At 70.3% G+C, this 55,610-nt stretch carries 59 protein-coding genes (1 of these 59 running past the window's edge); 11 read left to right on the top strand and 48 right to left on the bottom strand.

Annotation, left to right across the window (positions count from 1 at the left end; all coding sequences use genetic code 11):
* A partial coding sequence (locus ABZ098_RS42945) for a hypothetical protein (protein WP_356600154.1) occupies window positions 1-746 on the bottom strand: 746 nt, incomplete at its 3' end.
* Window positions 747-1,702: 956 nt separating this feature from the next.
* On the opposite strand from ABZ098_RS42945, the gene ABZ098_RS42950 reads away from it, so the two are divergent.
* Window positions 1,703-2,368 (top strand): restriction endonuclease, encoded by a 666-nt coding sequence (locus tag ABZ098_RS42950; protein ID WP_356600156.1) that lies wholly within the window; start codon window positions 1,703-1,705, stop codon window positions 2,366-2,368.
* A gap of 90 nt (window positions 2,369-2,458) precedes the next feature.
* Here the strand turns inward: ABZ098_RS42950 and ABZ098_RS42955 are convergent, their stop codons facing one another.
* Window positions 2,459-3,022, bottom strand: a complete 564-nt coding sequence (locus ABZ098_RS42955) for a hypothetical protein (RefSeq protein WP_356600158.1) — start codon at window positions 3,020-3,022, stop codon at window positions 2,459-2,461.
* 38 nt (window positions 3,023-3,060) lie between these two features.
* Window positions 3,061-3,285, bottom strand: a complete 225-nt coding sequence (locus ABZ098_RS42960; RefSeq protein WP_356600160.1) for a hypothetical protein — start codon at window positions 3,283-3,285, stop codon at window positions 3,061-3,063.
* Window positions 3,286-3,354: 69 nt separating this feature from the next.
* Here ABZ098_RS42960 and ABZ098_RS42965 point away from each other — a divergent pair, with 69 nt between their 5' ends.
* A complete protein-coding gene (locus tag ABZ098_RS42965; protein ID WP_356600162.1) occupies window positions 3,355-3,858 on the top strand; it encodes a DUF6233 domain-containing protein in 504 nt (167 codons plus the stop codon).
* On the opposite strand, the gene ABZ098_RS42970 is transcribed toward ABZ098_RS42965, so the two are convergent.
* The gene (locus ABZ098_RS42970; protein ID WP_356600164.1) at window positions 3,849-4,535 is read right to left on the bottom strand and encodes a hypothetical protein; all 687 of its coding nucleotides are present in this window, start codon (window positions 4,533-4,535) and stop codon (window positions 3,849-3,851) included. The genes ABZ098_RS42965 and ABZ098_RS42970 overlap by 10 nt on opposite strands.
* 290 nt (window positions 4,536-4,825) lie before the next feature.
* Between ABZ098_RS42970 and ABZ098_RS42975 the strand changes: the two genes are divergently transcribed.
* Window positions 4,826-6,010 carry a hypothetical protein gene (locus ABZ098_RS42975; RefSeq protein WP_356600166.1) on the top strand — a complete coding sequence of 395 codons (1,185 nt, stop codon included), beginning with the start codon at window positions 4,826-4,828 and terminating at the stop codon, window positions 6,008-6,010.
* Between the two features lie 170 nt (window positions 6,011-6,180).
* Here ABZ098_RS42975 and ABZ098_RS42980 read toward each other — a convergent pair whose 3' ends face one another.
* The 3 genes from ABZ098_RS42980 to ABZ098_RS42990 all read right to left on the bottom strand — a co-directional run bounded on the left by ABZ098_RS42980 (window position 6,181) and on the right by ABZ098_RS42990 (window position 10,333).
* A complete protein-coding gene (locus tag ABZ098_RS42980; RefSeq protein WP_356600168.1) occupies window positions 6,181-7,263 on the bottom strand; it encodes an integrase in 1,083 nt (360 codons plus the stop codon).
* A gap of 188 nt (window positions 7,264-7,451) precedes the next feature.
* On the bottom strand, window positions 7,452-8,306 hold the full coding sequence (locus tag ABZ098_RS42985; protein ID WP_356600170.1) for a sigma-70 family RNA polymerase sigma factor: 855 nt from the start codon (window positions 8,304-8,306) through the stop codon (window positions 7,452-7,454).
* Window positions 8,307-9,502: 1,196 nt separating this feature from the next.
* On the bottom strand, window positions 9,503-10,333 hold the full coding sequence (locus ABZ098_RS42990) for a Ku protein (protein ID WP_356600172.1): 831 nt from the start codon (window positions 10,331-10,333) through the stop codon (window positions 9,503-9,505).
* A gap of 150 nt (window positions 10,334-10,483) precedes the next feature.
* Here ABZ098_RS42990 and ABZ098_RS42995 point away from each other — a divergent pair, with 150 nt between their 5' ends.
* The 3 genes from ABZ098_RS42995 to ABZ098_RS43005 all read left to right on the top strand — a co-directional run bounded on the left by ABZ098_RS42995 (window position 10,484) and on the right by ABZ098_RS43005 (window position 13,391).
* The gene (locus tag ABZ098_RS42995) at window positions 10,484-10,741 is read left to right on the top strand and encodes a hypothetical protein (protein WP_356600174.1); all 258 of its coding nucleotides are present in this window, start codon (window positions 10,484-10,486) and stop codon (window positions 10,739-10,741) included.
* A gap of 130 nt (window positions 10,742-10,871) precedes the next feature.
* Window positions 10,872-11,771 carry a hypothetical protein gene (locus tag ABZ098_RS43000; protein WP_356600176.1) on the top strand — a complete coding sequence of 300 codons (900 nt, stop codon included), beginning with the start codon at window positions 10,872-10,874 and terminating at the stop codon, window positions 11,769-11,771.
* 825 nt (window positions 11,772-12,596) lie between these two features.
* Complete coding sequence (locus ABZ098_RS43005; RefSeq protein ID WP_356600178.1) at window positions 12,597-13,391, top strand: hypothetical protein; 795 nt, start codon at window positions 12,597-12,599, stop codon at window positions 13,389-13,391.
* A gap of 223 nt (window positions 13,392-13,614) precedes the next feature.
* Here ABZ098_RS43005 and ABZ098_RS43010 read toward each other — a convergent pair whose 3' ends face one another.
* The 17 genes from ABZ098_RS43010 to ABZ098_RS43090 form a co-directional block, all read right to left on the bottom strand.
* Entirely contained in the window at window positions 13,615-13,887 is a 273-nt protein-coding gene (locus tag ABZ098_RS43010) for a hypothetical protein (RefSeq protein ID WP_356600180.1), read from the bottom strand.
* Window positions 13,888-13,910: 23 nt separating this feature from the next.
* Window positions 13,911-15,467 (bottom strand): hypothetical protein, encoded by a 1,557-nt coding sequence (locus tag ABZ098_RS43015; RefSeq protein WP_356600182.1) that lies wholly within the window; start codon window positions 15,465-15,467, stop codon window positions 13,911-13,913.
* Window positions 15,468-15,552: 85 nt separating this feature from the next.
* On the bottom strand, window positions 15,553-16,068 hold the full coding sequence (locus tag ABZ098_RS43020; RefSeq protein WP_356600184.1) for a hypothetical protein: 516 nt from the start codon (window positions 16,066-16,068) through the stop codon (window positions 15,553-15,555).
* On the bottom strand, window positions 16,065-16,238 hold the full coding sequence (locus tag ABZ098_RS43025; RefSeq protein ID WP_356600186.1) for a hypothetical protein: 174 nt from the start codon (window positions 16,236-16,238) through the stop codon (window positions 16,065-16,067). The genes ABZ098_RS43020 and ABZ098_RS43025 overlap by 4 nt, the downstream gene beginning before the upstream one ends.
* Window positions 16,235-16,987: a phage Gp37/Gp68 family protein gene (locus tag ABZ098_RS43030; protein WP_356600188.1), complete on the bottom strand. Its 753-nt coding sequence runs from the start codon at window positions 16,985-16,987 to the stop codon at window positions 16,235-16,237. Before ABZ098_RS43030 ends, ABZ098_RS43025 begins: the two co-directional genes overlap by 4 nt.
* Window positions 16,984-17,355 (bottom strand): hypothetical protein, encoded by a 372-nt coding sequence (locus ABZ098_RS43035; RefSeq protein WP_356600190.1) that lies wholly within the window; start codon window positions 17,353-17,355, stop codon window positions 16,984-16,986. The genes ABZ098_RS43030 and ABZ098_RS43035 overlap by 4 nt, the downstream gene beginning before the upstream one ends.
* 31 nt (window positions 17,356-17,386) lie before the next feature.
* Window positions 17,387-17,662, bottom strand: coding sequence for a hypothetical protein (locus ABZ098_RS43040; protein ID WP_356600192.1), 276 nt, complete (start codon window positions 17,660-17,662; stop codon window positions 17,387-17,389).
* Between the two features lie 31 nt (window positions 17,663-17,693).
* Window positions 17,694-18,119 carry a hypothetical protein gene (locus ABZ098_RS43045; RefSeq protein ID WP_356600194.1) on the bottom strand — a complete coding sequence of 142 codons (426 nt, stop codon included), beginning with the start codon at window positions 18,117-18,119 and terminating at the stop codon, window positions 17,694-17,696.
* Window positions 18,116-18,874, bottom strand: coding sequence for a hypothetical protein (locus ABZ098_RS43050; RefSeq protein ID WP_356600196.1), 759 nt, complete (start codon window positions 18,872-18,874; stop codon window positions 18,116-18,118). The genes ABZ098_RS43045 and ABZ098_RS43050 overlap by 4 nt, the downstream gene beginning before the upstream one ends.
* 4 nt (window positions 18,875-18,878) lie before the next feature.
* Complete coding sequence (locus tag ABZ098_RS43055; RefSeq protein WP_356600198.1) at window positions 18,879-19,967, bottom strand: DnaB-like helicase N-terminal domain-containing protein; 1,089 nt, start codon at window positions 19,965-19,967, stop codon at window positions 18,879-18,881.
* A complete protein-coding gene (locus ABZ098_RS43060) occupies window positions 19,964-20,518 on the bottom strand; it encodes a DUF1643 domain-containing protein (RefSeq protein ID WP_356600200.1) in 555 nt (184 codons plus the stop codon). Before ABZ098_RS43060 ends, ABZ098_RS43055 begins: the two co-directional genes overlap by 4 nt.
* Window positions 20,515-20,949 (bottom strand): DUF4326 domain-containing protein, encoded by a 435-nt coding sequence (locus ABZ098_RS43065; protein WP_356600202.1) that lies wholly within the window; start codon window positions 20,947-20,949, stop codon window positions 20,515-20,517. The genes ABZ098_RS43060 and ABZ098_RS43065 overlap by 4 nt, the downstream gene beginning before the upstream one ends.
* On the bottom strand, window positions 20,949-22,670 hold the full coding sequence (locus tag ABZ098_RS43070) for a DNA cytosine methyltransferase (protein WP_356600204.1): 1,722 nt from the start codon (window positions 22,668-22,670) through the stop codon (window positions 20,949-20,951). The genes ABZ098_RS43065 and ABZ098_RS43070 overlap by 1 nt, the downstream gene beginning before the upstream one ends.
* Complete coding sequence (locus ABZ098_RS43075; RefSeq protein ID WP_356600206.1) at window positions 22,667-22,951, bottom strand: hypothetical protein; 285 nt, start codon at window positions 22,949-22,951, stop codon at window positions 22,667-22,669. Before ABZ098_RS43075 ends, ABZ098_RS43070 begins: the two co-directional genes overlap by 4 nt.
* A complete protein-coding gene (locus ABZ098_RS43080; RefSeq protein ID WP_356600208.1) occupies window positions 22,948-23,220 on the bottom strand; it encodes a hypothetical protein in 273 nt (90 codons plus the stop codon). The genes ABZ098_RS43075 and ABZ098_RS43080 overlap by 4 nt, the downstream gene beginning before the upstream one ends.
* Window positions 23,221-23,317: 97 nt before the next feature.
* Window positions 23,318-23,452, bottom strand: coding sequence for a hypothetical protein (locus ABZ098_RS43085; RefSeq protein ID WP_356600210.1), 135 nt, complete (start codon window positions 23,450-23,452; stop codon window positions 23,318-23,320).
* 5 nt (window positions 23,453-23,457) lie between these two features.
* On the bottom strand, window positions 23,458-23,787 hold the full coding sequence (locus ABZ098_RS43090) for a hypothetical protein (RefSeq protein WP_356600212.1): 330 nt from the start codon (window positions 23,785-23,787) through the stop codon (window positions 23,458-23,460).
* A gap of 348 nt (window positions 23,788-24,135) precedes the next feature.
* On the opposite strand from ABZ098_RS43090, the gene ABZ098_RS43095 reads away from it, so the two are divergent.
* The 4 genes from ABZ098_RS43095 (at window position 24,136) to ABZ098_RS43110 (ending at window position 29,704) form a co-directional block, all read left to right on the top strand.
* Entirely contained in the window at window positions 24,136-24,459 is a 324-nt protein-coding gene (locus tag ABZ098_RS43095; RefSeq protein WP_356600214.1) for a chromosome segregation ATPase, read from the top strand.
* Window positions 24,456-26,390: a DUF2637 domain-containing protein gene (locus ABZ098_RS43100; protein ID WP_356600216.1), complete on the top strand. Its 1,935-nt coding sequence runs from the start codon at window positions 24,456-24,458 to the stop codon at window positions 26,388-26,390. The genes ABZ098_RS43095 and ABZ098_RS43100 overlap by 4 nt, the downstream gene beginning before the upstream one ends.
* A 261-nt stretch (window positions 26,391-26,651) precedes the next feature.
* On the top strand, window positions 26,652-29,009 hold the full coding sequence (locus tag ABZ098_RS43105; RefSeq protein WP_356600218.1) for a TraM recognition domain-containing protein: 2,358 nt from the start codon (window positions 26,652-26,654) through the stop codon (window positions 29,007-29,009).
* An 8-nt stretch (window positions 29,010-29,017) separates the two neighbouring features.
* Window positions 29,018-29,704 (top strand): hypothetical protein, encoded by a 687-nt coding sequence (locus ABZ098_RS43110; protein ID WP_356600220.1) that lies wholly within the window; start codon window positions 29,018-29,020, stop codon window positions 29,702-29,704.
* A gap of 76 nt (window positions 29,705-29,780) precedes the next feature.
* On the opposite strand, the gene ABZ098_RS43115 is transcribed toward ABZ098_RS43110, so the two are convergent.
* The 7 genes from ABZ098_RS43115 to ABZ098_RS43145 all read right to left on the bottom strand — a co-directional run bounded on the left by ABZ098_RS43115 (window position 29,781) and on the right by ABZ098_RS43145 (window position 39,951).
* Window positions 29,781-30,833 (bottom strand): hypothetical protein, encoded by a 1,053-nt coding sequence (locus ABZ098_RS43115; RefSeq protein WP_356600222.1) that lies wholly within the window; start codon window positions 30,831-30,833, stop codon window positions 29,781-29,783.
* An 11-nt stretch (window positions 30,834-30,844) separates the two neighbouring features.
* Window positions 30,845-31,501 carry a plasmid partition protein gene (locus tag ABZ098_RS43120; protein WP_356600224.1) on the bottom strand — a complete coding sequence of 219 codons (657 nt, stop codon included), beginning with the start codon at window positions 31,499-31,501 and terminating at the stop codon, window positions 30,845-30,847.
* 131 nt (window positions 31,502-31,632) lie between these two features.
* Window positions 31,633-32,046, bottom strand: coding sequence for a hypothetical protein (locus ABZ098_RS43125; RefSeq protein WP_356600226.1), 414 nt, complete (start codon window positions 32,044-32,046; stop codon window positions 31,633-31,635).
* A gap of 76 nt (window positions 32,047-32,122) precedes the next feature.
* Window positions 32,123-37,135 (bottom strand): MobF family relaxase, encoded by a 5,013-nt coding sequence (gene mobF, locus ABZ098_RS43130; protein ID WP_356600228.1) that lies wholly within the window; start codon window positions 37,133-37,135, stop codon window positions 32,123-32,125.
* A 937-nt stretch (window positions 37,136-38,072) separates the two neighbouring features.
* On the bottom strand, window positions 38,073-38,567 hold the full coding sequence (locus tag ABZ098_RS43135) for an HNH endonuclease (RefSeq protein WP_356600230.1): 495 nt from the start codon (window positions 38,565-38,567) through the stop codon (window positions 38,073-38,075).
* A 146-nt stretch (window positions 38,568-38,713) separates the two neighbouring features.
* Entirely contained in the window at window positions 38,714-39,262 is a 549-nt protein-coding gene (locus ABZ098_RS43140; protein WP_356600283.1) for a hypothetical protein, read from the bottom strand.
* Window positions 39,262-39,951, bottom strand: coding sequence for a hypothetical protein (locus ABZ098_RS43145; RefSeq protein ID WP_356600232.1), 690 nt, complete (start codon window positions 39,949-39,951; stop codon window positions 39,262-39,264). Before ABZ098_RS43145 ends, ABZ098_RS43140 begins: the two co-directional genes overlap by 1 nt.
* Before the next feature lie 258 nt (window positions 39,952-40,209).
* Between ABZ098_RS43145 and ABZ098_RS43150 the strand changes: the two genes are divergently transcribed.
* Window positions 40,210-40,980 (top strand): hypothetical protein, encoded by a 771-nt coding sequence (locus tag ABZ098_RS43150; protein WP_356600234.1) that lies wholly within the window; start codon window positions 40,210-40,212, stop codon window positions 40,978-40,980.
* 57 nt (window positions 40,981-41,037) lie between these two features.
* Here ABZ098_RS43150 and ABZ098_RS43155 read toward each other — a convergent pair whose 3' ends face one another.
* From ABZ098_RS43155 to ABZ098_RS43235, 17 genes are all read right to left on the bottom strand, one after another.
* The gene (locus tag ABZ098_RS43155) at window positions 41,038-41,781 is read right to left on the bottom strand and encodes a nuclease-related domain-containing protein (RefSeq protein WP_356600236.1); all 744 of its coding nucleotides are present in this window, start codon (window positions 41,779-41,781) and stop codon (window positions 41,038-41,040) included.
* Complete coding sequence (locus ABZ098_RS43160) at window positions 41,778-42,251, bottom strand: hypothetical protein (RefSeq protein ID WP_356600238.1); 474 nt, start codon at window positions 42,249-42,251, stop codon at window positions 41,778-41,780. Before ABZ098_RS43160 ends, ABZ098_RS43155 begins: the two co-directional genes overlap by 4 nt.
* Complete coding sequence (locus ABZ098_RS43165; RefSeq protein ID WP_356600240.1) at window positions 42,248-42,637, bottom strand: hypothetical protein; 390 nt, start codon at window positions 42,635-42,637, stop codon at window positions 42,248-42,250. The genes ABZ098_RS43160 and ABZ098_RS43165 overlap by 4 nt, the downstream gene beginning before the upstream one ends.
* A 2-nt stretch (window positions 42,638-42,639) precedes the next feature.
* On the bottom strand, window positions 42,640-43,746 hold the full coding sequence (locus tag ABZ098_RS43170; RefSeq protein WP_356600242.1) for a hypothetical protein: 1,107 nt from the start codon (window positions 43,744-43,746) through the stop codon (window positions 42,640-42,642).
* 93 nt (window positions 43,747-43,839) lie between these two features.
* A complete protein-coding gene (locus ABZ098_RS43175) occupies window positions 43,840-45,030 on the bottom strand; it encodes a DUF6884 domain-containing protein (protein WP_356600244.1) in 1,191 nt (396 codons plus the stop codon).
* Window positions 45,031-45,415: 385 nt separating this feature from the next.
* Window positions 45,416-45,604: a hypothetical protein gene (locus ABZ098_RS43180; RefSeq protein ID WP_356600246.1), complete on the bottom strand. Its 189-nt coding sequence runs from the start codon at window positions 45,602-45,604 to the stop codon at window positions 45,416-45,418.
* Between the two features lie 25 nt (window positions 45,605-45,629).
* Entirely contained in the window at window positions 45,630-45,992 is a 363-nt protein-coding gene (locus ABZ098_RS43185; RefSeq protein WP_356600248.1) for a hypothetical protein, read from the bottom strand.
* 118 nt (window positions 45,993-46,110) lie between these two features.
* A complete protein-coding gene (locus ABZ098_RS43190; protein WP_356600250.1) occupies window positions 46,111-47,010 on the bottom strand; it encodes an ArdC-like ssDNA-binding domain-containing protein in 900 nt (299 codons plus the stop codon).
* A gap of 120 nt (window positions 47,011-47,130) precedes the next feature.
* A complete protein-coding gene (locus ABZ098_RS43195; protein ID WP_356600252.1) occupies window positions 47,131-47,358 on the bottom strand; it encodes a hypothetical protein in 228 nt (75 codons plus the stop codon).
* Window positions 47,359-47,803: 445 nt separating this feature from the next.
* Complete coding sequence (locus ABZ098_RS43200) at window positions 47,804-48,448, bottom strand: hypothetical protein (protein ID WP_356600254.1); 645 nt, start codon at window positions 48,446-48,448, stop codon at window positions 47,804-47,806.
* 268 nt (window positions 48,449-48,716) lie between these two features.
* Complete coding sequence (locus ABZ098_RS43205; protein WP_356600256.1) at window positions 48,717-49,451, bottom strand: hypothetical protein; 735 nt, start codon at window positions 49,449-49,451, stop codon at window positions 48,717-48,719.
* Window positions 49,444-49,803: a hypothetical protein gene (locus ABZ098_RS43210; protein ID WP_356600258.1), complete on the bottom strand. Its 360-nt coding sequence runs from the start codon at window positions 49,801-49,803 to the stop codon at window positions 49,444-49,446. Before ABZ098_RS43210 ends, ABZ098_RS43205 begins: the two co-directional genes overlap by 8 nt.
* A 79-nt stretch (window positions 49,804-49,882) precedes the next feature.
* Window positions 49,883-51,088 (bottom strand): hypothetical protein, encoded by a 1,206-nt coding sequence (locus ABZ098_RS43215; protein ID WP_356600259.1) that lies wholly within the window; start codon window positions 51,086-51,088, stop codon window positions 49,883-49,885.
* A gap of 186 nt (window positions 51,089-51,274) precedes the next feature.
* Window positions 51,275-53,362: a hypothetical protein gene (locus ABZ098_RS43220; protein ID WP_356600261.1), complete on the bottom strand. Its 2,088-nt coding sequence runs from the start codon at window positions 53,360-53,362 to the stop codon at window positions 51,275-51,277.
* A gap of 504 nt (window positions 53,363-53,866) precedes the next feature.
* Complete coding sequence (locus ABZ098_RS43225; protein WP_356600263.1) at window positions 53,867-54,154, bottom strand: hypothetical protein; 288 nt, start codon at window positions 54,152-54,154, stop codon at window positions 53,867-53,869.
* Window positions 54,155-54,646: 492 nt separating this feature from the next.
* Window positions 54,647-55,198, bottom strand: a complete 552-nt coding sequence (locus ABZ098_RS43230; RefSeq protein ID WP_356600265.1) for a GNAT family N-acetyltransferase — start codon at window positions 55,196-55,198, stop codon at window positions 54,647-54,649.
* Window positions 55,199-55,211: 13 nt separating this feature from the next.
* Window positions 55,212-55,610 carry the 3' portion of a twin-arginine translocation signal domain-containing protein gene (locus ABZ098_RS43235; protein WP_356600267.1) on the bottom strand. Its footprint extends 828 nt past the window's final position, so only the last 399 of its 1,227 coding nucleotides appear in the window; the start codon falls outside the window, past its right edge; it ends in the stop codon at window positions 55,212-55,214.

Genomic DNA, 55,610 nt, shown 5'->3' on the forward strand with positions numbered 1-55,610 from the left:
CGGCGCTCGTGGGCCTGGTCGAGGTTGGCGCGCAGCTGCTCGGCGGTCTGTGCCGGCGTGCGGTCGAGGTCGGCCAGCGCCTGCTCCAGGGCGGGGTGCCCGGCCTCCTGGATCTGGCGGTACGCCGCGTCCTCGCGGCCCGACGCGCAGAAGAACGGCCGCTTCAGGGCGGCCTCGGCACGCTCGCGCCACATGTCGATGGCGATGCGCGCCTCGTCGACCGCGAGGACGTAGGCGTGGTGGGCAGCCAGCCACGCGGCGGCGGTACTCAGCGCCTCCCAGCGCAGCTCGACCTGGTGCAGCAGGCGGTCGCGCTCGGCGCGGGCCACTTGCTCGTGGGCAAGGAGGTCACGGACGTCGGCGTAGCGGAAGGTCGTGTCCATCAGGGCTGCCAGCCTCCTGCCCTCGGTCTGGCCCTCCTCGCGGGTGGCGGTGGGGTGTTCGGCCGCCCAGCGTCGCAGCGCGGCATCGAACTCGGTGTCCAGGCGTTCGCCCACGCCGGTGAAGCCCTCGATGTCGAGCGGGGAAATGGTGATCACGCTGTTGCCCTTCGGTCGGTGGTCGGGGTCGATGCCCCTCGATCGCAGATCCGCGTACACGGTCGGCCGGCTGATCCGCGCGGCCTCGGCAAGAGCGGAGACGTTGGTCTCGCCCGCCTGCCACGCAGCGGCGAGCAGATCGGCCCGGCGTCCGGGCTTCGACCAGTCGCGCAGTGCGGCCATCACGTCGTCTCGTCTCGTACTCACACAACGACGGTGCTGTAAAACGGCTTTACATGACAAGCGGCTTTACAGTGCTCGGCCGGAACCCGTCACCGAGTGTCCGGATCGCCCCTGTGGAAGGGAGTTGGGACGAACAGTCGCGGCTTGAGGAGAAGTGGGAGACAGAGGCGCAGGGGCTCCCGGACAGAACGGCTCCGCACGGCAAAGGGCCCCTGTTCTCCGGGGCCCTCCTTCGTGCTTGCTGTGCGGGGGCCCGTTACATCTGACGGGCCCCTCATGTGGTGCGAGTCCTACCGGTGGTGAGTGACTGGGACTGATGCCGACTGCGACGGTGTGGTGCCAACTGGGGCCTTACTAGTTCCCGGTCCGCCGGCCAGAGCCAGCAGCAAGAGGAGCAGGATCAGACCTCCGCCCCCAGTGCTGGCGACCACGGCGACAGTGCGCGGGTTGATGGAGCGGTGGTGCCCGCGGACGCGGGTGCCGTCGCGGCGGTAGTGGGGGCGTACGTAGGTCGTCGGTCCGGTGGGGGTCGGGCGTGGCCGGGAGGTGGTGCGTCGGGGTGCCGTACGGGGCTGTGCGGTGCGCGGCCGGGTGCGGCGGTTGTGGCCTTTGACGTAGGTGCCGTCGCGGCGGTAGTGGGGGCGTACGTAGGTCACGGGCGGTCCTCGGCGGTGAGAGGGGGCACTGCCCCCAGGCGGGGCCGGGTGTTCCTCGGCGCAACATTCGACGGTAGCGACCGGCACTGACAGTCCAGGGCCGTCAACTCATCGACTGTGCGCGGCCGTTGGGCGGCAGCCAGCGAATTTCAGACGGGTGATCCCGACAGCGGGCCAACTGTCAGTGCCGGGTGCTGTCATGAAAGCGGCGGAGAACGGCAGATGAGGGGGAAATGTGCCCGGGAACAGGGGATACGAAGATTCCGATCACACCGACCGGAAGGGGCGCGGGACGCTGCCCGCCCTGGTGGCAGGGGTCTTCCGGTGAGCCCGCGGCGGCGGCGCCGCAAGAGCGATGAAGATCTGCTCATCGCGCTGGGCGGGGTCGTAGTCGTCGGATTCGTGCTGGTCAAGGTCGCAGAGTGGGTGTGGGCGCACTGGTGGGTCCTGGTCGTACTCGGCCTGCTGGCACTTCTCGTCCTCGCGGGCTGGATTTACCGGCAGGTTGACCAGATACGGACCGCACAGCTGCGGGTTGAGGGCCTGACCTACTCGCTCGGCCAGCTGGACGCCATGCACCACAGCACCTTCGAGAACGCCGTCCGCGACCTGCTGGCCCGGGACGGCTCCCGCGACGCGCTGCGCTGCGGCGGCCGGGGCGACCTCGGCGCCGACGTGAAGGGGCACGATCCGCTCGGTCGGCTCTGGGTGATCCAGTGCAAGCACCGCAGGAAAGGCCTGGACGGCTCGGCTGTCGGGACTCCGGAGCTGCAGACTCTCAACGGCACCGGCCGGCCGGTGCACGGCGGCGACGTCGTCGTGATGGTGACCAACGGGAGGATCTCCGCGCCTGCCCGCGACTTCGCCCGGCACCAGCGCCTGCACCTGGTCGACCGGTGGGTGCTGGAGCAGTGGGCTCGGGGCGGGCGACCGCTGTGGGAGATCCTTCCCGCTGTTCCCCCGCCCCGGAAGCCTCCACAGCTTCGCTGAGCTTCATCGCACGGGTGGGCGGGACCGGTTGGTCCGGCGTATGGCGGTGCCCCGGACGGTTCTCCGTCCGGGGCACCGCCATACCCTGGCTTACGGAGTGCTGGGCTCGCCGCTGATGCGGGCGACGGTCTCGGCGAAAGCGCGGTGATCGGCGAGGACGTGCCGGGCTCGCGACCAGGGCCACCCGAAGAACTGCCGCTGGACCGGCGCGGTCAGCGCGAGCAGAAGTTCCGCCTTGGTGGCCTCCTCCCGTTCGGACAGCACGACCGCACGCGCGTGACCGGCGTAGTCGATGGCGAACCGGATGATGCGCGCGTTCGGCCAGCTGCCGGCGTACGTCGCGGCATTGTCGAGCAGCCACACGGTGGCCTCGTCGAGCTGCTGCAGCCAGCGCTTCCGCTCGCCCGTCAGCCGTTCGCGCATGACGGGCGTCCAGCCGGGATCGTCGGCCGCCGGTAGCTCGAACCTCTGCAGCAGGGAGCACGCCGAGATGATCCGTAGCATGTTCGCCCCGAAGGTGTCGCGGGCGGTGTGGACCTCGCCCAACCGTTTCTTGCGGGCCTCCATGCGCGGGGTGACGAACAGACCGACCACGAGGGTGGTCACCACGGCGGTGACGGCGGCCACCAGAAGAGTCCACAGCGTGTTGGGCATGGGCACATGCTCCCGCACCGGGCACGGCCGCCCGGAGGTCAGGTCCCGCCCTCGACCTCGCCCTGCGCGGTCCAGGTCTTGCGCACGGTCTCGCGGCCGTCGCTCTCCTCGATGAGGCGGATCACCACGGCCGGGTCGGTGCCGTACAGCCCGACCCACTCTGTGTACCGCTCTTGGGCGGTTGCCGGGGCGGTCCACTCACCCTCGACGGCCGGGCCATCCGCCTCGAACTGCAGCCGGGCGAGATGCCTGGTCGTCCCCATGGGCTGTTCCTCGAAGTCGGTGCTGGACCTTCATCATCTCAGCCCGGGGCCTCGGCGTACGGTGACGCCATGTCCTCCGCCGGCGCCGCGCCCCCGCCCCCGCCCCCGATTCGGGTGACGCTGCCGGACGGTCAGAGCCTGCAGGGAGTTCTTCACGAACGGCGCTGCTGGCCGCTGGGCGGCTGGATGTACCTGGTGGGACTGCCCATGTGGGCCACGGACTCCGAGACCGAGAAGGTCGAGGCGCGCGAGTACCGGGTGTGGCTCGCCCCGGACCACGTCGCGCAACCGGACGGGGTGTCGTACGACGGCGTCCCCACCTACCCGCTGACCCGGGAGGAACAGGGCCCTGATCCCGGCCGATGGGGCTGGAAGATTGAGAGGATCCGGCCCCGGGCCGGTAGTCCGGGTACCGCCATCGTGCACATTTGGGACTGCGAGAACGCCCCCGCGGGCGACGATGAAGTGGACGTATTCGATGCACTGGAGGTGCTGCGGTCCACGGCCGGCGCGCTCGCGTGCACGGAGTGCGGGGCGGCCATCGCTCTCGGGCCGCTCTTGGATCAGGGGTAGAGCGGGGCCTCGCCGAAGTCCGGGTCGGCATCCTTGGGGGTAGGGCCGGTCTTCTGGTCGAAGCCGACCAGTTTCCATCCGTCCTCGGTCCAGCTCAGGTTCAAGGTCATGGTGACCCACGCGGTCTTTAGCGGGATGGCCTTGTCGCCGGCGGCAGCGCCGGTGAGGCCGAACAGGGTGCTGCACCACACGTCCACGTCGGCCTGGGTGCCGGAGTAGGTCTGCACGGTCGTGCCCACGGGGCTGGTGCGCGAGACGAACGTAGTACCGGCCGGCGGGCTGCCCTCGGAGTCGAGGCCGATGCGCTTGGTGAGGGCGGTGTACTGAGCGTCATAGTCCTGGATTGTCTTGGAACGCTTCTCCGGCTCGGCGATCACCTGCAGCAGGGCGTGCCGGTACTGCTCGGAGAACATCCGCTCACTGCCCAACAGGCCGGCCATCCTCGCGGCTGCGGTCTGTGCTCCCTCACGGGAGCGGGGTATTTCGGGGGCGAGCGGGTCGGCGGCGGTGGCTGACTGGCTGCTCCATCCTCGGTTGGCCAGGGCTATCGCGGCGATCAGCAGGACAACGACAGCCACGGCCATGACGAGTCGGCGGTGGCCTCGACGGTCCGGCCCTTGGCCGTTGCTGCTGAGGCGGGTCCATACGACCTGCCGCTGCTGACCGCTTGTGGTCATTCCGTGCTCCCGAGTCGTCGTGATCGTGTTGCGACTGACCGTATCTGGGGATGGTGTGACCAGGGCGGGCCGGTGTCGCACACGGCTGCGACATGGGAAGCTGAATCCTCCTGATCTGCCTGGGGGTTGATGTGTCCGCGCGCGTACGTACTGCGGCCCGTCTCGTGATATCCGCTCTCGTCGGCCTGCTGGTCGCGATGCTCGTCGCGTCGCCGACGGCGTACGCGGAGCCGACACCGACACCGACACCGACACCTTCGCCGACAGCGTCAGATGACAAGTGCGCGCTGGTGAACGGGGCGGCAAAGAAACTGTGCGAAGAGGACCGTGCCGCGAAGCAGAGCGACCAGGACTGTTCGCTGCTCGCCAAGCCAGCCCGGGACTACTGCGAGAGCAACGGTGACTCGGGCGTCTCCTCCTTGACGGACCCGACGTCCAGCCTGGACCCGCTGTCCTCGTTGGCGGACGGCTTCGCGAAAGCTGCAGCGTGGACGGTCACGCAGTTGAGCAACGCGGTGGCGGTCACAGCAGAGGTTGACTTCACCAATCAGGAGTTCCTTAAGACGTACTCCCTGGTGTTCGCCGCCTCGACGTTCCTCGTACTGCTGTTGTGGCTGTGGGCGGTGATCAAACGAGCCATCAGGGGGGTGCCGCTGCCTACCGCGTTTGGCGAGGCGATCGGCCTGCTGTGGGTGACAGTCCTGGTGAGCGCGTTCACCCCCCTGATCCTCTACACGGTCGTCTCCGCGGTCGACGGCATCACGCAGGCCCTGGCCGGTGAGGGATCCAGCAACTTCTTCGGTGCCTTCACGGCGGCACTGAAGAGCGAGGATTCGGCCGGTGACGGCGGGCCCATCGCGCGGATCGTCCTGTCCGTGGTGTCCATCTTCGCGGCCGGCGTCGTGTGGATCGAGATGGTGGTCCGGTCCGCTCTGCTCTATGTCGGCGGAGTCCTGGGCCTGGTCGTCTACTCGGGCCTCGTGGACAAGGAACTGTGGGGCAAGGTCAAGCGGTACGTCGGCATCATGGTCGCGGTGATCCTAGTGAAGCCCATCATCGTGATCGTGCTGCGGCTCGCATCGGCGCTGTCCTCGGGTGACGGTCCCACGGACACGACCGCCGCGATCGTCTCCGGCCTCGCCATCATTTTTATCGCGATCTTCGCCAGCGCAATGCTCTTCAGGTTCGTACCGGGCATGGGGGACGACATCATCGCGGCCCGGCGCGACAGCTACGACCCGGCGAGTCGGCAAGCGGCTGCGATCGTGACGCGCCCGGTCAGCGGGATCACGCAGGGCATCAACACGCACGCCGGCCGGGACAGTGCGTCCCGGGCCCCGGCGAGCACCTCGGCCTCGGCATCGGTGGCTCACACGAGCGGCGGTATCGCGGCGCACTCCAACCGGCCGTCCTCCAGCTCCGCGTCGGGAGGAGTCCCGACTCAGGACAACCGCGGGACCAACTCGGGGAAGTGATCAGGGCCCCGGCTGGGGGTTGTTCATCCCGATCAGGACACCGATCACGATGATGGCGACCAGTATCCAGAACTTGGTCTTCACGTAGCCCCTCCCGCGGTTCGGCTGACTGGTCATCACCGTACCGTCGAGGGGCGTGCACAGCTGGGAACCTGCGGCGTCTCCGCGTCCTACAGCACCTTGATCAGGGCGTTCTCTTCCCAGCCCTCGCCTTCCTCGAAGTAGCCCTCCATGGCTGCGGAGTTCTCGACCCATCCGCCCTGCTTGGCGATGACCTTGCGGTCGTTGCCGGCGCGCTTGGAGCTGGTGGCAAGTCCGCGGCGCGGGGAGTGCCCGGTGGGCCGGAAGCTCAGCTCGGCCCACGTGCCCAGCCGGGTGATGACGTCGCCGATGGTCTCCGGGTCGAGGCCGCCGTCCATGACGGTGTGCCAGCGGTTGTGCAGCGGCTTGTAGGCGAAGTCGTCGGGGTCGGTCAGGTTGGCCTCTTCCTTCCAGGCCCGCCATGCGCGCACCGGGCAGCTGCTCGGCCGGGAGCCGAACGGCACCTTCACCTTCCGGGGCTTGATCTTCGACACCCGCACGTCGACCTCCATGCCGTGCTCGGTCTCGGTGAAGTCGCGCACCCGCAGGTAGGCGACCTCGTGCTCGCGCCCGGCGATGGCGAAGCAGGTCAGCCCGATGGAGCGGTCGCGGATGCCGAGGCGGTTGTCGGGCGCGGCGATGACGGTGGCGCGCAGGTGCTCGGCGAGCAGCGCGGGCGCAGGTCCCCGGCCCCGGGTCTCCTTGGTCTTCTCCATCTCCTTCACCTTGGCCTTGAGCACCCGGCGGGCGCGGGCGGCCACGGTCTTGTCGAGGACCAGGCGGTGGTCGGTGCGGCCGGTGACGACCACGCCGGACAGGCGGCGGTCAATGGTCGAGGGCGCGGTGTAGGTGCCCTTCTTCCAACCGGGCTGGTGCCACAGCCACTCGACGAACGCGGTCAGGGACCCGGGAGTGATGGCGGTGACGGGGAGTTCGAGCAGCGCGCAGAACTGCTCCCACTGCTTCCAGTCGGCGGCGTAGGAGTCGGTGGTGTTCGTGGGCCGGAGGTTCTTCTCGTGCTGGACGGACCGCTCCTCCAGCTCCTGGAGCTTGGCGAGCACGTCGGGGCTGAACGTCTCGGCGGTCCCGGCGACCGGACCGGCCGACGCCGGCAGCACCGCGGTGGGCGTCACGACGCGTCGAACGTCCGTGCTCGTCTCGGTCTGGTCCATGATGGTCCGTCACGCCCCTTTGTTCGTACCGCTCTTTGTGCCGTCTGCATCCCGCATATGTGAGGTTATCCGGGACTCATGACCGACGGGTGTCTGCGAACACCCGCACCCCTCGGGGGAGTGTGCAACCACACTGCGCACTCCCCGTCCCGACCGAGAGGCGCCCACCTCACCGACGGTGCGGAGCACTAGTCCCAGTCATGGCCGTCGTCACTGCGGCCGACTGGGGGGCTGTACGTCGCGCCGGCTCGGCGGTCACGGACCGCTCGTGCGGCCCCCCCGGGCCGCTTGTACAGGACTTTAACGGGCCCGATCAGGGCTTTCATCACCATTGTCCATCGCGAGCTGTTGTCTCCCGTGGTCCACGTCACCAACGCCACCAACACGGTGAGCAGGACACCGACCATGCCGACGAGTGTCACCGCGCTGGCGGGCAAATCTATGCCTGCAGCTGGGACGACCTCCCGCAGGCCGACCGCCCTGCACCAGGAGATCCACGCGACCAGGGCGGTGATCAGCCCGACGAGCGTCACGCGCAGTGCGCGGATCGCGCGGTGTGCGTGGGCGCCCACCGTGCCCGGCGCGGACCCCAGCACCTGGGCCGCTTCCGCTTGAGTCATCCCCAGTTCCCGGGTGAGCAGCATCACCCGGCGCTGCTGCAGCGGCAGGTCCCGCAGAGCTTCATCGACGACGTGCCGCTGCGTGGCCTCGGCGATGGGCTCGACCGTCGGTTCGTCCTCCAGCCGCACGTCCGCGTCGAGCGAGGCATAGCCCCTGCCCTCGGCGTAACGGCCTGCCGCCCGCCTGATCTCGTTGTTCATGCACGTGTAGACGTAGGCGCGCACGTGGTCGATCGGTTCGGCGACGGCCAGCACGGACTTGAGGGCGTTCTGCACGACGTCCTCGGGGTCCGCCGACGACCTCGGTACGTTGCGGGTGCGCAACCGGCTGGCCGCGTAGCGGACCATCCGGTCGTACCGGTCCTCGACCAGCTCCGCCACCGCCTCGGCGTGCCGCGACCGCGGCCTGTCCCGATCAGCCACGCCGCCCCCGCTTCCCCGGCCGGCGCCCCTTGCGCGCCCGCCCGTCCGACGTCCCCTTCGCCCGAATGATTACGGCTTTCCCCGCCGCGCGGTTGCGGAACGCGATGCTCCTCAGCACGCTGCTCAGCGCCGGCGCGAAGAGCAGCACCAGGAACACCACAACGCCAACACCCGTCGACTCCACCGGACCTCCTCCAGTCTGCGGCCCAGCGCCTCACCGATGAAGCAGCGGCGGCCGTACGCATGCTGAGAGACATACGGCCGCCGGATCCTTTACACGGCACCGAGAAAATCTTGTTCGGGGTCCTCGGCGGCTCTGCAGCGCCCCCAGGGCGGTGGCACACGGCCGGCGACTCGGCTACAGCGTCGGTGCGGACGTTGCCGACGCCTTGGCCACCGGGTTGCAACAGTCGTTGCTTCCGAAGGACGCTCTCACCAAACGCGCATTCGAGTGAAAACCTCCTCGGTCGGTGGGCCGTCCGATGGGAAATACCGTCACTTCCTCATGGGATATGGGCCTTTTCGTGCACCTTCCGCAGCGCAGGTCATCGCCGCCGGGAACAGCCGCCGCACCGGATGGGATTGACGGTCGCAGGCCGCTGACCTGCGCAGCACATACACGTGGCATGTAAGTAGGCACCAATCCCTACATGTAGTGCTTGGATTACTACAGCAGCCCAGAAGTTGTGGTCCTCCGGGTCTCTACAGCCCCGATGGACTCGTATGCTTGGGGCTGCTTCCTCACACGGAGCCCCTCACGTGCTTCGCCCTCCCGGGCGAAGGCCCTGCCTCACGGGCCACTTGGGGCTGAGTGAGAGGAGGCATCGATGGATCAGCACGAGCACTGCGCCTGCTACAAGCGCACCCTGACCTGGCGTCAGGCCCTTGTCGACTGGGCGCCCGTGATCGTCGCAACCATCGATGTACTGCGGTCCCTCTGGTCTTGACCAGAGAACCGGAAAGCCCGCCGTATGGTCTGTGCTCAGCAGTGAGCCCGGCCGGTATCTAGACGGCCGGGCTCGGTGACTGCGGTATTCGTCGAGGGGGTCTGATGTCGGTTGCCGCCGGCATCGGGCCCTTCTCGGCGTCCGGGACGGGGTGAGTCTCGGTGAGGCTCGGTGAGTCTCGGTGAGTCCTCTGCATCGTACACATCTAGTGCATGGCTGACACGGGAGGTGTAGCCGGGCATTCCGTGATCACTGCGCTGCGGGGCCCTGTGTGCTACTGCGGTCTGCGTGGGCGTCGCGCACGGACTGCTGGAGCATGTCCATCAGGTCGACTGGGTGGGGCCCGCGGATGGACTGCGCAGGGCGGGCGAGGTCGCGGGCGTGCAGCTTGGCCTCGACGACGGCGTCGAGGGCCTGCCCGTAGTGGTCGGTCAGGTCGGGGATCTCGGCGAGGGTGTCGACGCTGCGCGCCTCGATGAGGTCGAGGGCGACGGCCAGCTCCTCCTCGTCAACCTTGCCGGGGGAGGGGGCGACGCCGGCCGGGGAACGGATCTCGTCGCTCCACCGGAGTGCATTGAGGACCAGGGCGCCCTGCCGGGCCCGGAGCATGCCAAGCCGTTCGCGGTCGCCGCGCACGGCGAACTTGACGACGACGACCTGGGAGCGGCGGGCGAGCGCCTCGACGAGCAGGACGTACGGCCGTACGGCGGCCGGGGCGGCGGACGCGGCCAGGTAGTAGGAGGCGGCGCCGATCTGGCGCGGGTCGATCGCCTCGGCGGGCAGCGTGCCCAGCAGCTCGATCGCGTGCGCGGTGGCCAGCGGCAGGTGGTCGAGGTCGGTGTCGGAGATCGGGACGATGCTGCCGTCGGCGGTCTCGTAGCCGCGGCCGATGTCGTGCTCGGGCACCTCGCGGTCCTCAATCTCGCACACCTTGCGGTACCGGATACGTCCGTAGCAGTCGCCAGCCGTGTGCACGAGATGCAGCGGCGTGCCGTCGCGGTCGACCGCGCTGATCAGGCTGACGGGCACCGTGACCAACCCGAACGTGATGTGCCCGCTCCAGATGACGGGTCCGGGCATGCTCCTGCCCTCCCCTTCGTGACCTGCGTCTTCATGCTAGATCTGCGGGAGGCAGGTGTCCTGGCGGGGCATTCGTGCGCAGGTGTGCCGCTGGCCCGGCGCCCCCTCGGAGAGCCGTGTCCAGCGGCGCCGTCTCGCGTTGATCTGGGGGTGACCGAACAACTTGGAGCCGGGTCGCCCCTGCGGACGAAGGAAGAGGTGCGCGCGTTCGTGCTGCAGCTGGAGGCGGAAGCCAAGAGGCTAGCGGCCGACGTCGGTGACCTCAGCCGCCCGATGGCAGCGGGCGAGGCTCTTGCGCGGGCTGCTGCCATCCAGGGGAAGTGGGAGCGCGTCCGGGAGTGGGCCATCGAGCAGGAGGTCCAGGACGTCGCGGTGCCCGACTACCCGCCGGGCGGGGCGATCGGGTAGAGCTCAGCCGCTCGACTGATCGCGGTCACTCCTCGCGCGCGTATGTGTACGCGCATAAAGGGGGTCCAGAAAGTCCAGAAACTCGGCCGTCCCCCAGGTCCGGCCCGGCTCGGTGCGCGACAATCTCGGCGTGCAGACGTCGACGTTTCCCTCGGTCCGCGCGCTCGACCAGCTCCTCGACGGCCTGGGCGCCGGCGCGGCCCGTCGGCGTCAGCTGGGCATGGTGCGCGGGGAGCTGGAGCGGGCGCTGGACCGCGGGGCGCTGCCGGTCGGGGCCCGGCGCAGTCTGCGGCGGCTCCTGGAGGAAGAGGCGCTCGGCCCGTACGTACGGCTCGCGGAGTCCGGGGTCCTGCGGCACCGGCGGGTCGAGGGCGGCTTCCCGCCCACGTCGGAGGCGACCAACGAGATCCGCCGCAAGTGCATCGACCTGCTGCGCGAGGCACTGGGCCTGCCCGCGCTGCGCCTGGGCGGCGGGGAGATCCCCCTGCAGCCCGCACCGGAGGCGGCCACCCTGTCCGCCCTGTACCGCCAGCTCGACCAGTACCTCGCTGAGGCCATGTCCCCGGCCCAGACCCGGCTGACGGCCCTGCTCGCCATCGAGCTGGACACCGCGGCGCGCAGCGGGGAGTTGGTCGAGCTGCGCACCACCGACCTCGGCGAGGACAACGCCGCGGTGTACGTCGAACGGCGCCCCCAGGGCGGCGGCACGGTCGAGGGGGAGTGGGTCGAGACCTCGGCGCTGACCCGGGCCGCACTGGAACGCTGGCTGGACGTACGGGGGGACCTGGTACAGCGCGCCCACGGCACCTCGAAGCTGTGGGTGTCGCTCTGGATGAACCACGATGGCGTCCTCGACGACCAGGGCAACACGACGATCCGCCCGCCCGGGATGCCGCTGGAGGAGAACGGGCTGATCACCTCGTACCGCGTCGGGCGGCTGCGGTACGACGGGCTGCGCCAGCTGCTGCCCCTCAAGCTGGAGGCCCTGCGGCGCGCGGTTGACGCCGAACGCCAGCGCACCGCCGCGTAGCCCCTTCTTCTTGTTGCTGGCTGACCTGGTCTTTTGCCGTGCGGCAGCCGTGCCGAAGGGCTTGTTATCAGCCTCAACGACTCTCGGCGGGTGGGCGCGCTCCCTTATTTTGAATAGCCGAGTTAGAGTGGTGCTATCCGGGAGGCCATACCCGGGATACGGGGGCCGCAAGACGTGGCCAAGCGCCCTGCGGCCCCCGAACTTGCCGGAGTGCGAGGGAGGGACAGGGGTCCTCCCTCGCACCAGTCAGAGACAGGTCATTCATGAACTCAGTTCCATTCGGCGATAGGACAGGCTTCGCAGCCCGCCTTGTCGACTCCGTGATCGCGATGAGTGTTATCGCATTCGCTGCCGTGGCTGTGGCCACGTCGGCGGTTGCGGTCAGCACCCCGCGGGCCATCTCGCGCCGGACGAAGCCCACAACCAAGGTGCTCAACTTGCTGGTCGACCGTCACATCCGCGACCCGAAGTCAGAGTCGTGGGGCTACGACGTAGCAACGGAATCAGGCCTTGGCGCCGCCAGTGTGTACCCGATTCTTCGCCGTCTAGAGCGAGCCGGCTGGCTGCTCTCACGCGATGAGGATCTCGGCGAAGCCCGCAGCGGTACAGCCCGGCCGCCACGCACCTACTTCCGGATCAATCCCGAGCACTGGGAGGCGATCCGGGACGAGCTGGCTCTACGTGATGCCCGCCCGCGAGACGCACAGTCTTCGGCTCCAGGGGGAGCAAGGTCCCGCGCCATGGGCGGCGCGGGATGACCCCCGAGTAGCCCCACTGCTCAGGAGGGACGGTCCCTCCGAGCAACCCGTAATGAGGTAACGCAACGTGGAAACGCGATCAGACGGCCGCACCGGCGTAACGCCGGCCACCGTCCGCAGGGTGGCCGTCGAGGCCATCCTGAGCGGTGTCGTCGGTACGTCCCTCTTCCTCGCCTCAAGCAGTCTCGGCGAGGAGAACCTGGGCGCACAGAAGATCCTTCTGTCCCTGGGCGTCGTCTCAATTGGGTACGGAGTCATCCGCACCCTGTACTTCATCCTCAGTGTCCTGTACCGCATGGGCCGGCTGTTGGCCTACGCGGTGGGTCGCGCCCTGTTCCGCGCGATGTTGCGTCGTGCCGCGCGCGCGGCGTACGCATCGGGCGTCACGGCGGCCTCCGAGGCCAAGTTGTCTGTCAGCGAGGAGCGGCAGGGCGGGCGGACCGCCCGTATCGCCGCCCTGCTGTTGCCCCAGCACCACCGGGGCACCTGGATCAAGGACGTGGCCTGGACCACGCGCACCGATGATGGCCGTCTGATGGTGGCCACGCTGCTCATGCACGTCGTGAAGTTCCCCGTGGTGGTGGCGTCGTCGTGGTTGGAGGTGATGAATTCGACGAGCCTCACCATCGCGGGCCTGAGCATCAACGCGCAGCAGTTGCTCCAGGACACCGGAGACTTCATCGTTTCCGGCCTGGAGTCGACGAAGACGCTGGTCGTGCGTCTGTGGCGTGAGTGGTGGGTCGCCCTGCTCCTCGCGTTCGTGGCGTACTTCGTGGCGGAGCCGGTGGTGCACATCACGACGTACTACCTGCACGAGAACGGTCTAGAGTGGCCGTGGGAGTACTACTTCCCGCTCCACTGATGACCCAACGTTAGGACCCCGTGCTGCCTAAGCACGGCGCGGAAGCGGCCCATCGTTACTGGGCCGCTTCCGCTTTTTTACACACTACGCAGGTCAGCAGGCTTTTGTTCGATTGATTTCACGAGCAAGATCACCTTTTTATGTCCTCACGATCTGTGTGACCGGATCGGTGTCACGCCCGTATGGGCTGCAAGGGCCTTCTCCGCCGCGGGCGCCTAGAGCGTTAGGCCGATCTCTGGCGGGACGGCCGCCCGCCGGGGTTGGGCTGGTTCTGGGCTCGGCGCTGTGCGTGCCGGGCCCTCATCGCGCACGACCGGCACCCGCCGATGCCGTCCCGGATCTGCCGGAACCGCGGGGTGACCCGCCCTCCGCACTGCGTACAGCGGCACGGCCAAGGGACGTTGTATCCGGGGTACGGCACCTCGGGTTTGAGCCCGGCGGCGCGCATGACCAGGTCGGCGTATATGAACTGCATCGCGTCCGGCAGCTTGCTCATCTCATCCGTCTCCTCTCCGACAGTCAGCGCCGGCCGGGCGCAGTGTGCAGGAACTCCAGCCTCTGCTGCGCGGTGGAAACGTGCCGGCGGTCGAGCGAAGGCAGGGACCGCAGCAGCGCGACCAGGTCCGGGCCGCAGTCGATGGCTGGGCGTGGGTCCGAGATCTGGGTCCAGCAGTAGTGGGCGCTCCTCGCCGCGGCGAGCACCTGGGGCGCGTCGGGGGACTGGTGCGCGAGGCGGGTACGCCCGGCAGCGATCCACAGCTGGGTTGCCAGTACCCACTTGCCCTGCATCTTTGCGAGATCCGCGCGGATCTCGGTCCACTGGGTGGCCTGCGCGGAGTTGACCCCGTAGGTGTGCAGGCAGTGCTGTTCCCACAACTGGGCCAGCTGCATCGCCTCGTTGAACCGTCCCTGTTCGGCCAGCGCGCGGATGTGCGGCCGGGGGTCGTGTTGCGGTACGGGCGCAGGTGCCTGCGCCGGTGCGACCGGGTGCTGCACGGCCAGTGCGGGCGGTGCAGGGCTCGGATGCGGTGCCCGGACTGGTGCGCCAGCGGGTTCGGTGGGCTGCCGGCGGTGGTCGACATCGGCGGGCGCGGCCCTGGGGACCGGCGCGGGCGGCGCTGTCGGCGCTACGGGTGCGGGAGGTTGGGCCTGCTGCTGTACGGCCGGGTGGGGCGCCGGGGCGGGCCTGGGCACCGTCAGCATGACTGGCGGCGGGCTGGCCCGCCAGGGGGGCGTGGGCTGCTGGGGCGGGGCCGGTCGGCGATCGAGACCGGGCGTCACCTCGACCGGCTCTTCCTGGTGCTGGCGCGTCCGGTGACGGATCTGGTCGAGCAGGACCGGGTCACCCGCGAGCAGTCGCTGGACGTTCGTCCTCGGTGCCGGGGGCTCGGCCTGCGGGGCGCTGATCTCCAGGGCGTGGGGGAGGACCAGGGCGCCAGGCGGGAGTGCCACGGTGCCGACGGTCAGCGCGTGTACCCGGGCGTTCACCGGGCGGTCGGGGTGAAGGCGCAGCTGCTCGATGAACCCGCGGGTGTAGGTGCTCACACCGTTGCTGCCGGCGTAGCTGGGAGGGGCGATCACCCCGTACACCTCGGCTGACGGAGGTGTGGCGAGTCCGCCGGGCTCCTGCAGATGGGGCCATGCGTGCTTGTCTGCGGCGAGGTCAACCAGCACGGTGGTCAGCCCAGCGGGGCGGTGGCGCAGTTCGGTGCCCAGCCACTCCCACGGCAATGCGGTGTAGCGGATCGTGGACGGCGTGGTGTGCGAGAGCGCGAGGTAGAGCTGGTGGGCGCGCCGGTCGACGGTGAGGCGGCCGGAGAGGTAGACGAACAGCGGTCCACGGGTGGCGGCGGCCGTGCGCAGTTTCATGAGCAGGGCCTGCTGGTCCCGAACTCCGTCGAGGTAGGTGGTGTCCGCGGGCACGCTGCTGTCGAGCAGAACCGCCGGAGGTACGAGCGATAGGGCCGCGAGGTTGGCGCTGGGTTCGACCTGCACCGTGCGGCGTCGTGCGGCGATGTCGCCCGCGATGAAAAGTACGTGCCCTCGCTGTCCCTGTTCCGCCCCGTTGGTCTGCATGTATTGCACCGTACTCACCAACACCGACAGCCCCGGCGGGGTTTCCGCCGGGGCTGTCGGTGTTGGTGAGCTTTGGTCGGATCGGCTACAGGTCGATGTCGTCTTCCTCGATGTCCTGGTCGGCGGTGGTCGCCTTGGGGGCACTCATGAGGTGTTCAGCGGCTTGGTCCCCGAGGACCTCCCGGGCCTTGGCGTCGCCGTACCCCATGGCCTGACGGAACAGGGCCTGGTTCTCCGGGGAGTTGCTCCAGACGTCGTACTCGGGGTGCTGCTTCCAGAACTCATCGATCGCGGCGTCCCGGGCGTCCAGGGTGGCGCGCTCGACCGGGTCGAAGTAGCCGGGGTGCTCGGGGATCGCGTCGGCGGCCTCGGCGGCAGGCACGATCTCGTTGTCCCACACCAGTGCGGCCTCCTCCGGGTCAAGGCCCGACTGCTGGATGTACCGCTCGCGCTGGTCCTCGCCGTATCCGGCGGCCGTCAGGGTCTGCTCGTAGGCGGCGAGCATCTGCGGGTGCTGTTCGCTCTCCTCGGCGGAGACGGTCACCGGTACCCACGGGTCCGTGGCGGGCTGCTCGTTGCTGTCGTGCTGTTCTCCGTTCACAGGTCGATCTCCTCGTCGGTGTCGATGGTGGGCTGGGTCTGGGCGAGGGCGTAGTCGAGCCATTCCTCCAGGTCGATCAGCTGTTCCTGGGCGTTGGAGATGAGCCAGTAGGGGGCCGGTCCTTGCGTCCAGGCGGCGAGGACTGCACACCAGTTGGGTTCCTGCGTCACCGGGCGGTGTCCAGCACGCGGGGGTACTCGTTCCAGACCCGGCCGTCCAGCAGCCGTCCGCCGGCCTTCGGGGTGAGGCCTCCGACCTGCTTGAAGAAGAACGGCACCTGATCACGTCGGCACAGGTCGCGCAGTTGCGTTGCCCAGGTCAGATCCATGGGGCGGAACCCGGGGCCGGACTCCCCTCCGGCGATCACCCAGTGAATGCCGTCGAGGGAGAGGCCATCGAGCGGCCCCAGCAGGGGCTCGCAACTGAGGAACCGTACGGCGGCCGGGACTTGGCGCAGGTCCTCGACGCGGTGCAGCTCGTCGACGTTCTCGACGGACACGCCCATCCACACGTTGGGTGGCCAGTCGATGCGGCCGGCGAGCCGGGCCAGACGGCGAGCCCGCTTGGTCAGCACCTGGTAGGTGTGGCGCGGGGTGTCTGCCATCACCTGGAAGACCTGCTGGACGTAGTCGAGCGGCACGCGCGCGTGGAACAGGTCGGACATGCTGTTGACGAACACGGTCCGGGGCTTGCGCCACCGGCGGGGGATCTGCAGGGCGTCGGGGTGCAGGGTCAGCCCGAATCCCGGGCCCGACGTCCGGGGGTCGCCGTCCACTTGGTACTTGGCGGATCCCATGGCCTTGAGCCGTTTGGCGAGCGTCTGTGCGTAGCAGTTCAGGCAGCCCTCGGAGATTCGGTCGCATCCGGTGACCGGGTTCCAGGTGGCCTCGGTCCACTCGATGCTGGAGTCGGCGCTCACAGATCGATCTCCTCGTCGTCCTGCTCGCGCCCCGTGGCCTCGCCGTCGCTGGTCGGTTCGAAGTGGCGGGGGTGGGAGGCGTGGTCGAGGGCCCGGACGGCGAAGCCCCGCTCTCCGTCCCCGCGGTGCTCCTTCTCGGCGGCGACGACCTCCTCGGCGTTGGCCCCGACCTCATTGATCAGGTGCTGGGTGTGCGCGGCCTGCTGCTTGTAGGTGCTGACGTCGGCGGCGGTGACCGCCTCGCCAGCGGCCGTCTTCTGCTCCAGCTCGGTCGCGGTCCGGTCGAGCTGGGCGAGGGCCGGGAGTAACCCGGCGACCTCCTGCTCGTGCGCGGCGTTCTTGGAGTCCTCGGTCTGGGTGTGGTTCACGGGGGTGTCCTTTCTGATGGATGCCGGGGTCTTAGAAGTCGAGGTCGTCGTCGAGGTCGAGGTCGTCGTCTACCTCGCCGAAGTGCGGGTCGGACTGTTCGCCAAGGGTGACCAGGTCCTCGTCCTCGTAGCGGGCGGAGGGGTCGTCCTCGGCTCGGTCGCCGTCGAACCAGGGCTGGGGGTCTCCGGGGTACCGGGGAGCCCAGACGACGCTGCAGTCGTCGTACGTGTAATGGATCTGCGCCTGCCGCTGGATCCCGTCCTCGTTCCAGGTGTGGATCCACGGTTCACGTCGCGTGCTGCTCACAGTGGTGTCCTCTCTGCCGGGAACGGGGGCCTTAGAAATCGAGGTCAACGTCGAGGTCGTCGTCGACCTGCGGCGGTGCGGGGCCGGCGTCGGGCTCGTCGCGTACGAGCCGCAGGTGGCGCTCGGCCCGGGATGCGGTCTCGGGTTCGCGTGCGGGCTCGGGAGGCCACGCGGTGCCGTTGGGCCCGTGCACGGTCACCTCACCCGGGTTGGCGGTGCCCTCCGGCGGGGGGCCGATCTCGGCCTGGACGTGCCCCCGGTAGACCAGGGCGCCGCTGTCGAGGAACTGGAGGGAGGGATGGGTGCGCGGGTCGTCGGCGGGCATCACGGCATCACGCTCGGTCAGTGGCTCGGGGTCGATGGTGCGGCTGTCGATGGACAGTCCCTTCGGGGAGACCTCCACGACGTGGCCGCGCCACTCCCTGACCAGTCGTCCGACGGCCTGGGTGGGCTTCACCGCTTGTGCTCGCGCTCGGCGGCGGTCAGCTCAACCGGGGCTTCGTGACCGGCGGCCTTGAGCAGGGCGGAAACGTTCAGTTCGTCGCCCGGAGCGATAGGGCGGCTCTCGCGGGCCTCGCTCGCGGCGACCAGAGCCTCGACGGTCTTGCTGATGGCGTCGACCCGGGCCACCTCGGTGCGGTGCTCCCATACCTTCTCGGCGACGCGGGTCTGCCCCTCGATCATGGCGACAGCCACCTGGGTGCGGCCCTTGGTCTCTGCCATGACGCGCTCGTGACGCTGCTCGCGTTCCAGGCGGCGGTCGCCGCGCCACAGAGGGGCGCACACCGCGTAGACGGCGGCGGTGCCGACCAGCCACAGCAGGGCGCGCAGCGCGGAATCCGGCGTCCATGCGGCCACGCCCAGCAGGGCGAGGGTCCCGCCGGCAGCGAACGCGAACCGGGTGGTCTCCGCCTCACCGTGCTGCTTGGCGGCCGACACGGTGCCCGCCGCGGCGGCGAGGGCGGCCAGCCCTCCGCTGATCCACAGCGGCTGGGTCGAGCCGTCGGGCAGCTGCTCGTGCCAGCCCCACGCCAGCGCGGTCGCCGCGGTGGTAACCAGTCCGGGCGCGAGACGGCCGAAGTGCTCCCACAGGATGCGGCCGGCCGACTTCACCGGCGGCAAGGGCTCGACGCTGGGCAGATAGGGAGCGCTGATCTGCTGCTCACGGCTGATCAGGTAAGTGGTCGGGTCGAAGGGAATGGGCTCGTTCACGGGGTCACATCTCCATCTCGTGCTGGTGGGCGGGGAAGTCGGGGGTGGGGGAGGGAGCCGGTGGGGCGGACTCCTTGTCGCTGGCCAGCTCCGGCTCGCGCACGGCGTGCTGGATGCGCTGGTGGTCGGCCTGGACCGGCTCCAGGGCCTGCCCGGCGTGCTCGACCAGGGCGCTGGGCGCAAGGGCCGGGTGGCGGCCGTAGTTGCGGATGTCGTGGCCAGCCGCGTCCATCCGGTCGAGGACGGCGGTGTTGAGGACCAGTTCGGCGGTGTAGGCGGCGATGCCGCCCATCCCGGCCTGCTCCAGCTCGGCGAGGACCTGGTCGCTGGGGTTGGGCCCGGGGTGGCGCTGCGCCTCCCACGCGACGGTCAGCGGGTCGATGGGGGCGTGCCGCTCGTCGAGCGTGCGCATCGCCTGGTACACGGCGGCCAGTTGCGGGTGGGAGAAGTCCTTCTCCTGCAGCCACCCGGTGACCTCGCGCAGCTGCCGGGGCTCGTAGAGCAGGGAGGCGACGGTCTCGCCCTCGGCCTGGAGGTCGGTGCGAGCCCGCTCGGTGCGGGGCACTGAGGTGATCTCCTGCTCGGGCGTGGTGTCGAGCAGGTTGCGCACGGTTTCCGGCGTGGTCTTCCAGGCGGCGTCCAGCTGGGCAAGGCGTCGTCCGGTCTTGTCTGCCTGCTCCAGCGCCTTGAGTGCCTGGTCGACCTCGGCCTGGCGGGCGGTGTCCCGCAGCGTCTCGCCGGCGTGCTCGACGGCCCGGTGGATCGCGGCCTCCAGCACCATCCCGCCGTACAGCGGGGCGGTGCTGGGGTTCGGGCAGACGCTGGCGTTGGCCAGGTTGGACAGGCGGGACGGGGTGAGGGTCTGCCGGATGCCCGGCTCCTCGATCTCCGCCACGGCTGCGGTGATGGCGGCCGGGACGTCGTTCCGGGCGACCTTGGAGAAGTCGATCGAGTGCAGCGTCTGCCACAAGGCGGCGTAGTCCGGGCGGGAGAAGCTGCCCGCCGGTATCCAGCGCATCGAGGGCAGCGCCTCGGGGCGGTGCAGCATCGCCCCGAGCAGCGCTTCCTCGGCCTTGAGTGTCAGCTTCTTCACCGGGCCACCCCGCCCGGCTCGTACGGCTGCAGGGGTGTGTTCGCCCCGAGGTAGAGCGGGTGGCGCGGGTGCCCGGCCTTGGTGGTGCCCAGCGCCCACAGCCGGGCGCCGTGGGCGGTGAGGGCCTTCTCGACGGTGGCGGCGCGCTGGAGCCTGCCCCAAACTCCCCAGCCGACGGTGAGGTCGTGGGCGGTCTCGGCGAGCAGCTGCAGCAGCGCGTCGTTGTGGACGCCGACGGTGTCGGGCACCCCGGTGGTGAGGATGCTGGGGTCGGTGGACCGGATGGCGAACAGGTTGGCCAGCACCAGCCCGCCGTAGCCGTCCCGCTGAGCGAAGCCGACCAGTCGCCTGACCGTGGGGTCGTCCTTGTCGGCGGTGGCCATCGACGGGTTGAGCAGGACGTACACGCGGTGCGGGCCGGGTGCCCAGGTACGGGTCAGGGCGTAGCGGTGGACCAGGTCAGGGCTGAACACGGCGGTGCCGGCGTCGCCCTGCTGATGGGTCAGGCCCTGGTCGGCGGCCCACGTCTGGATCTGCTCAGGCAGCGTCACGGCGTCACCTCCGCGGCGTCCGCCAGCTCGGCGAGGACACGCGCGTGGCACGGCTCGCCCTCGGGGCACCAGCAGCCCAGCCGCTGGCCCTTGAGCCGGGGCAGCTCCCGTGCGACCAGGTCCGGGTGCTTGTCCAGCCACACGCGGTACTTAGCGACGACCTCCTCGGCGGTGCCGTGCTTGCCCACCTTGAAGGGGTTGGCCAGCAGGTGACCGGCGAGGTGCCATCCGCCCTGGTACATCGGACGGCCGACGTAGATGACGCCCTTGATCTCGGGGTCGTCGCGACGGCCCTTGAGGCACACCACGGTGGTGGGACCGGCCACGGCCGGGGCTGTGGCCGGCGGCTCGGCGCCGACGGTCGCCCCCTGACCGAAGAGGTCGAGCTGGAGCCCGCCGTTCATCTCCGGATCGAATGACTGCCGTGTCATCACGCTGCCTCCGCCCGGTGAAGGACGGCGCGCAGTCGTTCCCCGATCCAGGTGCCGACCTGCGGAGAGACGGCGTTGCCGTATCCGTTGACCTGATCGCGGGCGGCGCCCCAAACCTTGAAGGTGCCCTGGTGGTCACGGAAGGGGACGTCGAATCCGCAGCCCCTACCGATCTCGTGCGGCCCCAGCATGCGGAAGTAGCAGTCCTCCAAGGGGAGATCCCGGAGGCTGGCCTGCCACTCGGCCATGAGCAGGGCGGTTGTGTCGTGAGCGGTGAGGGTGCCGAGCGGGTCAGTCAGCGGGTGCGGGGCCGTCTCGGACGCGGAGGAGCCGTTCTGCTTGTACCAGCCAGCCGCCGAAAGCAGGCCCGGGATCTGGTCCGAGGTGAACGTGGGCATCGCCTCGGCGTGCACCGTGGGCACGGTGTTCTGCCGGTAGGGGAGAACACCGGCGGACACCAGAGCGACGGTCTCCGAGCCGACTACGGTGGGCAGCGGAGCGTCCGCACCGCGCGGGCCGCCCTGGTAGTTGTTCAGCGCCAACAACACTGCCTTCTCGTGCGTGCCGGTGACGGTGTCCATCGGCAGGGCGATGTTCTTCCCGTCCCCGTTGTGGCGGTGGGCCGCGAACACCGCGCCAGCGGCGAGGAGCGCGGTCTCCTGCTGGCTCGTCTGTGTGGCGAGAGGCTGGCCCAGGAGGCGCTCCGAGCCGTGTACGCCCTTCGCCGGCATGAGCACCGCGGGGAAGGAAGCGAACCGCTGACGGCAGCGCTCAGCGCGGGCCAGCGTCGTCTCCTTGAGCGGCCTGTCCCGGTCACCGATGCGCTTACCGAGGTCGAGCAGGTCGAGCGCATGCAGCGAGGGCGTCATCGGGGGGACGACGGGGCGGTAGCAGCGCGGGCACCGGTACTCGTACTGCTTGCCGTACGTCACCGTGCCGGTCGGCGGGATACCGGTCTTCCACGTCCAGACCGCCTCGACGTCCGTGTCGCAGCGTCCGCAGTGCGACACGGGCCGGTGCTCCAGGTCGGGCATCGGCAACGACTTGTCGACGAAAACCCAGTACCCGCGATCACGTGACTGCGGGACCCCGAAAAACTGGCTGTTCAGGTACAGGACCTTGTGGTTGTAGCCGAGCTTCTCGAACTGCTGGAGCCACCACCGGTAGGTGCTTCCGTCCCCGACCTTCGGGCGGTTCGGCAGTGCCGGTCCCCATGAGGTGAGCTGGGTGGTGCACTCGACGAGGATCAGCCGGGGATGGTGCGTCTGCGCGTAGTGCAGGACGCAGTTCGCGGTGGCCCGGTCCCGCTCGGACCGGGTGACCCGCGCCTCGAAGTCGGGGTCTTCCAGTTCGAAGAGGGTCAAGCCCTGCTCGTACGCCCTGACTGTGTTGGCGAGCGAGTGGTTGACGCAGCTCACGCCCGCGACCAGCAGGTCGGCCGGGGGAAGGTCCCGCGCGGAGTGGTAGTCAGCCGCGTCCGGGTTGACCAGGTCGGCGATCCAGTGCTCGGCCTCGGGGTGGTTGGCTTCGTGGACCTCGACCTTGTAGGGGTTGTGGTTCGCGGCCATGATCGTGGTGAATCCAGCACGCCGGATTCCCTCGGTGAGACCACCGAAGCCACTGAAAAGATCAACGGCGATCAAGTCGTCGTGACGGAAGCGACGACGCCGGACGGCCGGCCGATGCGTGGCCGTGCGGGACTTCTGCCTGGCGGCCCTCACGCGAGCCCCCGGAACGCCTTGGCGATGCCGATGAACACGATGGCCGCGATGACGACGGTGATGGCCGTGCCCCGGCCGCTGGCGGTGACGACTTTGACCAGCTGTAGCGGCACCTTGATGGCGACGGCCACGATCGTGGCCACGTAGGTGAGGAACGCGGCGCCGATGACGTTGCCGATGCCCGCACCGAAGTGCACGGCGAACAACGCGGCCAGCGTGCCCGCGACGACCGCGACCAGGGCGGTGATCCGCTCGACGGTGACGTTGTCGGTGGCCTTCATCGGGTCACCGCCAGCGAGGCGGGGACGGTCTCGAAGTGGGCGGACTCGACGGCGCGAAGGCAGGCACGCATGTGGGCGGCGGCGGTCTCGGGGTGCCTGCCGTACTCGTAGGCGGCTTCCTTGACCGCGTCGTCGGGACCCAGTCGGGCGGCGGTCTCGCGGACCAGCTCACGGGTCCGGGCCGGGTTCGTGGCGAACTCGGACTGCGGAGCCTGGGAGACGAACAGGAACGTGGCGAGCGCGGTGGTGACGCAAGAGGTGGAACGCACAGCAGCCTCCGGCAAGGGAGAAGAAGAGACAGGGGTAATCCGGCTCGACCCGGGCGGGGCGGGGTGCTCATCCGCCCGGGTCGAGGTTGGGAGTTGGTCAGCCGTTGCCCTGACGGGCGGCGCGCTCGGCGGCGGCGCGCTGAGCGGCCTCGGCGGCCTCCTGCGCGCGGCGCAGCGCCTCGCTGGCGGCCGGGTCCTGGATCACGGCGGTGGTGCCGGTCGCGGCGCGCACGGCCGTCAGCCGACCAGCAGCGAGGTGCGCGAGTGCGGACGCGCGGGCTGCGGGGAGTCCTGCCGGCCGTCCCGCTCGTGCGGGGTGGGGCGGATCGGGAGCTGCGGCTTGGTCTCGGTGTGCACCGGGTTGTCGCAGGTGACGACGCCGTTGCGGGTGACGACGCTCTCGAAGTCGCGGCAGTCGCGGCACTTCGGGCCGATCCGTCCGACGACCGCGAGGCGCGGGCCGGCGAGGACCGGCAGGGCGCTGATGCCCTCAGGCGACAGGTGCAGGGCCGGGAAGTCGTCGACGGTGATGTCGGCGCCGGAGATGAGGCTGAGAGACTGGTTCACGGAGATCCCTCCAAGTCAGGGGTGTCCCAAACCCGGGAGGCGTTCGCTGCGCCTGTCCGGGGTCGGCCGGCGGCTGCAACCGCTGGCCAGAGAGAGGGTCAGGGCCTGCAAGCCCTGGCCCTCTCTCGTGCTTGCAGAACCAACGTAACTCCCAAAGCTTTGAACTTCAAGACTCTTGAACTCTCGAAGTTTTGTAGTTAGGTTGATCTCGACACCGAATGATGGGAGTGGCGGATGGGATTGGCCCCTGCGGTCCGCGAGCGAGCACCGGTACGGCGTGCCGTGCCGGGCGCCCGGACCCATAACCTCTTGGAGTCCTTGACTCCACGACCCCAAGGGGGACCACAAATGGCGGGCAACTCGGCGAAGCGCAAGGCCGTGCAGTCCGAAGAACGGCCCAAGTGGGTGCCGTTGCGCGAGGACCAGCACAGCGAGCTGTCCACCATCGCGCGGGAGCTGATGCTGGCCCGGTCCCGGAAGGCGGAACGGATCACGGAGAACACCGTGATCAGGGTCGCCGTGGACCTGGTGATCCGGCACCCGGAACTGCTGGTCGGCGACACGGAGGACGACCTGCGCACCAACATGTTCGCGCGGGTCGAGCAGCTGCTGGAACGGGAGCGAGAGCTGCTGGCCGGCGGCGAGGGAGAAGAACAGGGGGACGGCCAGTGATCTCAGCAGCAGCCACCGACACGATCGACTGGCGGGGAGCGGCCGAACGGCTTGTGAGCGACGCGCCCACCTGGGTGCTCGCGGTCGCCAGCGGGGCTGTGTTGGTCGCCATGCTGATCGTGGGGGCCGTGGCCATGTCCCGGTCCTCGAAGGCGCAGGAGCGTCGGGACAAGGAGCACCAGGCCGCTGTCGACCTCGCGCAGCAGCGGGGTGAGCCCATCCCGCCGAAGCCTCTGTACATGGACACCAAGCCCCTGCTCGGCGGCTTCGCGGTGTCCCTGAACGGTCTGTGGCACTTCGCCCAGGACCAGGTCGGCCTGTCGTTCTTCTTCGCAATCGGCTTCGTGTCGATGTTCGATGTGCTGGAAATCCGGCTGTTCGCCCAGATGTTCCGGATGGCCAACGCGGAACCGCGCCGGCGGTGGACTCGGTCGCTCAAGTGGCTGCGGGGCACCGCGTGGAGCCTTGTGTTCGCCTCGGCGGTGGCCAACGTCATTCACGCCCCGAACCCGTGGGCGGCGCCCTTCCTGGCGCTCATGCCGATCGGCGCGGCCTGGGTCATCTACGTGCCCCTTCACAGCGCGCTCGGCGAGGCGGAGCAGCTGGAGGAGCAGCGTCCCGAGGGTCGCAAGCCGGGGCCCTTCCTGCTGCTCAGCCTGGTCTGGCGGAAGCTGTGGGCCTGGGTATTCGGTCTGTTCGGCCTGGACGTCAACGACCGTGCTGACGAGATGGTGCGCCGGGCCCGCGCCCGGGAGGCGGCGGACGCCTCGTACGCGCTGCGTCAGGCGCTGCACGAGAAGGAGCGCCTGGAGAAGGTCATCGCGGAGGGCGGGACCAGGGCGGACGTCAACCAGGCGAAGAAGCGCCTCGCCGTTCTGAAACGTGACCTGGAGAAGAAGGTCCGGCCGAAGGCGCAGACCGCGCTGGAGATGGCGGACACCTACGACCCGGAGCAGGGACTGCAGCTCATGCAGCGCATGGCGTGGCTGACCAACGCCGATGAGGTCGCGCTGCTGGACTACGGACCCGAGAGCACGGCGATGGAGAAGCTGGAGCAGCTGAACATCGCGGCGAACGCCGACTTCCTCAAGTCCCACAAGCGGGCTAAGGACGCGGACCAGAAGGCGGCGGAGGCGGAGGAGATCCGACGCAACGCCGAGAAGGCGGTCCAGGAAGCCACGGAGAAGCTGGAGGCCGTGGAGAAGGCGCTGGAAGAGACCCGCAAGCAGGCGGAAGAGGCCCAGCAGAAGACGGCGGCCGAACGGGAGGCGGAGGAGAAGCGCCTCAAGGCCCTTCGGGAGGAGCGGACGCGGCTGGAGTCCAGCGACGCCACGGCGGCCCGGCTCTACAAGAAGACGGCTGAGGAACTGGACGCGCTCAAGGGTCAGATGATCGAGCTGCAAGAGGAGCGCGGCAGGCTCACCACCGCCTACCAGCAGGTGCAGGAGCAGGCCCGGGAAGCCAGGGAGAAGGCGCTGCGCCTCGAAGGGGAGCAAGAGGCGCTGACGGTCAGGCTGGAAACCCTGCGGGCGGAGCGGGCGCGGTTCGAGACGGAAGCCAGCAACGCGCTCAAGGAAGCTGAGGAAGCGCGGAACGAAACGGAGGAAGCCCGGCGGGAGCTAGTGCGACTGCAGGGCCAGCTGACCGCGCTGGAGAAGGTGCAGCAAGCCGTGCCGTCGCGAGTTTCGGGCGGTGCCCGGGTACAGGCCACGGTCGACGAAGACCAGAAGGCGACCCGCGAGCAGATCCGCGCGGAGCTGGAGAAGCTGACCCCCGAAGAGCGGATGCTGTCCCAGCGCGAGGTGGCAGCCCTGATCGAGCCGCACGTCTCAGTGAAGGCGGACTCCATCCGCCGGCACCTGCGGGCCATCGCCCGCGAGAGCCAGCCCGGTCTGCCGGGCCAGCGCGACGACGAAGATGCCGACGAATGAGCGGGGAAGCCAGCGGAATCTATCCACAGGCCGGATTCCGCAGGATGAGCCAGACCCAGCTGTCCGGTCTGACGGGCGTTTTGCCCTGGCCCTCCCGCCAGACGGGAAGCCGCGCACCTGTGCGCGACAGGACCGCGACGAGCGGTGAAATCCATGCCGTACTTGTCAGTGCAGCGACGTATACAGACAGGAGTGGCCCCGGTGGTGCGTGAAGAGCTTGGCGGCTACAGCACCCCCGGGGCCCCGAAGGAAAGGACCTTCGTGAACGACAACAGTAAGGCCAGCATCCTGCTCGACTCGACCAACCAGTCCGTCCCCGAAGAGGCCCGGGCCACGGCCATCCCGGCGGCCGGGAAGCCGGAAGAGGCATGGAAGCCTATCGAGGGCCACGCGCTCAAGAACGTGCTGTTCACCGCGCGTCCGGTTTTCCACCGCCCCACCGTACGGCTGACGGCCCTGTCCGTCCCAGCCACCCTGCTCGCCGCCGAGACAACGACGCAGGACACCGACCCTTCCGGAGTGCTCGGCGCCCTCCTCGGGGGCGTCATCCACGCCGGGGGCGCGTTGTTCGAGGCGCAGCCGCTGCTGACGACCGCCTTTACGGTCGGCCTGGTCGGCGCCGGATACATGTGGCTCAAGGGCGAATCTACCTTCAGCAGCGACGCCGACGGCTTCGCGCCCAAGGACAAGCTGCGTGAAGCGCTCGGAGCCCGCAGCCTGGTCAAGAAGCGCAGTGTGCTGCGCCCTAGCCTGGCTTCCGTGCCAGCGCGGAAGGTGGACACCAACGCGGTCGGCACCTACCTGGGCAGGGACCGCAAGACGGGTCTGCACCTGTACATGGCGATCGAGGACAGCTCCGTGATGGTCGCCCCGCCCGGCGCGGGCAAAACGGCGAAGCTGGCCAACTGGATCATCGACGCGCCCGGCGCAGTCCTGGCAACGTCGGTGAAGGTGGACATCGTCGAGCTGACGGAGAAGCTTCGGGCCCGGGTCGGCCGCATCCTGATCTGGAACCCGCAGGCCATCGGCGGCCGGGACTCGAACGTGGCCTGGGACCCGGTGATCGGCTGCTCCGACCCGGAGCACGGCGTCGAGCGGGCGATGCGCCGCGCCAACTACCTGCTCGACGGCTCCGACGCCACCCGTGGCGTGGAAAACCGCAACTTCTGGGAGACCGCAAGCTACTCGGTGCTCAAGGCGTTCTTGTGGGCGGCCGACGCGGAGGGCCTGACCCTGCTGGACGTCGCCCGCTGGTCCAAGAGCTATGAGAACCACGAAGCCATCGACATCCTGGCGAAGTACGAGCACCCCGACCCCTTCAACCCCCGCCGGCCGGTCGCCCCGCGGGGCTGGCGCGACGACCTGCTCCAGGTGCAGAAGGTCAAGGGCAAGCCCACCACCGGTGAGAACGTGTTCGGGACGCTGTCCAAAACGTTCATGTTCCTCGACACCCCGCAGATTCAGAAGGTCATCGAGGACGCGCACAAGGGCGACGGGCTCTTCGACATCCGCGGCTACCTGCAGTCGCAGGACACCCTGTACCTGCTGGGCCGGGACACCGGCCGGGGCGGCATCGGCCCGCTGTTCAGCTGCCTCACGGGTGAGATCTACGAAGCGGCCCGGGAGTTGGCGCCGCTGCAGCGCGGCGGGCGGCTAGACGCGCCCTGGTCGCTGATCCTCGACGAAGCAGCGCTGATCTGCTCGGTGCCGCTGGAGAAGTGGACCTCGGACAGCCGTGGCCTGGGCATCGCCATCCACGCGGTGTTCCAGTCGCGCTCGCAGATGCGGGAGCGCTACGGCCGGGAGGCTGCGAAGACGATCTGGACCAACATGGTCAAGCTCGTGCTCGGCGGCCTGGCCGACGAAGAGGACCTCAAGGGGCTGTCGGAGCTGTGCGGCCGGCACAAGGAGAAGCGGGAGTCGCACTCGAACTCCCCGGGCCCGGACGGCACCATGCGCCAGTCCTCCTCGTACACCTGGGTCGAGGTCGACACCATGACCCCGGCGGACATCATGAACCTGGAGCCGGGCGAGATCCTGGTGCTGCGCCGCAACATCGGCGGCCCGGTCGTCGTCCGCTACGTGGCCGTGTGGGACCGCAAGGACGTCAAGGCCGTGGAGAAGCAGGAGAACCGGGACGCAAAGGCGCAGCTCAAGGCGCGCAAGCGCAAGGACGCCACGGTGCCCGCGTACACCGTGCCCGTCGCGGCTCCGCTGGTCGAGGACCCGGCGGACCTGTGGGCCCCTCCGGAGCCCGCCAGCCCGTGGGCGCCGTCCGCCGCGGCCGGTGACACCAGCCCGTGGACGGCGGACCCGACGGCCAGCGGCTGGACCTCCGGCCCGCTGCCCGGCCCGCGTGACCACCTGCAGGTCGTGCGCGGCGAGGTCGTCCCGCCGGTGCCCCCGATGCCGGAACACCCGCCGGTGATCCCGGAGCAGCCCAACTTCGCACCGACCCGCCACCTGGAGCAGGTGCCCGCGCAGCCGGAGCCGCAGGAGCAGCCCGGCACCGTGCCGGCGTCGGTGCCGCTGCGCAAGACCGGTACCGACGACGCAGCGGCCAGCGCGGACCCGTATGCCGAGTTCGAGGAAGCTGACGACGACCTGGGCGGCCTGTGATGGCGGAGATGAAGCTCGACCCGATGGAGATGCTGCTGCGGCTGACGGGTGACCTGTCGACCGTACGCACCCGCGTCACTGAGCTGGAGGACCAGAAGCTCAGCGAGGCACTCGACGGGCTCGACACGAAGGTGGGCCAGCTCAAGGAGACGCTGGCGGCCGTCGTCGAGGCCGTCCGGCAGATCCAGGCGGACCCGGAGGAAGAGGAAGCACCCGACTGGCCCGGCACCACGCCGAACTGGATGGACGACCTCGATCAAGAGCAGGCCCGGGTTCTGTGGGACTGGCTCACGGAGTGGTGCCAGAACAAGCTGTGGCCGTTCTACGCCCAAGAGGTGTGGAAGCCCTGCTGGTACAAGCACCCACGGCTGCGCATCGAGCTGACCTCCCTGTGCGCGAACTGGTACTGGTCGTACACGAAGGGGGCGCCGCCCACCCGGGTCTCGGAGTGGCACGCGCGGTGGTGGCCACACGTCGAGAAGGTGCTGCGGGAGGAACTGAAGAAGTGCGGGGTGCCCCGCGACGACCTCAAGAACCCCAAGCACCCGGTGCCGGTGCCGATCGTGCCCACGGAGGCCAACCCGAACCCGCCGGCGCCGCCGTTCACCGAGGAGGACTTCGCCGAACCCGGCTTCCTGGCGGCCGTGGAGAAGGACATCGCCCGGCGCAGGGCACCGGACAAGGAAGCTGACTGAGCTGCAGCGGCCACCACGCGGAGGGGGAGTCACCCAAATTTGGGTGACTCCCCCTCCGCGTTGCCCGGGTCTCGCTCTACCGGTCCTTGAGGACCTCGTCGGCCGCATACGCGATGGCCAGGGCTACGGTGCTGATGTCCTTCAACGTCTCGGTGGGCGCGTCGTGCAACGCGCCCACCTCGATCCCGGCCAGCAGCTCCTGCAGCCGGTCGCGGGTCTGGATCGCCCGGTGCGGGGGCGGATCGTCCACGATCTCGGCGTCGACCACCGGCTCATCGCCGTCGAGGGCCCGCTCGCCGGTCGAGTCACCCAAATTTGGGTGACGTCCGGTCGCGGGACCGCTCTGCTCCTGGGCGGCGGTCTCGACGTCCGCCGGGGCCGCTTCCTTCTTCCTGGGCCGCGCCGGTTTGGGCTTCGGCTTCGCCTCGATGGCCCGCTGGAAGGTGTTCGAGGTCGTCAGCGCCAGCGGTTCGGCGGCCCGCGCCAGCTCGACCAGTCCGTCGACCACGTCGGCCGTGACCCGGTGGCGGCGTTCGGCGGCCCACCCCCGCAGTGCGACGTACGCGCGGGCGGTCACCTCCTGGCCGTGCTGCTCGACCATCGGCAGTAGCCGGTGGACGTGCGAGTCGGGAATGGCCCGGGGCCTGTCCTGCTGCTCGGTGATGGCCTTGAGCAGGGGCCACTGCTGAATGCGCCGGTTGACCTCGCTCTCGCTCTCGCCGAACCGGTCCTGGCAGTAGTCCGGCCACGTCCGCCCGTCCCGGCGGTACAGGCGACGGGAGCGGACGGCGTGCGCGGCCTTCCACTTCATCCACTCGGCCCGGTTGCCGTTGGCGAACGCGGCTTCACAGTGCCCCAGGTCGTCGACCTCCTGGGGCGTCAGGTCGCCCTCGGTGTCGACCTCGACCTCGACGGGCTCGGGGATCAGGTCCGGCGTGAACGGCTGGGGCCGGTACGGCTCCGGCGCAGCGCTCGGCGGCGACGGGTCGACCTCTCCGGCTGGCGCAGGCACGGCGGGCGCGGTCGTCTCCGTCCCGCCTTCTCGATCCGCCTCATGCGCCTCGGCTTGCCGCCGGGCCTCGGCCGCGGCGCTGCGCTGTGCTCGAATCTCCTGCCGGGTGGGGCTCACCGGCTGACCTCCTAGTCGCCAACGGGCAGCAGCCCGCGCTTCTTCATCTCCGTCACCAGCGCGCCAAAGGCGGTCTTGGAGGCTCCCTCCACCGGGGCTCCCATGGAGTCACCGAAGCGCTCGCTGCGCGGGATGACCGTGGTGAACACCTCGTATCCCTCCTTGGCCATCTCCTCGCGGTAGTAGCCGGTCGACGACGCGTTCGCCACGGTGCGGTTGAGCAGCACCCATGTCTCGGGCTTCTTGCCGGTGGCCCTCAGCGGGGCACTGCTCGCCAGGATGTCCTTGAACGGCTTGGCGGTCTCCGGCTCACAGATGCGCTCCCAGTCGGCAGCGGTCGGCGACATGTGCAGGATCACCAGATCGGCGACACGGAGAATGGAGTCCGCGATAAAGATGTGGTTCTCGGTGTGTCCGCAGTCCACCATCGCGATGCGCTTCCCCGTCGGCGGTACGACCTCCTGGTGGAACTTGGCGGACGCCTGTAGATGCACGGGGAAAGCGAAGTTCCCCTTCTCCGGCTGGCTCCAGCTCCAAAACTGCTTGCTGTGGTCGGCGTCGTACCCGACGACCTCGTAGGCTTCCTCGTCCTCCAGCAGGGCGTGCGACAGCCACCCGGTGTCGGTGGTCTTGCCCGTCGTGCGGGGCGACATGTTCGCGATGAGCATGGCCGGAGCCTATGGGCACAGCCGAGATCAACACATCACGGACGCCCTCTTCCGCCCCCATGAGACTCGCTTGATACGCAAGAACCCGCCCCCCGGCCGGGGGCGGGTTTGTCCGGACGCGTGCAGACCGGTCAGGTCTCCCACACTGTCCAGGGCTGGTCCTGAGTGGCGCCGCGCAGCCACATCGCGGCGTGCTGCACGCCGTTGGCGTACCGGCGGCGCGGCCCGCGCATCGCTGCCTCGGCCTCGTCGTCCTCGGCGCGCAGCTGCCGGGCGTCGGGGATGCCGGCGGGGCGGTCCGAGATCGGGCTGCGGCCCTGGCCGACGGCCCACCGGTAGGTCGCCCGTACGCCCTCGTGGAACTCCTCCAGCTGATAGCCCGTCCGCACGGCGTGCTCGATGTTGTCGAGCAGCGCGGTGACCTCGGCCAGCGTGCGCCGGCCGACCAGCGGCTCCTCGGGCGGCGGGGCGGTCTGCGGCGCCGCGGTTGCTCCGGCCGGCGGCGTGGCGCCCGGCCCGTTCCACATCGTCGGGTACTCAGCCATAGGGGCACGGTAGCGGGCGGCACGGACAGTGGGCAGGCAGTAAGAAGGGCCAGCGGTTGCTCCGCTGGCCCTTCGGCTACATGTCGACGTCGACGTCGATCTCCGGCGCCGGGGGTGCAGGGGGCTCCGGCTCCGGGATCGGCTCGGGGGCCGGGGGCTCCGGGGTGGCGTCGCGCTCGGCCTGTGCCAGCTCATGACCCAGCCGCTCGTAGTCGGCCCCGTACCCGCCGAGACCGGTGTCGCGGCGCTCGCGCTCCACTTCCTCGGCCTGCGGTTTCTGCCGCTCAGCCTCCCTCTGCCGCTCTGCTTCCCGCTCCCGTTCCCGCGCGCGCTGTTCCAGGATCTCCTGCGTGATGCGGGCTTGCTCCAACGCTTCAACCAGCTGCTGCTCGACGGACTTCGTGGGGGCGGCCGGGGCGGCGGGAGCCGTCGGGGTCTCGGGCTCCTCGACCTCGGGCTGCTCGGGGGCGCGGCGCTCCAGCTCGGTCCGGGCGAGGTCGGCTTCGTCCCGCACGGTCTGGGTCTCCTCGAACCATGCCTCGCGGACCTGCTGGATCTCCTGGTACCGCCTCGCACGATCGCCCATCGTCTCGGCGACGTCCCGACTGGTCTGGGCCCGGTCGAGGGTCTCCTTCACCAGCTGGCTCGGGTCTACCTCGGCCTGCAGCGTGGGTACCTGCTGCAGTGCCATCGACTGCTGGATGGCTTCCCACTGCGGCACACCGGACGCCGTGTTCACCGCGTGCATGGCCTCGTTGACCCGGGCCTCGTGCTCGGCGGCCTCCTTCTCCGCCTGCTCCTGGGCGCGCAGCTCCATCTGCACGGCCTGGTCCTTGAAGTCGCGCGCCGCGGTGAAGGCCTTCTGCATGTCGTCGGCGACGTACGGCGGCGCCCATTCTTCCTCGCGCTCGGCCCGCTCGATCATCTGTCGCAGCGTCTCGTCGGACGCGCGGGCGATGTCGGCTTCCTTCTCGTCGACTCCCAGGGCCCGGCGTGCGCGCTCCCAGTCGGCGCGGGCCTCGACCGCGCCCTGCGGCGGGGCCTGCCCGATGGCGTTGGTGTCGTGGTCGTAGCCGTGGGCCTCGCGGTAGCGCTCGACCCGGCCGGCGCGGCGCTCCCAGTCGGCGCGCTCCGTCGGGTCCTCGGGCACCGGGCCCAGCCGGTCGATGGCCCATGCGGGCTGCTCCTCGGCGACGCGCTGGCCCAGCCGCTCGGTGCGCTCGTCCATCTCGACCGCCCACTCCTGCAGGAAGCGGCCCAGGTCGCCGTCCAGGTCCGGGGTGCGGGCCGTGTAGGAGTCCATCGCCTCCCAGCGGGCCTCGCGCTCCTCGGCCTGGCGCCGGGCGACCTCCTGGTCCTGCCCGGCGTGCAGCACCTCGACGTTCTGCGCGAACGCGTCGTTCTGCCGCATCAGGTCCTCGAAGTGCGGATGCGCCTCGGGCTCGACCGGCTCGGGGTCGTCGACCAGCTGCTCGACGTCGGCGTCCGTCATCTCTTCGGCGGCCCGCAGCGCGGCGGCCAGCTCCGCCTCCTGTCGCGCGACCGTCTCCGGGTCCGTGCCGGCCTGCAGCGTCTCGACCCCGGCCTGGGTGGCGAGGGTCTGCTTCATCAGTTCGGCGTGTGGGTCGCTCTCCTGCGCGGCCTCGGCCAGTCGCTGCAGCTCCTCCGGGTCGAGGGGCGCCTGCCCGGCCTCGACCGCGTCCTCGACCTTGCGCTCCTGCTCGGCGAGTGCGGCACGCTGCTCGGCCTCCTCGGCGCGGACCTGGTCGCGCTCGACCAGGTTGTACGCCTTGTTCAGCCGGTCGTGCAGCACCTTGGCGACGTCGTCGGCGGTCTCCAGCTCGCGGGAGCGGGCGGTGCGCACCAGCAGGTCCTCGGCGTCGAATCCCTGCTCCTCGACGTGACGGGCCAGCCGCAGCAGGGAGCCGAACGCCTCGCTGCTCGCGGCCCGCTGGTAGTCCTCGGTGCCGATGGCCTGCAGCAGGGCGGTGCCAAAGCGCTTCTCGGCATCCTGCTCCTTGATGCCCGACCACACCGGCTCCAGCACGGCGAGGTGCTCGCGGCGCTCCAGCTCGGCCTCGATCGTCTTCGTCGCGGTCAGCTCCAGCCCGCTGCGCTGCAGCGTGGAGTCCAGCACCGCGAGGTGGTGGGGGATGTCCTCCTCCTTGAGGCCGTCGCCGTCCCGGTGGGTGATGACGTACCCGAAGTTCTCGACCTCGCCGCGGGTGAGCATGACGTACAGCGCCTCGCGGTTGGTCGAGTTGGGATCGACCAGAGAGTGGCAGACCCCGACCGTGCGGCCCTGCGCGCCGTGGACGGTCGCGGCGTAGGCCAGCTCGACGTGCTCCTTCACGTACTCGGCAGGAAGGCGCATCTGGGAGCCGTCTTCCAGCTTCACCATCAGCGCCCCGTCGTCGCTGATCCCGGTGACCTGGGCCACCGTGCGGTTCACCGCGAAGCTGCCGTTCTCGGCCGTGATGGTCCGGTTGTTGCGGCGCAGCTGGATCAGGTCGCCAACGCCAGCCTTGGTCTCGATGCCGTGCTCCTCGCGGCCGGTGCGCAGCACCACGCCGTCCTCGGAGACCTTGCCCGCGCGCACCAGGTCGGCGCGCACCCGGGCGGACAGCTCTGCCACCTGGGCGTTGTCCTGGGCGATGAGCAGCGGGTTCCTGCCGTCGAGGTGGTCGGTCAGCCATGCCTGGTAGGCACGTTCGGTCATCTCCTCGGCGGAACCGCCGCGCCACCGGCCGTGCAGCTCGTAGGCGGCCAGCGCCTCGCTGTCGCCCTCGCGCAGCTGGAGGGAAGCGTCGGCCTCCCACTGCCGCACGGTCTTCTCGCCGGTGACCGGGTCGGTGTCACGGAAGCGGCGGACCTCGTCCAGGACATGCACGCCTGGGGCGTCCTCGACCCACTGGGCGAAGATGCCGCCCGCGCCCACAGCCGTGAGCTGGTGGTGGTCACCGGCCGGGACGCACTTCGCGCCGGCGGCCTCGATGAGCGCCCGGACCTGGTCCATGTCGCTGTTGTCGGTCATACCGGCCTCATCGACGATAACCAGGGCGCCCGCCGGGATGCGGTACTTCTCGGCGTTGGCGATCGGGCGGCCCTCGGCGATCGACCGGTTGGCAATCAGCATCATCTCGATGTTCGCGACGTTCTCCACGCCCTCGTCACGCAGTACCTCGGCGGCGCGCTGGCCGCTGGCCAGACCGATGACCTTGCGGCCCTCGTGCGCCTCCCACACCTCGGTGAGCGCGGCGAGTGTGTAGCTCTTGCCCGCGCCGGCCGGGCCGACCAGCAGGTCGACCTTGCGGCCGGAGGTGGCAGCCGCCCGCACGAAGTCGGCCTGGCGCCCCTTGAGCCCGCGGCGCTGGATGACTTCCTCGACCAGCTCGCTGGGCACGGTCGGCGCCCCGCGCTTGCCCGCGAACTCGGCCAGTCGACCCTCGGTGCTCAGGGCCTCCTCGGTGGCGTACCGGTCGAAGGTGTCGGGGTTCGGCTCGTACTTGAAGGTCCCGTCCGTGCGCTGCAGCTCGGCGGGGACCTCGACCAGGGCGGGCGCCTTCGTGCGCACCACGCCGTTGTCAGCGGTCGGGGAGAGGGCGTCGTCGGCCAGCTGGTTGAGCAGGTCGCGGACCTGCTGGCGCTCCAGCCCGCCCAGCGTGTCGGGGAGCTGCCGGTTCAGCTCGACCAGCAGGTCAGGGCGCGTCCAGGTCGGCTTCGCCTCCTGCACCGCAGCGATGGCGCGGCGCTGGATGACCTCGGGGTCGAACTCCTTGGCCGGACGGTGCAGATCGTGGATGGCGGACTGCTCGGCGATCCGCTCGGGGACGTCGGCCAACGACTCCCGAAAGCGGGCCTTGCTCGACTCCTCCCAACGCTGGAGCAGGGTTTCCCTGGTCACAGCGTCGTGCTTCTTGGCCGCGCGCTGCCGGAGGCTGACGTCCTCGCTGATCCGGGCCAGCGTGTAGGCGGAAGGGGCCGTGCCGTACTTCTCCTCGAACGCCTTGGCGACCTCGGCGACCTCAGCCGTGATGGCGGTGCGCCGACTGCTGAACGAATCCCGCAGGTCCTGGTCCACACCGACGAACTCGCGCGCCTTGCCGTCCGGGCGCATCTGCACCCGCCAGCCCAGCACCCGCTCGGCCTCCTGCTCGGCGACGCGCTCCGCGATGTGACCGGCGGCCTGCTTGTGCCGGAACAGGCCCGTGCCGTCCAGCGCCCGCCACACCTCGCGCTCCTCGCCGGTGACCGGGTCGACATCCACGCACCGGACCTTGTTGAGCACGGCCGCGTGAACGTGCAGCTGCGGGTCGTCCTGCCTGGAGGTGTGCTGCGCGAACGCGGCCACGATGAACTTGTCGGCCTTGACGTACTCGCCGCTGGTGCGGCCGTCCTTGCTCGCCCCGTGGTGGCCCTTGCGGGTGTACCCGGCCTCGTCCTGCATGTGCTCCAGGCCCGCCTGCACGCCAGCCTTCCAGCAGTCCCACAGCTGGTCTGCCTGGCGGCTGAACTTCTCGGCACTCTCCAGGTCACCGGCGTCACGCGCCTCGGCGGCCTTGACCTGCAGCGCGGCGTGCGCCACCGACCACGACTTCGGAGCCGAGAACGTCAGGTCGTAGTACAGCTTCGCGCTGGGGGCTTCCTTGCGGGTGCTGATCTCGATGGCCTTGACCTGCTCGGGGCTCAGCACCCCGCCCGGGGCGCGTGCCTCGGCTGCGGCGAGGTTCTTCTCCAACCGCTTCTCGTACGCCTTCTCGTAGTTGCGCGGGGCGTCACCGAGACGGCACTCCTTGCGGATCTTCTTCTCCGCCTGGACGTACTCCTCGCTGCCCTCGGGGTGCGGAATCGAGGCCAGCCGGGCGTACATCTCGTCCCGTCTCCGGGGGTCGATGAAGTCCGAGTACAGGTCCTCGAAGACCTCGTTGGTGACCTCGCCCGACAGTCCAAGGTCCGCGATGCCGTCGCCGGTCCAGTAGCCGGGCGGCTCGCCCTGCAGCTCGATCGAGCGCAGGTAGTAATGCTCGGCACCGGCCCCGACCGTCTTGGTCAGGTAGCCGGGATCTGAGCCTGCACTGATCGACAACATCGGGACTCAGAGTAGGCGGTTTTCAAGATCAACAACAGCCATCGGATCGTGATGCATAGGTGTGGGGGTTGATGTAGTGAGCAGGGGAATTACGGTGTGTTAGGTGGTCCGGATGATCAAGAAAGAGAAGGGGTCCTAGGTCCGGGGTCCGCAGAAGATCAAAATGGGTCGCTACAGCGGCGGAAGAGGGTCGGTCCTGCGGTCTTTCGGGCCGCGTACGGCCTGCATCGGGGGCCTCGGCCATCATGGCGACGCGCACGGTTTGTAGCGAAATGTGCAGCTCGGCGGGCACGGCCCTCACCGGTCACCGGTGCTCGGGCTGGCGGAGCGCCCGCTGGGCCTGGCGTCGCGCCAACAGAGGCGCGCTCGCCACACGCCGCGCCCGTGCGCTACGGTCGGCGGCGACGACTTCGACCCCCGCCGGGCTCTCCGGCGGGGGTCGACTGTTACCGAGTGCCGGGGGATCGGCGGCGGTTGCGCCCCACCATGGCCGGCGCGCTCGACGGGCCACTGGCTCTCCGGGCCTCGTTGACAATGCGTAACCGAACCGGTGGGGCTCTGCCCCACCCCGCGCGTACGGAACGGGGCCGCCCGCGGGGCTCCGCTGGGGCACGACGGGGCGCCCTGCCCCACGCGGCGGGGAATCGGCGTGGGGCAGGGCGGTGGGGACAGGGCTGCGGGATCGGCCGGTGCCCCGGACGCGATGGGGACGGTGTCCGGCTCGGCGGTCCCGTGCGAGGGGTGCGGCGCGGGGACCGTTCCCCGCCCTCGGGCGCCGCGGCGGGACACGTCCGCTGGGGAAGCCCCGGGCGCCCGCGCCTTCCCACGCGCCGCACACGATGTGCCCCGGGGACGGTCGGCGGGGACCTTTCCCCGCCCGTGTACGCGGACCGGCCCCGGACCTGTCGGTCCGGGGCCGGGGCCGGTCGGGGCCGTCCTAGAAGAGCGCGTCCTGGTGCGCGCCGGAGGGATTGCCGGCGGCCAGCGCGGCGGCAATGGCCGCGTCCAGCTCCTCGGGCCTGGCTGCGGCGATGGCCGCCTGGACCGCCCGTGCCCGCCCCACCGCGCCGCGCACGTCGGCCAGTGCATGGCCCGCCAACCTGCGACGACTCGCGGCGTCGCGGTTGTTGTCGCCCCTCGTACCGACCAGCCAGTGCGCCGGGTTCTGGCACGGCGGCTCGTCGCAGGTGTGCCTGACGACCAGCCCGGCGGGCAGGGAATCGGGCCCGTGGGCGAGCCGGTAGCCGAACAGGTGGGCGGGCACGGTGCCGCGCCGGGTGCGGCCCGGGAGGGACACCGCGCGGAACGTTCCGTGCGCGGTGTCGGTCAGCCCGCCGGTCCACCACCAGCACTCGTCCGGGCCGCGCCGCAGGACGTGGGCTCGGTACCGGGCGACGGTTTCCCCGTCTGCGAGCAGTGCCGCCCAGGGCACCCCTTCCCCAGTCGCGGTGGGGTCCGCGCTTGCCTCCCGTTCCCCACGAGCGGGCCAAGAGCCGTCGGAAACGGCGGAGTCTTCCCCACCCGCCGGGCGGGGAACGCCGGCGCCGGAACCGGGGGTCGCTTCCCCGCGCGGCGGCCTCATCGGTGCTCCCGTGGGGACGGCGCGGGGCGATGGGGCACCGGACCATGCCCCACTCCGGGCTGGGGAAGCTGGGGCTCGCCTCCTGCCCCGCCGTCGCTGTCCGTGAACGCCGTGGGGGTGCCGGCGGTGTCCGGGGCGCGTTCCGTGCCAGGGCAGCGTCCCCGTCCCGTGGGGCTGGTTCCCCGCCCCCGTGCCCCGCGGATGTGCCCCACGCCCGGGGTGCTCGCGGGGTGCGGGGCTCCGTCGGCCGGCGCGGGCTGCTCCTGGTCGGCCGGGTCGTCCTCGCCGTGGCCGTCCTGGGTGGCCAGCTCGGCGGTCGCCTCGATGCCGCCCGCGCCGGTGCCGTGGTGGACGAACACGGCGCCCTCCTGGTCGGTCTCGGTGTCGGCCGGCGCGGGCTGCTCCCGGTCGGTCGGGTCGTCCTCGCCGTTGCCGTAGGTGCGTCGGGTGAAGTCGGGTGCCGTGCAGCGCCAGACCTCTTCGCCCTCGACCTCGCTCCGCTCCGTATCGGTCGAGCAGTCCGGATACTGCGGCGTGAGGTACATCACAGCGGCTTTCCGTCGCAATCGGCGTACCCGTCGGCGGTGAGATGGGGCTCGATGCACTCAGCGTGCGCCGCGTCATGGTCGTGCGCCTCGTCGGGTTCTGCGTGCTGGGCCAGGAAAGCGCCGGCGTGGGCGGCGGCCTCGGTCCGGCTGCCGTACGGCTCCTCGGCCTGTCCGTGGGTGCCGTCGGCGCCGGTGGCACTCCACACGAACCCGCCCTCGTTGGGGAGCTGGACGATCTCGGCCGCTCCGCCCGCGAGTCGCAGGTCGAGGGGCTCGCCGACATTGGCGAGGTCGGTGGGCTTGCGTACGGCACCCGGCCAGCGCAGCCGGGCCGCCTGCTTCGTGATTCCCCAGGCTGCACCGAGGTGGGGGTAGGTGGCTCCGATGGCGCCGGCAGCGCGAGCTGCACGGTCGGCCAGTCGCCCGACCATTCCGTCGATCTCGTGGAGCGCGTACAGGTAGGCCAGCGTTCGGTCAGGGGCGAGGGCGACCGCGTCGGGCACTTGCCGCCCTTCGGCCCGATAGGCGGATTCCCGGGTGGAGATGGCGCTGGCCAGAGCGTGGGCGGCGTGGGCTACGGCGTCTTCAAGCCGGTGGAGTTCGTCGTCAGCGGGTTCTCGGTAGGCGGGCTCCCGGAGGGTCATCACGTCACCCCAGAAAGTGGGGTCGTCTCGCATCGAATCCATGCGACAAGCCTACTTGTCGAAAGCCTCACGCGACAAGAAAGCTTGTCGATTGGCTGGATGTCGCTCCGGGTGGGCAGTCACCCAAATTTGGGTGACTCGCGGTACGCCCCGCAGGGCTTGTTATCGGATGCAGGTCGTTGTGTGGGCCCTGATCTGTGGGCCGCGCTGTACGTCACCCCGGGTGGGCAGATATGACATGGGCAGCAGTAGGAGAAATCAGGTCGGGGGCGAGTGGGGTTGATCCGCAAGGCGATCGGTGTGTCCGTCAGGACATGGCGCTGGCTGCGACAGCTGGGCCCGTCTCCGGTGGGCACGCAGCGGGCCTGGCGCAAGCGCGCGGAACTCCAGCGGTGGCTGAACGGGCAGCAGGGGCCGCAGTGGTGGGAGGTCGTGCCCGTGGTCGCGGCATCCGGGGTCGTGATCGGGCTGCCGCTGGCCGGTCTCGGGTGGCTGTGGTCCCGGGTCGGCTGGTGGGCGGCGCTGCTCGGGGTGGCGGCTCTCGTCTACGTGGTCGAGACCGCAGTGCGCTGGCGGCGGGCCATGCTCGCGCGGCGCCGGCGGCGGGCAAGGTACTTCTCCCTCGCGGAGATCGACGCGTCCGACGACCGGAGGTTCCGGACGATTGTCGGGCGGCTGCTTCTGCGCGATGGGTGGACACAGGTGCGCGGGGTGCGCATCAGCCGGGATGTGGTGCACCTGGTCGGCAATGGGCCCGACGGGCGTCAGCTCGGCGTGGCTTTCGAGCGGGGGACCGTCAATGGTGCGGAGCCGGGCAGCGGGGGACGTGCACCCCTGCGGCCGGTGGACGGTCCTCCGCACCTGCCGACTGCTACCGCGCCAGGGGTCCGGCCGTTGTTCCTCGTGGTCAGCTCGGGGAAGTTCGCCCGGGAGCGGGTGGTGTGGGCCGCCCGGCACGGGGTGCGACTCGTCGACCGGGCCCTGCTGCAGCGGTGGGCGGCCGGCGAGGACCTGGCCGTGCTCCTCGACCTCGACCTCGACCTCGACCACGTCCAGCCGGACGCCTCGTAGCCGGGCGCACATGCTGAAGGGCCCGGGAGATCTCCGGGCCCTTTGTCGGTGGCGTAGTCAGCCGCTGTGCCGGGGCAGGCTCTGCTCGGCCAGCTGCTCGACTGCGGTGACACGCGCTGCATCCCATCCGGGCTGGGGGGACAGGCCGGCCAGCATCCCGCGCAGCTTCTTCGCCTCGACCACGGTGACGCCGTGCAGCTCGGTGCGCCCGCGCGGCGCGGGGACCTTCGCCCCGTGCACCGCGAGGATCGGCCGGACCGGCACCCCCAGCACTCGCGCGGCCTGCTGCGCCTCCCACACCACGGTCTGCAGCGCCTTGGTCTGGTCGTACCGGCCGTAACGCAGCAGTTGGCCGGTGATGACGATGCGGGACTTTTTCGACTGCCAGTTCTTACTGTCGACCAGGGCGACGCCGAAGAGTCCGGCAACCAGGTGATCGAGGTTGGCCTTCGACCCGGGTATGGCCCGGTCGTGCAGTACGGCGTAGCCGCGGCGAGCGAGTGGTGCGAGCAGCCGGGCCGTGGCCTCCTCCCCGTCGGCGCCGGAGGTCCAACTGTTGTGCTGGCGGCGGTAGGTCTGGTGGATCCCGTACGCGAGGACGGCGGCAGCGACCAGGGCGCCGACCTGCCACATGGTCACGGTGCTGGCGGCCCATCCGGTGACGGCGGCGGTTGCGGCGGCGAGGGGCAGTGCCCACTTCGCGCGCCGGTGCTGAGCGGCACGGTCGGCCGCGCGCTGTAACTCGCCCTGGCGGCGGGCGCTGGCTCCGGCGTTGCTGCGGCGCCCGGGTGTGGTCGTCATGTCGTCGCTTCCCGGGTGGTGGGCGGGTGCTGGCAGGAGGGGCAGGCGATGGTCTCGGCCGCGTCGGCGGCGGTCGCGCCGGTTGCTTCGGCGACCGCGCGCCAGCACAGAGGCCGGCCGGTCTCGTCGAGCGTGCGCCCCCAGTGGAATTCCTCGTCACGGCCATAGAAGACGGCCACGAAGGGTTCGGCGCCGGGCATGACGATGCGGGTCGGCTCGACTCGGAGGTAGCCGTACACATCTGCGGGTGGGATGGAGGCGAGGCTCTCCCAGACCAGGCAGTTCAGCACCTGCGCCACGGACCGGGACTCGTGGTCGTGCCCCGCGCACAGGTCCCAGGTGCTGCCGTCGGGGCGCTGCACGTCCAATCGGTCGGTGATGGTCAAGGTGAGGGTGTCGGAGGTGTGGACGGGCCAGGGCTGGATGGCGGGGGCGGGCGTGCGGCGGCGCAGCAGCTGGCGGATGTTCATGGGGTCTGGTCCTCCTCGTCGTCGAATGCGTCGGTGATCAGGTCGGGCCAGCGGGCGTGGCCCCGGAGCTCCAGGCGGTGGCGCAGCATCTCGGCGGCCTTGTCCCGGGGGACCTCCATGGCGAAGTCGTTCCTGGCGCGTGTGATGACGTCGCCGATGGTGACGCGCATCGGAGGTCTGATGCGCAGGTCGGTGACGGGCTCGGCGAGTTGGGCGCGGACGGCGGTGGTGATGGCGTGGTCGGTGGCTGCCAGCAGTCGCTTGCGGTAGTGCTCGGCGGCGGTCCGTCGGTCCTGCTCGGCCCGGTGCCGGCGGATGCGGCGACCGGTCCACGGACTGAGCAGCGCGAGCAGCAGTGCCGTACCGAGCAGGACGTAGGAAGTCATCGTCACTTGCCCCCGGCGGTGGTGAGGCGCGTGACCTCGGCCTGGGCGAGGGCCAGTGCTGTCTGCACCTCGCGCATCTGGTCCTTCGTGTCGTTCACGGTCTTGTGGAGCGCTTCGACCTGGCCCTCCAGCACGCCCTGCCGGTCGATGGCTCGGCCCAGCTCGGCCGCGTGCGCCTTCTCCTGCTCGGTGCGGCGCTCCTTCTCGGCGGCGACCCGCGTCTCGGCGTCTCGCTCAGCCTGCAGGGCGCTGGCTTCCGCCTCGCGTGCACGCTGCTCGGCAGCGGTCACTGCGTCCTGCGCCGTCTTGACGGTCTTCTTCATCGCCTCGACCTCGGCCTTCGCCGCGACCTCGGCCTTCCCTGCCTTGTCCTCGGCATCACGGACGCGCTTGTCGGCCTCGTTCTTGGCGGCGGTGGCCTTCTGGTCGGCCTCGTCCTGGGCGCGCTTGATGGCTGCGGCGGCCTCGGTCTTTGCCTTCTCGATGGCCTGGTCGGCTTCGGTTTGCAGGCGCTCGACGCGCTGCTCGGCCTCTGTGCGGATGCGCTCGGTCTCCGTTTCGAACCGGGCGGTCTCCTGCTCCAGCTCGGCGATGGCGCGGTCGGCTGCCTCCTGGGCTTCCTCGGTCTCCTCGATGGCCCGTTCGCGCTGGCGCAGGGCGGCGTCCCGCTCGGTTGTCGCGGTAATGGCCTTCTTGCGCCACTCGGCGACGGCGGAGTCGGCAGCAGCGGCAACGGAGGCGACTTCGGCCTCGACGGCTTCGGGGTCGGTGACGGTCTGGAGCAGGTCGACGTACCGCGACAGCTCCGCCCGCAGCTCGTCGACCTTCTGCACGATGGTGCCCTGCACGATGGTGGCGGTCCGGGCGGCGTCGGTGACGATACGGTCGGACGGCTCCTCGGCGGCCTGGGCCTTGGTGGTGCCGGTCTTCCCGCGCTTGGCCCGGTAGGCGCTCATGGCGTTGTGATCAGGGTCGGAGCAGTATTTCGGCGCCCGGCCCGGGACGGTGGGGTCCTTGGGGACCGGCGGGGCGGTGCAGCCGGGGAACGCGCACTGGGGCGCCTCCTCGGCGGGGGCCTCGGCGGTCTGCTCGGTCGGCTGCTCGCTCATCTGGGAGAACTCCTACGGGGCGTGCGGTCGGGTGGGCGTGCTGCGGTCGACAGCGTGCCGTATCCGGGGACGGGCGGGGGAGTCGGTCGCGGGTCACGCCGCGGTGATGTAGTGGCGGGCGTCCTCGCGCATGGCGGTCAGCCGGCCACGCTGCTGGCCGATGCCCAGATGGGCCAGCGGGGTGCGGGCCTGGGGCCAGACGGCGGTGGCGCGCTGGGTGTACCGGCTCGGGGTGAGCAGGACGACGTCGGCGTCGGTCAGTCCCAGCTCGACGGCCTGGGCACGCAACTCCTCGACGGTGATACTGCCGGCGTCTTCCCAAGTGTGGTCATACGGTTCGACAACCTGGTCGAGCGGCAGGAAGCCGTGCAGCGCGCTGAGTACCAGGACGGTCCCGCCATGGGCGGTGAGGGCGTCGGCGGTCCGGCGGGCGTGCGTGTGTAGCGCTCCGACATACAGCTTCCCGGCGGGGGCTGCGTGGTCCAGCTTCGGGCCGGAGCAAGGGATGACGACGACCGGTCCGGTCACGGCAGGGGCAGCGTCGTCGAACAGGGCCAACTGTTCGCCGTGCGCGGCAGTGACCGGCCAGCGCACGGTCGGGGCCTCGATGCGCTCGGCGGTGTCGAGCAACTGCAGGGCTGCGGCCGGATCGTAGGCGTCGCGGATCTCGACCCATCCGTACTCGCCGAGAACTCCGCCGAGAGTCTCGGCCTGCTCCCACAGGGGGAGGGCGGGATCGACCTCGGGCACGGAGGTGGGCTGGGGACCGGTCAGCACCTGGACGATCCGGCGGAAGGCGATGGCCCGGAAGTAGGCGGCAGCGGCCCGGCGTCCGCCGGCGCCCAGGGCCTCGAAGCGGTCGGCATGCTGAGGCCGGCGGGCGCACTCGCCGTACATGCGGGCTGCCCAACTGGTCAGCTGCTCGGCGTGGTCGAGGACGCGGGGGAGCGCGGCGGCGTAGCGGGCGATGTCCTCGGCGGGGCCGGTAACGCGCAGGGCTCGCCCGGACCGGTCGAGCTGGCGGGCCTGGACGCCGAAGCGGACGGCGACGGCGCGGGCGGCCTCGGCGCGCTGGGGGCCGCGGCCAGCGGCGTAGGAGAAGTCCAGCCGGACCGCGGCGCGGCCGTGCGCACGCAGCTGGAGGCGGTCGATGTCGACGTAGCGCGCGCGGCGGGCGGCGTAGTGGGCAGCGCGCTCCGGTCCCCAACCGGTGTCCCACAGCGGTCGACGGGCGATGGTGCCGTCTTCGCGTCGGATTTCCTGGTTCTCATCCTGCAGTCCCATCCCGCACCCCTTCGTGGTGACTTGTGCAGGATTCCAGTCTAATTCATTGCATTGCATTTCGTCAATGCATTTCATTACAGATGATGCAATGAAACGCAATGATTTAGGGGCCTGGCCGCAATGACAGGTGTGGTTTCGGCTGGCAGCCGGCACGGCACGGCGGCGCCTCTTGGTGCTGTCTTTTGGGCGCTCGCTGACGGAGGGCAGCAACCACCGGGGACGGCGGGGCGCGCCGGGCGGCGGTCCGGGTCAGGGGCCGGCGGTTGCCGGGGGCACGTTGTGGAGTCCTGCGCGCCGGGCGGTGGGCCCGTGGCCGGCCGTCGCGGACTGGGGTAGAGAGGGGCCGGCGGCTTCCGGCCCCTCTCGTGTTCGCGGCGTGGGGGTGTTACTCCTCGTGCGTGGCGTTCCTGTACGGGATGATCCGGACCCATCGCCCGTCCGTGGCGTGGGTGATCATGTAGTTCTGGTTCTCGGCACGCTCGATCAGCTCGCGGAGCTGTTCCGCTGACAGCCAGACCTCGGTGTCTGTGGTGCGTGCTGTTGCGGTCTCGGGCGTCTGCCGTTCTGCCCTCATGTCTGCTCCGTCTTCGTCGTCGAGGTCAGCGGTGGCGGGCTTCGATGGCGCGGGCGCCGACGTGGTCGTGAGCGGCGGTGACGTCCGCCTCGGTGAGTGCGCGGGTTTCGCCGATCGGCCAGTAGGGCGGGAGAACGGCGATGGGGTCTTCCGCACCCGCGTTCAGGGGGGATTCCTCGCCCGCGTACCGGGGGTTGAGGAACGGCTGGAGGATGCGTACTCGGCCTTCGTCGTCGGCGGGTTCAACGCGGATGACGGGGCGGCCTCCGGCTTCGTCGACTCCGGGGCGGCCTCGGTGGGCGATCAGGTCTCCGGGGTGCAGGTCCTTTGCGGGGACGTGCGGGAGGGCGTCGACCAGAGTGCGCCAGTTCGGCCGGTGTGAGCGCATGGTGTGCCTTTCGGGTTCTGTCGGCGCGGGTCCGGGTCTGCCCTCCCGGACCCTGCACCTGGTGGATGCGTCTTCTGGGCGGTGGGCGCCCCAGGCTGGGATGGGGGCGCCCACGCGGTCAGTCGGCGGTGGTGGCGAGTGCGGCGAGGATGGCGTGCGCGGTCTGGATGACGCGCTGACCGGTCTCCTGGAGCAGGGCGGCGACGTCGTTGGGGTTCTCCTTGCTGGCCCAACCGGCGATGTAGTGCGCGGACTGGGTGGATGTCTCCAGCCCATGGGTGGCGGCCACGATGTAGGCGACGGATTCGGCCTCGGTCTCCATGCGCCCCCGGTGGCGGCGGTACTCTCCGGGCTCGGTGTCGAGGTGGCCGCACCCGATGTGGGCGACCTCGTGCGCGAGGACGGCGGTTGCGGCGGCGTCCTGCTCGGTTCCGCTGATCCGCACGGTGCGGGTGTCCGGGGAGGTCCACCCTTCGGCGGGGCCGCAGTCTCCGCGTTCGACGGTGTAGCCGTGCGCGGTCGCGTACGCCTCCAGTACCTCCCACAATCCGTCTGGCGCCTGACCGGTCAGGGGCGTGCTGGTGGGGAGGTCGGCGGCGTCGGCCTGTCCGGGGATGGGGTCGGTCTGGCTGATGTCGAATACCGAGACCGGCCGGAAGATCACGCGCGGCTTGTCGTCCTCGGCCTCGGGGGTGTCCTCGTCGTCACGGCGGCGCAGGGTCATGGGCGCGAGGATTCGGATTCCGCGTTCTCCCTTGCGGACCTGGCGGCCTCGCTTCTGCCACTCGCCGTATGCGGCAACGTGGGTGGCGTCGGGGCGCTGCAGCAGGATCAGCATGATGTTGCGGAAGCTGTAACGGCCGATGCCGACGGCTGCGCGGAGCATGGCCTTCCAGGCTCCGGAGTCGGTCAGGTTGGTGACCTGCTCGTCAAGCTTGGCCTTGAGGTCGGCGACCTCGGCGCGGGTGGCGTCGGGGGAACGGCGGGGGCGCCGTGTGGTGCGCGTCCTGGTGGTCATGTGGTGTGCCTTTCGGGTTCTGTCGGCGCGGGTCCGGGTCTGCCCTCCCGGACCCTGCCTCTCATAATTTCCTCTTGCTGGGTGTGGGCGCCCCCGGCTGGGATGGGGGCGCCCACGGGGTCAGGGGAGGATGACGGCGTGGCCGTTGAGCAGCAGTTCGGCGGCGACACACGCAACGAGGTACTCGGCGGCGGAGTCGTCGTCCGCGAGGGCGGCGAACAACTCCTGCTCGTCGTTCCAGCGGAAGCCGTGACGGTGAAGCAGCTCAACGGCGAGGACGTCGAGGTCCTCGATTCCCTGGGGGGCGGCAATGACGCCGTGCTCGGGGTGGATGTCGACCAGGTACATGGCGGTCGGTCCTTTCGTTGGGGTTCTGTACTGCCGGTCCGGGTCTGCCCTCCCGTTCCGACCCCTCATAATTTACCCCTCCTGGGGGGTGTGGTCAAGGTGTTTCCGCAGGTGGAAGCGGGTTTTTGGTGTGGCGGCGTGCGCCGTGAGTCGAGCCTTAGCGGGGTGGTTCCCTCGTCGGGCGGGCAGGACGTAGTCCCGACCGCGCGGCGGTCCGGGGTGTCAGGGCTCGCGCTTGCGCGACCGCGTAGCGGCTTGGCCTTGGCGCCCCGGGCTGTCGTGTGGTGGCCTTTGGTGCCCGGTCGGCGAGGGGGCCGCGCCGCGACCTCCCTCCACCTTCTCCCCTCGATCGGCTGCAGCTGCACGATGGCCCCTCCCCCCTCGGAGGAAGGGCCCGCCGGAGGCTTCTGTCTTTGTCGCCGTGGACGCAGGCCACGCAGGCCGGCTATTCGCTGCTGGTTCGGGCAGCGAGGCTGCGCAGGAGGCGGGAGGCGCTGTCTTCGTGGATGCCGAGTTCGTCGGCGAGGGCGCGGGCGGTGAGGGTTTCTCCGCGCTCGAGTGCGGCTTCGGCGAGCAGCTGGACGCGCTGGAGCCGGGGGGTGAGCCCTTGGGTGGGCTTCTTGCCCGGCTTGGTGCGGGGCGCCTTCTCGTGGCGCCGGTGCCATGCGAGGACGTCGGGCCAGTAGCGGCGGCCGTCTTCATCGGGTTCGGGGTAGGGGTCGGCGCTGCCGGCGGGGTTCCTGCGGGCGTGGTAGCGCACGGCGGAGCGGTCGCGCAGGTTGAGCCGTTCGGCGATCTGTGCGGTGGTGACCTGGTCGCGGCGGTTGTCGTCGATCTCATCGGCGTGCAGCTGGACGCCGATGCCGTGGGTGCGGCACCACTCGGCGACCTGGTCGCGGTTGAACTCCTTGCTGCCGTCCTCGCGGTGGCCCTGGGAGCGGGGGAACTCCTGCTCGTCGGTGTTGGCCCAATAGTGGCGGATGTAGTGGGCGGTCCGGCCGGTGGCAGCGGCGATGTCGGCGAGGGTGATGCGCGCGCCGAGGGCGGCGAGGCGCTGCTGGAGCAGGTCGCGTGCCTCGTCTTCGGTCATGATCGGTGTCCTGACGGGTCGGGCCTAGACTGTCCGCGCTGGGCTTCTTGGGCGCGTGCCGTCCGGGGTTCTGGGTCCGGCGTGAGGCCGGCGGTATCTGCCCGATGACCGCCGGCCTCCTGCATGCGCGGGCAGGCGCGGAGTGGGGCCGGCGGACGAGCGGCTTCTGTCCGCGGTGGCGGTCCCCGTCCCAGCCGGGGGCCGATCCGCGGCGTGCAGCGCACACAAGGTGCGGCACGTCATACTTTACTCTACTGGCGGGGTGCTGTCAGTGGTTGGGAGCGGGAATTCCGACGGCAATGCGGGCGCCGACCAGCCGTCCGGCCTGGGCGGCAGTACGCAGCGCCTTCTGTACGGCCTTGTCGTCGCGGCCGGTATCGGCGAGACCGATGTCGCCGGCGTACAGGACGGCCCATCCGTAGCGGGCGGCCTGGGCGAGCCAGCCGTCCGGCAGTTCGACGGAGCCGACGTAGAACTTGGCGCCGTCGGGTTCGAGGACGAGCAGTCCGTCTTCGCCGGCCGGGCCGTGGCCGAGCAGCAGTACGCCGACCCATTCGGCGACCTGCGGCGGGGCCTGGCGCAGCCGGGAGACCAGGGCGAATCCGCAGCTGAGCAGATGGCTGGGGATCACGCTGGTCAGCTCTGTCTGGGGTCCGTCGTGGACCAGGTACACCTTGGAGACGGTCTCGGCGACCAGTACGGGCAGCGGGGTGCTGCCGTGGTGGATGAGGGCCGCGGTCATCGTCATGCTGTAGCCGTCCGCCGGTGAGACGGGGGCGAAGTCCTCGCCCATGGCGAGGACCTGGGACGGGCCGCACCCGTCGTGGACGTACACGACGTGGGTGAAGGCGTGGTTGGTGCGCGCGACGACGTTCACGGTGCCCGACAGGGGCTTTTGACACTGCATGCACGTGGCGTCGGTGAGGGAGATCTCGGCTGCTCGGGCCATGCCGTCTGGACCGAGCAGGGTGCGGACTTCCGGGCTCATCTGCAGCTCAACCACGAGCGCGCTCCTGGTGGTGCTGGTCGAGGACGGCGGCGGCGTGCTCCTGGCGGGCGTAGCCGCGGGCGTCGGTGTCCCATCGGGTGTCGGTGGCCGGCACGGGGCCGCGGCCGGTGCCGTGGGCGCGGTCGTGGTCCAGCAGGCGGCGGGCGGTGTCCTCGGCATCCTGCTCGCTGGTCGCCTGATCCTCGACCTCGGCGAGGGCGGGCACGGCACGGTCGGCGAGAGAGGCGCGGTGCACCAGGTACTCGCGTTCGCGGCGGCGGTCGCCGGGATGGACGGTCAGCTCGTCGTCCAGGCGCTGGACGGCGGCCGTCGCGCGCAGCAGGGCGAAGGGGTCGGTGGCGCTCATCAGGTCCTCTCGGGAGGGGAGTTGCCGGTGGCCGGAGCCAGCTCGAATGGCTCCGGCCACCGTGGTGGTCGTGGGCAGGTCACACCGGCTCGGGGTCGTCGGCCTGCCCGGACCCGTCGGTCTTCTTGCTGAGCTTGTGCACGGCCTGCCGTGACACGCGGGCCCGCCCGGCGATGTCGGAGTCGCCATAGCCCCACGAGATCGCCCGGGTGACCAGCTGCAGGCGTTCGGCCTTGTACTTCTCCAGCCGGGCGCACTCGGCACCGACCACGGCGAGGCGGTCCCAGTCCTGCTCACGCAGCCGGGCCCGGTGGCTGTAGGCGGCCTCCTTCGTGCCGAACAGGCGCAAACCCTGCTGGGCGGCGCGCAGTTCCTCGCCCTCGATCCAGGCGTTCAGGCCTGCGTCGGTGGTCTCGGAGGTGATCTCGCTGGCGGCCAGCACCTTGTGCTCGGCGTCCCAGTCGGTGAAGTCGCGTGCTGGCCGGGGGTCTCCGTCCATGAGGACGGTGCGGTACCAGGACCGCACGCCCAGCACCTGCAGGCCCACGCCTGAGCCGTCGTGGTAGGGCTGGCCGAACACCTTCTTCACCTCCTGGTGCCAGTGCTCGTTCGCGCCGATGAAGCGGGTCTGGTACTCGCACTCCTTGGCCAGCTTGTCGAGGGACAACCCGAGCAGCTCGGGGCGGTAGACCTGGGGGAAGCGCGCGACGATGTCGGCGAAGTCGACCAGGTCGGCGTCGACCTCGCGCGGGGCGGCCTCGCGGTGACGGGAGGTCAGGCGGCACAGCTGACGGCCGGCGTGTGCGGAAGCGGCCGACCAGTCCAGCTCGCCCCCGGCCTCGAAGAGTCCGTCGAGCAGGTCCTGGGCGTACGGCTTCACCAGCTCCAGCAGCGCGTTGGCGCCCTCGACGTCGAGGTAGGGGCGGCCGGTGAAGCCGGAGTCCACCCCCCAGTTGAGCAGCTCTGGCACCGGTTCGAACCACATGTGCGGGCCACTGCCGGGCGTGAAGAGCTTGCCCGGATGCCAGCGGTTCCACGTCGGCTTGGGGACGTCACTGATGCTGCTCCAGCTCGGGTCCCAGGGCGCGCGGTGCTGGGTGTTCTCGTGGAAGGCCAGCTCGCCCGTGATGGTGTTGAGCAGGACGTGCTGGTAGGCCCCGGGCGCGGAGGCACCGGCGACCGGCTCGGACGGGATCACCTCCGTTACTGGCGTGATGGTGACCTGCGGCGCCCGGTAGGTGGTCACCTCGACCTGCGGGACGGCCACGGCCTCGTGGTTGCTCATCCAGTTCCCCTCGTCGCTGAAAGCGGTCTGACGTAAACAGGTTGACGATATCTCAGATATGCGTCAACTGGTTGACATAGATTGGCCAGAAGGTGAGCGCGGCTAATAACAAGCCCTGTGGTAGGACCATCCGAAGATCGGAAAGGGCGCTGCAACAGCGGGAGAGTGCCACGGCCTGCCGTGACGTCAAGCGGTGGCGATGCGGCGCTCGATGCGGGCCCTGGCGGTGGCGTGGTCGCCGCGGCCGTCGGCGGTACGCGGGTAGCGGCGGCGGGGCTGGCGGGCCAGCGTGGTGAGCACCAGGGCGGTCTGCTCGGGGTGCGTCTGGACGCCGGTGCGGATGCCGGCCTTGGGGGCGTGCATCCATTCCTCCTCCTGGCACCACCAGCGGTACAGCTCGATCTCGACGGCGTACCGGCGTGCACGGCTTGCCGTGACACCGAAGCAGCCCAGCGCCTTTGCTGCAGCGCCCAGGGAGCCGGGCCGTACGCGGTAGTACGGGGTGCTGGAGCGGTCGGCGGCGAGGGCCTGGCGGGCAGCGTGCTGGTCGGCTCCACGGCGGCGGAGAACGGCTCCTGCGGCCGTACGGCAGCGTTCCCCGGGCACGGCCTCGCAGGTGGGGCACTCATGGTGGACAGTCATCACCGCGCGCGTGGCGACCAGCAGGTTCTGCATGCGTCCCAGATGCTTGGAGACTGTGCGGACGCTGTATCCGGTGCGCTCGCACAGCTCCGTGAGGCTGAGGGTGCGGTCAGCGTGCAGGGTGAGCTGCTGGTAGACCCGCCCGGCGTGGTGGCCCAGCCCGCCGGCGTGGTTGGCGGTGGGGCGGCCGTAGGCGAAGAGGTCGGCCTGGCCGGCGGCGAGGCGGGTTTCCAGGCGGGAGATGAGGGTGGGGCGGTCTACCCCCTTGGGGGGCAGGTTTCTTTGTGTCCCACCCCGTGCAACGAGGGTGAAAGCAGGGTGCGAGGCGGTGACGGGGAGCAGTTCGTAGGTGTTGGCGGGGCCGTTGTCCTCGGCTCGGGCCAGCCAGCCGTCGGGGCTCAGGCGGTCGCGGAACGCCCGGCTCATGGTCGAGCGGCCGTAACCGGCGGCGAGGGCGGCCCTGCGGGCGTCCAGGCTCAGCACGGTGCTGCCGGACTGCAGGGCCAGCAGACAGAACACGTCCAGGGCAGCACGGTCGGCGGGCCCGGACTCGCACGTCCAGCGCTCCGGGCAGGCGTCGGCGGCCTGCTGCAGCTCCTCGACCAGGGCGACGACGTTGGCGAGGTTCTCCGTCCACTCCAGGGACTCCTGCGAGACCGGCAGCTTGGCCGCGTACGCCACGCACCGCTCCCACTGCCGCTCGAACTTCTTCTCCACCTCGGCCTGGTTGAGCATGACGCGCAGCGGGCCCACGCCCGGCGAGGTGCACAGGTGCAGCAGCCCACCCTCGCGGTACTGGCGGTCTTCCAGCAGGCGCTCAACCATCGGCTGCGACCAGCGGCGCAGGGCCAGCCTGGTGAGCACAGAGGCGCACACCTCGCTGACCCGGTCGGCAGGCGGACGGCGCGTCAGCAGCGCCATCGTCTCGCGGTCGAGGACGGTCTTCGGGGTGCCGGCCAGCCGGGGGCCGTCGTCGTCGATGATCTCGCCGAACGCGTCCCGGCCCACCAGCTTGGGCCGTACGTCCACGGTGGCCGGGACGGCGTCGATGATGAGCAGCAGCCGCAGGAACGCGTCGGAGGGGTTGCCGCAGGTGGCCGGGGTGAGCAGCTCGGCGGCCCGGCGAGGGCTCGACGGGCTCAGCAGCTCGCTGCGGCCTCCGTTGCGGTGCGGGGCCCCGATGGGACGGACCGCGCCCGTACGGGACTTGAGCAGGCCGTAGTCGAGCGTGGGCAGGCGCTTCGCGGCGGCCACGGCGATGGACTCGACCACCCGCGCGTCCAGCAGAGTCTCGGCGGCCACCCATACGTGCCGTCCGCCGGCGGACCCGGAGGCGGCGACCACGTAGGTCAGCCCGGCCTCCTCCAACCAGCGCAGCAGAGTTGCGAGGTCCGGGCCGACCTCGCCACGCTTGGTGTCGAGGTCGAAGCAGATCCAGCGGAAGGCACGGAAGAAGCTCGACAGGTAGACGGCGTACGGCCCGCGAGGGGCCCGGTCAGGAAGGGAGCGCTCGATGTACTTGTGCTGCCACTGGCCCGAAGAGTTCTTGGTGTCGACGCGCACCGACAGCCGCGGGGACAGCCGCAGGAACAACTCCTGCAGGTCCGCGCGCGCGGCCCGTGGGGCGGGCATGACACCGGTATGAGGATTGTGAATCGGGGCAGATGACGGGCTGTGCACGCCCGGTTCCCCGGACACTCCGGGGGTGGGCATGAGCTGTCCGGCACCGTAGCTGTCCGCTACGATGGGAGGGCTCCTAACTCCATATGAACGCCGAAGCCCCCTCTCGCCGAAACGGCGGAGGGCCTCGAACGCGGCCAACCAGGTCGCTCAAGAGGGCGCTTCTAACTCCGTGTGGTTAGGGGACAACCCGCCCGACAGTCGCCGTGGAAAGCGGCTGTGGGGCTCGACTCACCTCCTCCTTTTGGGGGCGAGGACCCGGGCCTGGAAAACCTGGGACCTCTGGATGGATGGCGTTGGGAGACGCCTCTGGGTGGGTGTTGCTGTAGCAGGCAAAACATCTTGGGAATCAGCGGCTTGGAAGGGCACGCTGGTCCCGGTACGTCGTAGGGCGCCGCCCCGGTTGGAAGTTTGACCGGGGCTTTTTGGCGCGCTCAGACGGTCATGCGGGAGGCGCTATCCGGTCAACGGAAGCGCCTCCTGTTGGGTGAGTTCGTCCGCCCATACGGGTCGGCCGTTCTCGTCGACCGGCATTCGCTTGATCAGCTCGTTGACCAATCCGGCGAACGACAGCCCTGTGGAACTAGCTGCCTTGATGGCCTTCTCTGCCATGTCCGGCACGATCACCACGCCTGTGCGCCAGTTCTGACCGGACTTCGGGTCGTACGTCACCGGCCGTCCGGTCTGCGCGCGACCGCGCACTGGCCCGTTGGCCTCGACACCCTTACCGATCTTCCTGGTCACGTTGCCGATCTTTGCATATCCCGCCACGCTTTCACTACCGACTGGCCGTGTGTCGTGGGATTTCCCGTGGGGCGGGCGTTTACCTTTCGGCTTCCCCTGTCGCGGGAGGTGAGGGCACATCAGGAGAGTTCGACCGCTTTCGAGTTGGGCGAGGCCCGCGCCGGCGTCTTGCAGCACGGTCAAGGGCGGTCCTGTGACACCATCCGATCCGGTCACCCAACGTCCTTTCCGCTGCGGCTTCATGAGGTCCTCACAAAGCCGTAGACGTATCGGCCCCCGAAATCGTTACAGGTAAGGGGACGCCAGTTTCCGCACGTCAGGTGGTGTCCCCTCGGACGGGACGACGGGCGGGGTGTCTCCCGCTGGGCGTCCCGTCTCGCGGGAGAGGGCTGTCCGGGCCTGCGGCCCGACGGGCATGTCGGTGGTGTCCTCACGGTGAAAGGAACGTCGTCCGTCGGATTTTGTGACACCCCTGCTCGTGGCCGGGTCCGGTCAGTGCTGCGGGAGGTCGAGCAGCATGGCGTGGAAGAGGGGCGCGTCGGGGATGCGGGGGCGCAGGTCCCCCAGCGTCTGCCAGCCCCACGACTCATACAGCGCATGGACCTTGGGGTGCTCCTGGTCGACCAGGAGCGTGGCGCGTTCCTCGGGCCGGTCCTTGAGTAGCGCGTCGTGCAGCTGGCGGGCGGTGCCGGTCTTGCGCCAAGGGAGGCGCACCATCAGCTCGCTGAGCGCGTAGGTGCGGGTGCCGGTCTCCTCGACGACGTCGGCGGGCACCTCGGTGAGCAGTCCGCCCCACCACGGGGCGCCGGCCGGGAGCGGGGCGCCGTAGGCGTAGCCGACGGACTGGTCCTGGTCGTAGCCGACCACGCAGGTCCAGCCGTCTCGGCGGCTCCAGCCGTCCAGTCCCTTGGCGAAGCGGTCGACGGTGGCGAACGGGTCCGTCTTCGCGGCCTCGGCGTACACCTCGGCGTAGACGTCGAGCAGCAGCTGGCGGATGTCGGCGGCCTGGTGGTGGTCGTAGTGCCGTATGTCGAGCGCGGTCACGGGCGGGGGGCTCCTAGGCGGTGAGGGTGCGGCGGACGGTGGCAAGCCGGTCGGTGATGCGGCGGCTGTCGAGGGAGGTGGCTTCGATGCCGGAGACGGTGGCCGCGGCCTGCTCGCGCTCGCCCTGGGCCAGCTGCAGCTCGGCCAACTGCACGGAGTAGTACGCCCGGTTGCGGCGCATCGAGGGCGGCAGCAGGGCGAGGGCCTGGACGGTGGCGGCCTCGGCGTGGTCGTAATGGCCCAGGGCCTGGTGGGTGATGGCGGCCAGCCCGGACAGTTCGGCCGGGGTGAGGAACGACAGCCACGTCGGCGCTGGCACCGACGCGTCGACCCGGTCGTAGGCGCGCTCGGCGGCGAGCAGGGAGCGGGCGGCGCCGGTGCGGTCGCTGGTGCGGGCCTGGCCGATGGCGAG

This window comes from Streptomyces sp. NPDC006335, from assembly GCF_040612795.1.
GTDB lineage: Bacteria > Actinomycetota > Actinomycetes > Streptomycetales > Streptomycetaceae > Streptomyces.

Coding starts and splice junctions, on each gene's coding strand:
- ABZ098_RS43220 (WP_356600261.1), bottom strand. CDS start 53,362: ATGCCCGCCCCACGGGCCGCGCGCGCGGACCTGCAGGAGTTGTTCCTG.
- ABZ098_RS43210 (WP_356600258.1), bottom strand. CDS start 49,803: ATGAGCGCCACCGACCCCTTCGCCCTGCTGCGCGCGACGGCCGCCGTC.
- ABZ098_RS43180 (WP_356600246.1), bottom strand. CDS start 45,604: ATGAGGGCAGAACGGCAGACGCCCGAGACCGCAACAGCACGCACCACA.
- ABZ098_RS43165 (WP_356600240.1), bottom strand. CDS start 42,637: ATGACTTCCTACGTCCTGCTCGGTACGGCACTGCTGCTCGCGCTGCTC.
- ABZ098_RS43185 (WP_356600248.1), bottom strand. CDS start 45,992: ATGCGCTCACACCGGCCGAACTGGCGCACTCTGGTCGACGCCCTCCCG.
- ABZ098_RS43215 (WP_356600259.1), bottom strand. CDS start 51,088: ATGAGCAACCACGAGGCCGTGGCCGTCCCGCAGGTCGAGGTGACCACC.
- ABZ098_RS42980 (WP_356600168.1), bottom strand. CDS start 7,263: ATGGACCAGACCGAGACGAGCACGGACGTTCGACGCGTCGTGACGCCC.
- ABZ098_RS43010 (WP_356600180.1), bottom strand. CDS start 13,887: ATGAGCAAGCTGCCGGACGCGATGCAGTTCATATACGCCGACCTGGTC.
- ABZ098_RS43145 (WP_356600232.1), bottom strand. CDS start 39,951: ATGGATTCGATGCGAGACGACCCCACTTTCTGGGGTGACGTGATGACC.
- ABZ098_RS43095 (WP_356600214.1), top strand. CDS start 24,136: ATGGCGGGCAACTCGGCGAAGCGCAAGGCCGTGCAGTCCGAAGAACGG.
- ABZ098_RS43195 (WP_356600252.1), bottom strand. CDS start 47,358: ATGTACCTGGTCGACATCCACCCCGAGCACGGCGTCATTGCCGCCCCC.
- ABZ098_RS43120 (WP_356600224.1), bottom strand. CDS start 31,501: ATGCTCATCGCGAACATGTCGCCCCGCACGACGGGCAAGACCACCGAC.
- ABZ098_RS43155 (WP_356600236.1), bottom strand. CDS start 41,781: ATGACGACCACACCCGGGCGCCGCAGCAACGCCGGAGCCAGCGCCCGC.
- ABZ098_RS42955 (WP_356600158.1), bottom strand. CDS start 3,022: ATGCCCAACACGCTGTGGACTCTTCTGGTGGCCGCCGTCACCGCCGTG.
- ABZ098_RS43175 (WP_356600244.1), bottom strand. CDS start 45,030: ATGGGACTGCAGGATGAGAACCAGGAAATCCGACGCGAAGACGGCACC.
- ABZ098_RS43110 (WP_356600220.1), top strand. CDS start 29,018: ATGAAGCTCGACCCGATGGAGATGCTGCTGCGGCTGACGGGTGACCTG.
- ABZ098_RS42970 (WP_356600164.1), bottom strand. CDS start 4,535: ATGACCACAAGCGGTCAGCAGCGGCAGGTCGTATGGACCCGCCTCAGC.
- ABZ098_RS43190 (WP_356600250.1), bottom strand. CDS start 47,010: ATGACCACCAGGACGCGCACCACACGGCGCCCCCGCCGTTCCCCCGAC.
- ABZ098_RS43140 (WP_356600283.1), bottom strand. CDS start 39,262: ATGTACCTCACGCCGCAGTATCCGGACTGCTCGACCGATACGGAGCGG.
- ABZ098_RS42960 (WP_356600160.1), bottom strand. CDS start 3,285: ATGGGGACGACCAGGCATCTCGCCCGGCTGCAGTTCGAGGCGGATGGC.
- ABZ098_RS43075 (WP_356600206.1), bottom strand. CDS start 22,951: ATGAAGGCCACCGACAACGTCACCGTCGAGCGGATCACCGCCCTGGTC.
- ABZ098_RS43170 (WP_356600242.1), bottom strand. CDS start 43,746: ATGAGCGAGCAGCCGACCGAGCAGACCGCCGAGGCCCCCGCCGAGGAG.
- ABZ098_RS43200 (WP_356600254.1), bottom strand. CDS start 48,448: ATGACCGAAGACGAGGCACGCGACCTGCTCCAGCAGCGCCTCGCCGCC.
- ABZ098_RS42965 (WP_356600162.1), top strand. CDS start 3,355: ATGTCCTCCGCCGGCGCCGCGCCCCCGCCCCCGCCCCCGATTCGGGTG.
- mobF (WP_356600228.1), bottom strand. CDS start 37,135: ATGTTGTCGATCAGTGCAGGCTCAGATCCCGGCTACCTGACCAAGACG.
- ABZ098_RS42990 (WP_356600172.1), bottom strand. CDS start 10,333: ATGCCCGGACCCGTCATCTGGAGCGGGCACATCACGTTCGGGTTGGTC.
- ABZ098_RS43065 (WP_356600202.1), bottom strand. CDS start 20,949: ATGACACGGCAGTCATTCGATCCGGAGATGAACGGCGGGCTCCAGCTC.
- ABZ098_RS43125 (WP_356600226.1), bottom strand. CDS start 32,046: ATGGCTGAGTACCCGACGATGTGGAACGGGCCGGGCGCCACGCCGCCG.
- ABZ098_RS43160 (WP_356600238.1), bottom strand. CDS start 42,251: ATGAACATCCGCCAGCTGCTGCGCCGCCGCACGCCCGCCCCCGCCATC.
- ABZ098_RS43015 (WP_356600182.1), bottom strand. CDS start 15,467: ATGCAGACCAACGGGGCGGAACAGGGACAGCGAGGGCACGTACTTTTC.